Source organism: Streptomyces zaomyceticus (genome assembly GCF_014656215.1).
Classification (GTDB): domain Bacteria; phylum Actinomycetota; class Actinomycetes; order Streptomycetales; family Streptomycetaceae; genus Streptomyces; species Streptomyces zaomyceticus.
The window spans coordinates 1-54,166 of sequence record NZ_BNBZ01000037.1; the positions used below are offsets into that span (position 1 = coordinate 1).

Below are 54,166 nucleotides of genomic sequence, written 5' to 3' on the forward strand. Positions count from 1 at the left end.
GGGCTCATAACCCAGAGGTCGCAGGTTCAAATCCTGTCCCCGCTACTCAGTAGCAACGAAGGCCCGGATCCATTCACTGGATCCGGGCCTTCGTCGTGTGCGGGTGCGTCAGGTGTCGAGCGCCGTGCTCATGGCGCCGTGCTCATGAAGAAGCCCCCGCCGGAGCGGGGGCTTCACAAAGGTGTCCGAGGCGAATCAGGCGGTGCCGGCGCAGCTCGGGCAGATGCCCCGGTACGTGACCTCGACGTTCGAGATCGTGAAGCCGAAGCGCTCGGTGTCCGGCAGGTCCGCCAGCGGGTCGCCGCCCGGGTGGACGTCACGGATCGCGCCGCAGCGGCCGCAGACCAGGTGCTGGTGCGGCCGGTGGGCGTTGGGGTCGTAACGCTTGGCGCGGCCGTCGGTGGCGACCTCGAGGACCTCGCCGAGGGTCACCATCTCGCCCAGCGTGTTGTAGACGGTCGCCCGCGAGATCTCGGGGAGTCGCGTCACGGCACGGGCGTGGACCTCGTCGGCGGTCAGATGGACGTGATCACCGTCGAGGACTTCGGCCACGACGCGCCGCTGCGCGGTCATCCGCCAGCCGCGTCCGCGCAGTCGTTCCAACAGGTCACTCATGGGCGAAGCCTAACAGCCGGGGCCGGCTTCCCCGAACGGGTGTGACTTTGGAAGTTCACTTGACTTAGACAATGTCTATTGTAGGGTCGATCATGGCAGCGCAGGACAGGACGCAGGAGGCACACGTGACGCAGGGACCGCTCACCACGGAGGCCGGCGCGCCGGTCGCCGACAACCAGAACAGCGAGACGGCGGGCGTCGGCGGTCCGGTCCTCGTGCAGGACCAGCTCCTCCTGGAGAAGCTCGCCCACTTCAACCGTGAGCGCATTCCGGAGCGCGTGGTCCACGCGCGCGGCGCGGGCGCCTACGGCACCTTCACGCTCACCCGCGACGTCTCGCGGTGGACGCGCGCGGCCTTCCTCTCCGAGGTCGGCAAGGAGACCGAGACCTTCCTTCGCTTCTCCACCGTCGCGGGCAACCTCGGCGCGGCCGACGCGGTACGCGACCCGCGCGGCTGGGCGCTGAAGTTCTACACCGAGGAGGGCAACTACGACCTCGTCGGCAACAACACCCCGGTGTTCTTCATCAAGGACGCCATCAAGTTCCCCGACTTCATCCACACCCAGAAGCGCGACCCGTACTCGGGCTCGCAGGAGGCGGACAACGTCTGGGACTTCTGGGGCCTCTCCCCGGAGTCGACCCACCAGGTCACCTGGCTCTTCGGCGACCGCGGCATCCCCGCCTCGTACCGCCACATGAACGGCTACGGCTCGCACACGTTCCAGTGGAACAACGAGGCCGGCGAGGTCTTCTGGGTCAAGTACCACTTCAAGACCGACCAGGGCATCAAGAACCTCACCCAGGACGAGGCCAACCGGCTCGCCGGCGAGGACCCCGACTCGCACCAGCGCGACCTCCGCGAGGCCATCGAGCGCGGCGACTTCCCGACCTGGACCGTGCAGGTCCAGATCATGCCCGCGGCCGACGCCGCGACCTACCGCTTCAACCCGTTCGACCTCACCAAGGTGTGGCCGCACGAGGACTACCCGCCGATCGAGATCGGCAGGCTGGAGCTCAACCGCAACCCGGAGAACATCTTCGCCGAGGTCGAGCAGTCGATCTTCAGCCCGGCGCACTTCGTGCCCGGCATCGGTCCGTCCCCGGACAAGATGCTCCAGGGCCGGCTCTTCGCCTACGGCGACGCCCACCGCTACCGCGTCGGCATCAACGCCGACCACCTGCCGGTGAACCGCCCGCACGCCACCGAGGCGCGCACCCACTCCCGTGACGGCCACCTCTACGACGGCCGCCACAAGGGCGCGAAGAACTACGAACCGAACTCCTTCGGCGGCCCGTTCCAGACGGACCGGCCGCTGTGGCAGTCCGTCCCGGTCTCCGGCGGGACGGGTGACCACGCCGCCCCGGTCCATGCCGAGGACGACGACTTCGTGCAGGCGGGCACCCTCTACCGCCTGATGTCGGAGGGCGAGAAGAGCCGTCTGGTCGGGAACCTGGCGGGCTTCATCGCCAAGGTCTCGCGGGACGACATCGCCGAGCGGGCGATCGACAACTTCCGCCAGGCGGACGGTGACTTCGGCAAGCGGCTGGAGGCCGCGGTCCAGGCCCTGCGCGGCTGAGGGCGCTTGCCGTAGAGAGGGCGGGCCGGATTCCCTTCGGGGAGTCCGGCCCGCTTTCGCGTGTCCGCGCGCGAACGGGGTCCGTTCAGCTCGCGACGCTGTGCAGGGGGCTCCAGCAGCGGATGATGTCGCGCACCGAGACGACGCCGACGGGACCCCGGTCGTCCAGGACGATGAGGTGCCGGAAGCCGCCGTGCGTCATGGCCTCGGCGGCCTCCTCCAGGGTCCAGGTGGGGGCGGCGAAGACGACGTCGTGGGTGGTGTGGGCGTCGGCGGTCTCGTGGTCGGGGTCCTGGTCGCGCGCGAGCGACGTGAGGATGTCCCGTTCGGTGAGGATGCCGAGTCCGGCGTCCCCGTCCAGGACGACGGCCGCGCCGACGCGGCGCGCCGCCATCAGCCGGGCGGCCTGTCGGAGGGTGTGGGCGGGGCCGATGGTGAGGACCACGGTGCTCATGGCATCACGGACGAGCATGGGCGGAGCCACCTCCTTGGCGAAACGTTCCCGCCTTCAACGAGAACGAGTTCACAAGTTCACAAGTGGGGGGACTCTCAGAGTGACACCGGGGGAGGGGCCCGACAAGGGGGCGCGCGAGGCGCCCCCGGGGGGTGCGGGCGGCGCTCGACGGGAGGCGGTCGACCGACGAACGGCCGGTGGCGGTCGAGCGGGGAACGGTCAGTCCTGCGCGGGTTCCTGGTTCAGATAGCTCAGCAGCTCGCCGTGGAGCAGACCGTTCGACGCCGCCGCGTTGCCGCTGTGCGGACCGTGCCGCCCGTCCAGACCCGTGTACGTGCCGCCCGCCTCCTGCACCACGATCGCCACCGCCGCCATGTCCCACAGCGACAGCTCCGGCTCGGCGCAGATGTCCACGGAGCCCTCCGCGACCATCATGTACGGCCAGAAGTCGCCGTACGCCCGGGTCCGCCAGCACGCGCGCGTGAGATCGAGGAAACCGTCGAGGCGACCCTGCTCCTCCCAGCCGCTCAGCGAGGAGTACGCGAACGAGGCGTCCTCAAGGGAGGCCACCTTGGAGACCCCGATCCGGCTCGCGGAGGCCAGACTGCGCCCGGTGTACGCGCCGAGGCCCTTCGCCGCCCACCAGCGCCGGCCGAGCGCGGGGGCCGACACCACGCCCACCACCGGCTGGAAGCCGGTCTCGCCGGCCTCCATCAGCGCGATCAGGGTCGCCCAGACCGGCACCCCGCGCACATAGTTCTTCGTGCCGTCGATCGGGTCGATCACCCAGCGGCGCGGGCCCGAGCCCTCCACGCCGTACTCCTCGCCCAGGATCGCGTCCCGCGGCCTGGCGCGCTGGAGCTGTCCCCGGATCAGCTCCTCGGCGGCCTTGTCGGCCTCGCTCACCGGAGTCATGTCCGGCTTCGTCTCGACCTTGAGGTCGAGCGCCTGGAACCGGTCCATGGTGGCCGCGTCGGCGGCATCGGCGAGGACATGGGCGAGACGCAGATCATCGTGGTAATCGGCCATGGTCGGCACTCTATCTCCGTGTGATCCCTGTCCGGAGAACCGTCCACCGGCGCCCTTGACAGTGCCCCGACGCCTGCCGACGCTGAGCACGAAAACGATTCCCCGGTCCGGGAGGCGCCGATGCCGACTGCCCGCGAGGCCCTGCTCGACGCCGCGCTCGCCGCGCTCGCGTACCGGCCCTGGCCCGCCGTGCGGATGGCCGATCTCGCCGGGGCCGCCCGGGTCTCCCGGCAGACCCTCTACAACGAGTTCGGCAGCAAGGAGGGGCTCGCCCGCGCCCTCGTGCGGTGGGAGGCCGACGCCTATCTCGAGGGCGTCCGGCGGCTGCTGGCCGATCCGGCCCCGCCGGAGCGGAACCTCGTCGTCGTCGCGGAGTGGATCGTGACCCGGGCCGCCGCCCGGCCCGTGCTGCGGGCCCTGCTCACCGGAGCCTGGGACGAGCGGCTGCCGGCGCCCCGGCCGGCCAGGCCGGGAGCGCGCCCCGCGGCCGTGCCCGCCCAGCGCAGCGGCGACGAGGGACCGCCCGCGCCGGGCGAACTCGTGGCGGCCACCGTGGCCTGCGCGGGCGAGGGGTGGGCGACCGGATGCGAGCTCGTCGTCCGGCTGGCCCTCAGTCATGTCGTGGCGCCCCCGGTCCCCTCCATGGAGGGGTGGCGGGCGGGCGGTCAGTGCGCGGAGCCGGAGAGCTGGAGCCCGATGACCCCGGCGATGACCAGACTGATCGAGACGATCTTGAGCGTGGAGACCACGTCGCCCAGGAAGACCATCCCGTAGATCGCCGTCCCGGCCGCCCCGATCCCGGTCCACACCGCGTACGCCGGACCCACGTCGAGCTTCCGCAGGGCGAGGGTGAGAAGGCCGAAGCTGCCCAGGGCGAAGGCGGCGAACGCGACGGTCGGCCACAGCCGGGTGAAACCGTGCGAGAGCTTGAGGCAGACCGCGAAGCCGGTCTCGAGAAAGCCGGCCACCACCACCAGCAGCCACGCCATCGTCAGTGCCTCCCACGCCGTCGGTGACTGCTTCGTCTCACTTGGTGCGATTATGCACTTACCGGTCGTGGTCGTCCGTAAACGCGGACGGCTCAGTCGCCCTCGCGTCGCTCCCGGGTCGAGAGCAGTCGGCGCAGCGAGACCAGCCGCGCCGGATCGGCGTGACCCTCCGCCACCCACGCGTCGAGCGCGCAGTCCTGCTCGTCGTGGCTGCACGCGCGCGGGCAGTTCTCCGTGCCCGGGACGAGCTCGGGGAAGGCCAGGATCACCCGGGACGGGTCGACGTGGTGCAGGCCGAAGGAGCGCACGCCCGGGGTGTCGATGACCCAGCCGCCCTCCTTGTCGTTCAGCGGCAGGGCGAGCGCCGAGGTCGTGGTGTGCCGGCCGCGGCCCGTGACCGCGTTGACGACACCCGTGGTGCGCCGGCGGTCCGCCGGGACGAGGGCGTTCACCAGCGTCGTCTTGCCGACACCGGAGTGCCCGACGAACGCCGTGGTCCGCCCCTTCAGGTGCTCGTGGACCCGCTCGGCCGCGACCCCGTCGACGAACTCGTCGCGGGTGGTCACCACATACGGCACGCCCAGCGCGCCGTACATCTCCAGGAGCGTGTCCGGCGGTGCCAGGTCCGACTTGGTCAGGACGAGCAGCGGGGTGAGCCCGCCGTCGTACGCGGCGACCAGACATCGGTCGATCAGCCGGGGGCGCGGTTCGGGGTCGGCGAGCGCGGTCACGATCGCCAGCTGATCGGCGTTGGCGACGACCACCCGCTCGTACGGGTCGTCGTCGTCGGCCGTGCGCCGCAGCACCGAGCTCCGCTCGCCGATCCGCACGATCCGGGCCAGGGTGTCCCGCTCGCCGGACAGGTCACCGACGATCGAGACCCGGTCACCGACCACGGCGGCCTTGCGGCCCAGCTCGCGCGCCTTCATCGCCGTGACGATCCGGTCGTCGACCAGACAGGTGAGCCGCCCGCGGTCGACGGTGAGGACCATGCCCTCGACGGCGTCCTCGTGCTTGGGCCGGATGGTGGTCCGGGGACGGGTGCCCTTGCGGTTGGGCCGCTGGCGGATGTCGTCCTCGTCGGTGTGCTTGCCGTAACGCCGCATGGTTCAGGCCCCGAGCATTTCGGTCCACATCGTCGGGAAGTCGGGCAAGGTCTTCGCCGTCGTCGCCACGTCCTCGATCTCCACGCCCTCGACCGCGAGGCCGATGATCGCGCCCGCCGTCGCCATGCGGTGGTCGTGGTACGTGTGGAAGACGCCGCCGTGCAGCGGGCGCGGGCGGATGTGGAGACCGTCCTCGGTCTCGGTCACGTCGCCGCCCAGCTCGTTGATCTCCTTGGTGAGCGCCGCCAGCCGGTCCGTCTCGTGCAGCCGCAGATGGGCGACGCCGCGCAGGGTCGACGGGGAGTCGGCGAGCGCCGCGACCGCCGCGATGCCGGGAGTGAGCTCGCCGACCTCGCCGAGGTCCACGTCGATGCCGTGGATCCGGCCGGTACCGGTGAACGTCAGACCGGCCTCGGTCAGCTCGCAGGATCCACCCATCTCGGTGAAGATCTCCCGCAGCGCGTCACCCGGCTGGGTGGTGCGCGCCGGCCAGTCCGGGACCGTCACCCGGCCGCCGGTCACCAGGGCGGCCGCCAGGAACGGCTGTGCGTTCGACAGGTCGGGCTCGACGACCAGGTCCCGGCCGCGCAGCGCGGAGGGGGTCACCCGCCACACGTTCGGGGCGCCGCCGTGCTCCGGCTCGTCGACCTGGGCGCCGACCGCGCGCAGCATGTCGACCGTCATCCGGATGTGCGGCAGAGAGGGCAGCCGCGAGCCCACGTGCCGTACCTCGACGCCCTGGTTGAAGCGGGGCGCGGAGAGCAGCAGGGCGCTCACGAACTGGGATGACGAGGAGGCGTCGATCTCGACGGTGCCGCCGTCCAGACCACCGGCGCCGTGGACCGTCATGGGCAGCGCGCCCCGGCTCTCGTCGTCGATGCGGGCGCCGAGTACGCGCAGCGCGTCGATCACGCCGTGCAGCGGCCGCTCGTGGGAACGGGGGTCGCCGTCGAAGCGCACCGGGCCGTCGGCGAGCGCCGCGACCGGGGGCAGGAAGCGCATGACCGTACCGGCGTTGCCGACGTCGACGGTCGCGGGGCCGCGCAGCGGGGAGGGAAGGATCCGCCAGGCCTCGCCGGAGCCGTCGGGGCCCACGCCCTCCTCGATCTTGACGCCGAGGGTACGGAGCGCCTCGGCCATCAGGAGGGTGTCGCGGGAGCGCAGCGGGCGGCGCAGCCAGCCGGGCTCGGAGGCCAGCGCGGCGAGGACCAGGGCGCGGTTGGTGACCGACTTCGATCCGGGCACGGTGACGGTCGCGTCGACGGCGCCGCGGGCGTACGGGGCGGGCCAGAGGTCGGTGGGCGGGTCGATGTGCGCGGAAGCAGCTGCGGTCATGGAACTCACTGTACGGGGGAGTCAGAAGCCCAGGAGCCAGCGGCCGCCGCCGATCAGGGCGCAGATCGCGACCGCGTGGAAGAAGAAGAGCCATACCCCGGCGGGCACATGGGTGAGCCGCGCCAGCTGGTCGGCGTCCGAGTCGGGGGCGCCGCCGTGGCGCCGTTTCGCCTGGAGTTCGAAGGCCGGGCGGACCCCGCCGAGCAGCAGGAACCAGACCGCCGCGCAGGCGAAGGTCGACTGGACCTCGGGACCGCCCAGCAAGGAGACGAGGAGGAACGCCGCGCTCGTGAGGACGACCGTGAGGATCCCGTACGCGTTGCGGACCATCACGAGCAGTGCGAGGAGCAGGACGGTGGCGATCCACAGGAGCAGGGTGACCCGGTGGGTGCCGAGCAGGGCGGCGCCGCCGAGGCCGAGCAGCGGGGCCGCGGGGTAGCCGGCGGCCAGGGTGAGGACCACGCCGAGGCCGGTCGGGCGGCCCCGGCTCACGGTCAGTCCACTGGTGTCCGAGTGGAGCCGGATCGCCTCGAGGCGACGGCCGGTGGCGAGGGCGACGAGCCCGTGCCCGCCCTCGTGGGCGATGGTGATCGCGTTGCGGGCCGGCAGCCAGAGCGCGCGGAAGACGACCAGGCTCAGCGCGCACCCGCCGGTGAGGTAGACGATCCACTCGTCCGGAGGAGGCTGGGTGCCGAGGATCTCTGTCATTTCTCGGACGGCTCCTCGGTCGGGTTCGGGATCGTGGCAGTGTGGCACGTATGTGCGGACGGTATGCAGCGAGTCGGCGGCCCGAGGACCTCGTCGGCCTTTTCGGGGTGGAGAAGTGGGAGCCGGAGGAGACTCTGGCCCCGGACTGGAACGTGGCCCCCACCAAAGAGGTCTGGGCCGTTCTGGAGCGTCCTCTGAAAGACGCAGAATCGCGGCGTCCGGTTCGCCAGCTGCGCGCGTTGAAGTGGGGCCTGGTGCCGTCCTGGGCGAAGTCGCCGGAGGGCGCCGCCCGGATGATCAACGCGCGCGCGGAGACCGTGGACGAGAAGCCCTCCTTCAAGCGGGCCTTCGCCGCCCGCCGGTGCATCCTGCCCGCCGACGGCTACTACGAGTGGGTGACGGGGTCGGGGGAGCGGGACCTGGAGGTCGAGGGGAAGAAGAAGCGGCCCCGGAAGCAGCCGTACTTCGTGACCCCGGCCGACGGTTCCGTCTTCGCGATGGCCGGTCTCTACGAGTTCTGGCGGGACCGGACCCGGCCCGACGCCGACCCCTCCGCGTGGTGGGTCACCTGCTCGGTGATCACCACCGAGGCGGAGACCGGTCCGCTGGGCGTGGCCCCCGAGGAGGGCCCGCACTCGCTCGCCGACATCCACCCCCGGATGCCGCTGATGCTCACGGAGGACCGCTGGGACGCCTGGCTCGACCCGGCGCGCACCCACCCGGAGGAGCTGCGCGGGCTGCTCGCCCCGCCGCCCGGGGGACTCATGCGGGCCTACCCGGTGGCGACCGCGGTCAGCAACGTCCGCAACAACGGACCGGAACTTCTGACGGAGCTGGAGGGCCCGGAGGAGGGCACGCTCTTCTGAGCCCCGTCCGCCGCGCCCGTGGGGGCAGGATGGGGGCGTGACCGACGTGACACAGTACGAGACCGTTTCGACCGACGCCGGTGAGGCCCGGATCACCTGGTACGAGGGGACGCGGCCGTGGGCCGTGCTCGCCCTCGGCCACGGCGCGGGCGGCGGCGTCGAGGCCCGCGACCTCCAGGCCCTGGCCGGCGCCCTGCCCGCACGGGGCGTGACCGTCGCCCTCGTCGAGCAGCCCTGGCGGGTCGCGGGCAAGAAGGTCGCGCCCGCCCCGAAGACCCTCGACACCGGCTGGCGCGGCCTCTGGCCGGCCCTCGCGCGGCCCGGCCTCCCGGTGATCGCGGGCGGCCGCAGCGCCGGCGCCCGGGTCGCCTGCCGGACCGGGCGCGAGCTCGGCGCGCTCGCCGTCCTCGCGCTGAGCTTCCCGCTGCACCCGCCGGGCAGGCCGGAGAAGTCCCGCGCCGAGGAACTCCTCGGCACCGGGCTGCCGACACTCGTCGTCCAGGGCGGCAACGACCCCTTCGGACGCCCCGAGGAGTACCCGGAAGGCTCCTACGGCCTCGTCGGGATCCCGTACGGGGACCACGGCTTCGCCCTGCCCAAGCGCGCCCCCCTCGGCCAGGACGAGGCCATGGAACTGCTCGTCGAGGGTGTCGCCGAGTGGATCTCCTCGCTGCCTCGCGGCACCGGCTGACGAACCGGGAATGCCGAGCCGGGGAGCACTGTTGTTCCGGGCGTCGGTGTGAGAGCAAAGAAGAGGGAGTCCGTCGCATGGGTTCGACCATCTGCCCGGAGCGCGCGCAGGCCGCTGACCTCGACTGGACAGTGCTGCCCGCTCCCAAGGGTGCCCAGATTCGGGCGGCGGGCGGAGCGGTTCCTCGTCTATCCTCCGAAACGAGCGGGTCCGCCCTCGGGCTCGCCGCCGCGCTGGAGGAGGTGGGTCCGGTCACTGGGACCGACACAGGGACCGACGACGGCCCCGAGGAGACGACCGAGGAGCGCAACGCGCGCTTCGAGCGGGACGCCCTCGGCTTCCTCGACCAGATGTACTCGGCCGCGCTGCGCATGACGCGCAACCCCGCGGACGCGGAGGACCTCGTGCAGGAGACGTACGCCAAGGCGTACGGATCCTTCCACCAGTTCCGCGAGGGTACGAATCTCAAGGCCTGGCTGTACCGCATCCTCACCAACACCTTCATCAACTCGTACCGCAAGAAGCAGCGTGAGCCCCAGCGCAGCGCCGCCGAGGAGATCGAGGACTGGCAGCTCGCCCGCGCCGAGTCGCACATGTCGACCGGGCTGCGCTCAGCCGAGTCGCAGGCCCTCGACCACCTTCCCGACTCCGACGTGAAGGAGGCCCTCCAGGCCATCCCCGAGGAGTTCCGCATCGCGGTCTATCTCGCGGATGTCGAGGGCTTTGCGTACAAGGAGATCGCGGACATCATGGGGACACCCATCGGTACGGTGATGTCCCGACTGCACCGGGGCCGCCGCCAGCTGCGCGGCATGCTCGAGGACTACGCCCGCGACCGCGGGCTGGTACCCGCGGGCGCCGGAGAGTCGTCGAACGATCTGAAAGGCTCGGGCTCATGAGCTGCGGAGAGCCGCACGAGACGGATTGCTCAGAGGTCCTGGATCATCTCTACGAGTTCCTCGACAAAGAGATGCCCGACAGCGACTGCACCAAGTTCGAGGTGCACTTCGAGGAGTGCTCCCCGTGCCTGGAGAAGTACGGACTCGAGCAGGCGGTGAAGAAGCTCGTCAAGCGCTGCTGCGGCAGCGACGACGTCCCCACCGATCTGCGGTCCAAGGTCATGGGCCGGATCGACCTGATCCGCTCGGGACACCCGGTGCCCGAGCAGGAGATCGCGCCGATAGTGCCGGCGACACCGGCTCCCCAGGAGTGACACCCGCCCCGTAGCGGGAGAGAAGGCCGTCGCGACACGCCCGCGGCGGCCTCCTTCGTATATCAGCTTGTATCACCCGATGGTGCGAATCGGCGCCACCCCGCCGTCCCGGGCCGTCCGACTCGCTAGCGTGACGGACGTGATGGGCGTCAAGGTGATTCCGCGCGCGGCCCGCGTCTACATCGGCTGCGCCCTGCTCGGCGCCGGGGCCTGCGCCCTGCCCGCGCTGCGCCCCGGCGCGGCCACCCCCTGGAGCACCGTCGCGCTGCTCGCCGCCCTGTACGCGCTCTGCGAGCTGCCCGCCCGCTGCCGCGTCCTGGGCCGCGCGTTCGGCGGCTCCGTCCCCATGGGCACCGGCTCCTTCTTCCCCGTCCTCCTCGCCGCCGCCCTCCTCCTGCCGCCCGCCGCCGCCGCGCTCACCGCCCTGCCCGGCAGCCTCCTCGCCCGCGTCGACGAACCCCCGGCCGCGCCCCGCCGCGCCTGGCGGGCCGCGGCCACCGTCCGCGCCGTCTGGGCGGCCGCCCGGACCGCCGACGCCCTGAGCTGCGCCACCGCCCTCGGACACGGCCCCGACGCCCCCGACTTCCCGTACGCGCTGCTGCCCGCGGGCGCCGCCGCGCTCACCTTATGCCTGGTCCTGACCGCCCTCGACGGCGGCATCCGGGCGACCGCCGACGGGCTGCCGCCGCGGACCGCCTGGCGCGGGCTCCTCGGCCGGGCACTCGCCCCGCACGCCGTGCACGGGCTCGCCGGACTGATGATGGCCGTGCTCTGGCGCAGCTCGTACGGGCCGGTCTCGGCGCTCTTCGTCCTGCTTCCGATGTACATCTCCTGCTGGGTCTTCGCCCAGTACCACCGAGAGCGGGCCGCCCACCAGGCCACCATCCGCGCCCTCGTCCAGGCCGTCGACATCAAGGACCGCTACACCCGCGGCCACAGCGAACGGGTCGGGCACGCCTCCGTCCTGATCGCCCGTGAGCTCGGCATGGCGGAGGAACGGCTCGACGTCGTACGGTTCGCCGGCATCCTGCACGACGTCGGCAAGCTGGGCGTGCCCACCCGGGTGCTCCGCAAGGACGGGCCGCTCACCCCTGAGGAACGCCGGGTCATCGAACTGCACCCCGAGTACGGGCACGAGATGGTCCGGGGCATCGGCTTCCTGGGGGAGGCGCGGGGCGCGATCCTCCACCACCACGAACGCATGGACGGCAGCGGCTACCCGTACGGGCTGCGGGGCGAGGAGATCCCCGAGTTCGCGCGCGTGGTCGCCGTCGCCGACTCCTTCGACGCCATGACCTCCACCCGCTCCTACAGCAGGGCCCGACCGGTGCCGACGGCCGTCGCCGAGCTGGAGCGGTGCGCCGGCAGCCAGTTCGACCCCCGGATGGTCGCCGCACTCGTCCGGGCCCTGGACCGGCACGGATGGCGGCCGGCGGTGACCGCCGACGAGTCCGCGCCGTCCGTCCTTCCCGCCTCCCCCGCCTCGACCGCCTCCCCCGCCTCGACCGCCCCGTCCGTCCCGCCCGGCGGACACGTGCCCACGCCGCGCGAGGCGAAGGCGCCCACGCCGCGCGAGGCGGCCGCGCCCCCGGCGCGAGCGGCCGACGCGCCCGTCGAAGATCCGGACGTACGGTCCAGGGAGCGCGCGTGAGGCCCGGCGCCCGCACCGTCGGCGCCGTGCACGGGGCCGCGCTGCTGCTGGGCCTCGCCGGTGTCGGCTCCACCCTCTGGTACGGCGTCGACGAACCAGGCAACGCCCTCGCCTTCGGCACCCTCATGGTCCTCGGCGAGTTCGCCCGCTGGGGCGCCGCACCCGACGAACGCGAGCCCGCCCCGCTCGCCGCCGCCGGGGCCCTCGCCTATGCCCTGCTCGGGGCGAGCGCCGGGACCGCCACCACCCACGGCGTCCTCCAGATCGTCGCCGTCGTCGTCGCCGCCGGCCTCGCCGGGATCGTCCCCCACCTCGCCCGCGGCCGGGAGCCCGGCCTCGGGCATCTCGCCCGCCGTGTCCTCACCGTCGGCTTCGCCGCGCTCTGCTTCCAGCCCCTCTACAACTCGGGGGCCGTCGTCCAGCACCTCGGCCAGGGCCCGCCGTACGCCCTCTTCCTCGTCCTGCTGCTCGTCCTGACCGCCCTGTGCGACGCGGTGCTCGCCGCCCTCGTGCTCCGGGCCCGCACCGGATTCCCGTACGGCCCCCTCCTCCGGGACGAACTGCGCGCCCTCCTCGGCATCGGCTCGGCCGTCTGCGCCACCGGCACCGTCATGGCGCTCGGTGTGGCCGCGGCGGGGCTGTGGGCGCTGCCCGTCCTCGCCGTTCCGCTCCTCCTCACCCAGGTCTCCTTCCGGCGCTACGCCGCTGTGCGCACGGTCAACCGGCAGACCATCGCCTCCCTCGCCCGGGCCACCGAGATCGCCGGCTGCACCCCGCCCGGGCACGCCCACCGGGTCGCCGCCCTCAGCGCCGCCGTCGGGCGGGAGCTGGGTCTCCCCGGGGCCGAGCTGACCGTCCTGGAGCACGCGGCGCTCATGCACGACATCGGACAGCTCTCCCTCGTCGACCCGGTCGCGGGCGGCGCCACCGCCCTCCTGCCGGCCGAGGAGCAGCGCCGGATCGCGCTCCTGGGCGGCGAGGTCGTCCGCAGGACCGGCGTCCCCGAGGCCGTCGCCGTCGTCGTCGAGCGCCAGGCCGACCCGTACCGGGAGCAGCCGACGGCCGCCCGGATCGTCCGCGCGGTGAACGCCTACGACGACCTCGCGGGAGGCGAGGGCGCGGGTGCCGCCCTCGACGCCCTGGAGCGGCTCCGGCTGGGCACCGCCCGCGACTATCACCCGGATGTCGTCGAATGCCTGGCCAGAGTCCTGGCGCGGGGCGGAGCGGCTGGGGTGACCTCCGTCGCCTCTGGGTAACCCATGGGTAATGAGCGCGCGTCCGACCGGGCATGGTTGGATGCGAACAAGAGGGTGAAGCGACCGGCAGGCGGGAATCGTGAAGATCTTCGGGAAGGTACGGCATCGGCCCTCCGCCTCATGGCGGCAGGCCACCGACCGCGCGTTCACGCTGATCGGCGACGGCCGGTACGAGGACGCGGGCGCACTTCTGACGCGCGCGGCCGATCTCGAGCCATGGCTCTCGGAGTCCTGGTTCAACCTGGCGCTGCTGCACAAGTTCCGGCACGACTGGGAGCAGGCGCGGGCCGCCGGGCTGCGCGCGGTCGCGCTGCTCGACAAGGAGACCGGGGCCCCCGACTGGTGGAACGTGGGGATCGCGGCCACCGCGCTCCAGGACTGGCCGCTGGCCCGCCGTGCCTGGCAGGCCTATGGACTGAAGGTGCCCGGCGCAGCCGCCGGCACCGGTGAGCCCGCCGGCATGGAGCTCGGCAGTGCCGCCGTCCGGCTGTCGCCGGAGGGCGAGGCCGAGGTCGTGTGGGGCCGCCGGCTCGACCCGGCCCGGATCGAGGTCCTCTCCGTCCCGCTGCCGTCCTCGGGGCGCCGCTGGGGCGAGGTCGTCCTCCACGACGGTGTGCCGAACGGCGAGCGGACCACCACCGCGGGCCCCTCCTACCCCGTCTTCGACGAGATCGAGCTGTGGGCTCCCTCGCCGGTCCCCACCTGGGTGGTGCTCCTGGAGGCCGCCACGGAGGCCGACCGCGACGCCTTGGAGCAGCTGGCCGCGGAGGCCGGTTTCGCCGCGGAGGACTGGTCGTCCTCCGTGCGGCTGCTCTGTCGTGCCTGCTCCGAGTCGACCATGCCGAGCGCCGAGGGCGAGGGCGAGCACTCCGACCCGCACGACCACAGCGAGCCGGGCCATCCCGGGCCGCTCGGCCACCGCTCGCCGGGCGAGCTGTGGGTGCCGGAGCGGGAGTGCGGCATCGCGGCCCCCGCGGGTCTGGTGCGCGGGCTCCTCGACGGCTGGGTGGCGGACAGCCCGGACAGCCGTGAGTGGCGTGATCTCGAAGAGGTCTGCTGAGCGTTCCCGCCGGGGCCCGTAGGCTGTCCTCCGACGGAATCGGGTTTTCAGGAAGGCGCGGCCGGACATGGCGCAGCAGGAGACGGACGACCAGACGATCAACGACGGCTTCGTCGTGGACACGGAGGACTGCGAGGCGCGTGAGCTCGCCCACCGTGAGCGCGGCACGGCCCGCCCGATCACGGTGGTCGGCAACCCGGTGCTCCACAAGGAGTGCAAGGACGTCACCGAGTTCGACGCCGAGCTCGCGCAGCTGATCGACGACATGTTCGCCAGCCAGAAGGCCGCCGAGGGCGTGGGCCTGGCCGCGAACCAGATCGGTGTGGACCGCAAGGTCTTCGTCTACGACTGCCCCGACGACGAGGGCGTCCGGCACACCGGCGTCGTGATCAACCCGGTCCTCCAGGAGATCCCGGCCGAGCTGCGCGTCCTGGACGAGTCCAACGAGGGCTGCCTCTCCGTCCCGACCGCCTACGCCGAGCTGGCCCGCCCCGACTACGCGGAGGTCCACGGCCAGGACGCCCAGGGCAACCCGATCAAGGTGCGCGGCACGGGCTACTTCGCCCGCTGCCTCCAGCACGAGACGGACCACCTGTACGGCTACCTGTACATCGACCGCCTCTCCAAGCGGGACCGCAAGGACGCCCTGCGCCAGATGGAAGAGGGCACCCCGCGCTACGAGACGGTGCCGAACGCCTGATCGCCGTGGACATGGGCCGGGCCCCGCTCCTTCACGAAGGAGCGGGGCCCGGCTTTTTCACGACACTTCACGTCACCGCCCGGGCGGACGATCTTGTTCCCCGCCCCGGTCCTCGGAGGCTCAGAAGTCCTCGTCGAGGTCCACCGAACCCTCGACCGCCACCTGGTAGGCGGACGGCCGGCGCTCGAAGAAGTTCGTGAGCTCCTGGACACCCTGGAGCTCCATGAACGCGAACGGGTTCTCGGAGCCGTACACCGGGGCGAAGCCCAGACGCTGGAGACGCTGGTCGGCGACGCACTGGAGGTACTCGCGCATCGACTCGGTGTTCATGCCCGGCAGGCCGTCGCCGCACAGGTCACGGCCGAACTGCAGCTCCGCCTCGACGGCCTCCCGCAGCATGTCCGTGACCTGCTGCTGAAGCGCGTCGTCGAAGAGCTCGGGCTCCTCCTTGCGGACGGTGTCCACGACCTCGAAGGCGAAGTTCATGTGCATCGTCTCGTCACGGAACACCCAGTTGGTGCCGGTGGCCAGGCCGTGCAGCAGACCGCGCGACCGGAACCAGTACACGTACGCGAAGGCGCCGTAGAAGAAGAGGCCCTCGATGCACGCGGCGAAGCAGATCAGGTTCAGCAGGAAGCGGCGCCGGTCGGCGGCCGTCTCCAGGCGGTCGATCTTCTCGACCGAGTCCATCCACTTGAAGCAGAACTGCGCCTTCTCGCGGATGGAGGGGATCTCCTCGACCGCGTCGAACGCGGCGGCGCGGTCGTCCGGGTCGGGCAGATAGGTGTCGAGCAGCGTCAGATAGAACTGGACGTGCACGGCCTCCTCGAACAGCTGGCGCGACAGGTACAGGCGCGCCTCCGGGGAGTTGATGTGCTTGTAGAGCGTCAGCACCAGGTTGTTCGAGACGATCGAGTCGCCCGTCGCGAAGAACGCGACCAGACGGCCGATCATGTGCTGCTCCGCCGGAGTCAGCTTGGCGAGGTCGGCGACGTCCGAGTGGAGGTCGACCTCCTCCACCGTCCAGGTGTTCTTGATCGCGTCCCGGTAGCGCTCGTAGAAGTCCGGGTAGCGCATCGGACGGAGGGTCAGCTCGAAGCCCGGGTCGAGGAGGTTCTTCTTCTCGTTGGTGCTCATTACTGGCAGGCCTCGCAGGACTCGGGGTTCTCAAGGGAGCAGGCGAGGGCGTCCGCGTCGGGCGTCGCCTGCTGGACGGGGATGGTGGCCGCGGCCGTCGACGCCTGGGCGGCGCGGGCGATCCGGGTCGCCGGGCGGGAGCGCAGGTAGTACGTCGTCTTCAGACCCTGCTTCCAGGCGTACGCGTACATCGACGACAGCTTGCCGATCGTCGGCGTCTCCAGGAACAGGTTCAGCGACTGCGACTGGTCCAGGAACGGCGTCCGGGCGGCGGCCATGTCGATCAGGCCGCGCTGCGGGATCTCCCACGCCGTGCGGTACAGCTCGCGCACCTCGGCGGGGACCCAGGTGAAGCCGGCCACCGAGCCGTTGGCGTCGCGCAGCGCCTCACGGGTCTGCGCGTCCCACACGCCGAGCTTCTTCAGCTCGTCGACCAGGTAGGAGTTGACCTGGAGGAACTCGCCGGACAGCGTCTCGCGCTTGAAGAGGTTCGAGACCTGCGGCTCGATGCACTCGTAGACACCGGCGATCGAGGCGATCGTGGCGGTGGGCGCGATGGCGAGGAGCAGCGAGTTGCGCATGCCGACGGCGGCGATCCGCTCGCGCAGCGCGGCCCAGCGCTCCGGCCAGTTGAGCTCCACGTCGTAGTGGTCCGGGTGCAGCACACCGCGGGCCGCGCGGGTCTTGTCCCAGGCGGGGACCGGACCGCTGCGCTCGGCGAGGTCGGCGGAGGCCTCGTACGCGGCGAGCATGATGCGCTCGGCGATACGGGTGGACAGCGCGCGCGCCTCGGGGGAGTCGAACGGCATCTTCAGCTGGAAGAAGACGTCCTGGAGGCCCATCGCGCCCAGGCCCACCGGCCGCCAGCGGGCGTTGGAGCGGCCCGCCTGCTCGGTCGGGTAGAAGTTGATGTCGACGACCCGGTCGAGGAAGGTGACGGCCGTACGGACGGTGGCGTCGAGCCGCTCCCAGTCGATGTCCCCGCCGGTCACGAAGGACCCCAGGTTGACCGAGCCGAGGTTGCAGACGGCCGTCTCGCCGTCGTTGGTGACCTCGATGATCTCGGTGCAGAGGTTCGAGGAGTGGACGACCGTGCCCGGCTCGGCGGTCTGGTTGGCCGTCCGGTTCGAGGCGTCCTTGAAGGTCATCCAGCCGTTGCCGGTCTGGGCCAGGGTCCGCATCATCCGGCCGTACAGGTCACGGGCCGGCATCGTCTTGCGGGCCAGGCCCGCCGCCTCGGCCTTGTGGTACGCGGCGTCGAACTCCTCGCCCCACAGGTCGACCAGCTCGGGCACGTCCGCCGGGGAGAACAGCGACCAGTCGGCGTCCGCGTTGACGCGGCGCATGAACTCGTCCGGGATCCAGTGCGCCAGGTTCAGGTTGTGCGTACGGCGCTGGTCCTCACCCGTGTTGTCGCGGAGCTCCAGGAACTCCTCGATGTCCGCGTGCCAGGTCTCCAGGTAGACGGCGGCGGCGCCCTTGCGACGGCCGCCCTGGTTCACGGCGGCGACGGAGGCGTCCAGCGTCTTCAGGAACGGCACGATGCCGTTGGAGTGCCCGTTGGTGCCGCGGATCAGCGAACCGCGGGCCCGGATGCGGGAGTACGAGAGGCCGATGCCGCCCGCGTGCTTCGAGAGGCGCGCCACCTGGTGGTAGCGGTCGTAGATGGAGTCCAGCTCGTCCTGCGGGGAGTCCAGGAGGTAGCAGGAGGACATCTGCGGGTGGCGGGTGCCGGAGTTGAAGAGCGTGGGGGAGGACGGCAGGTAGTCGAGCCGGCTCATCAGGCCGTACAGCGCGGCGACCTCGTCGAGCGCGCGGACGCTGTCGTCCTCCGCGAGACCGCAGGCCACCCGGAGCATGAAGTGCTGCGGGGTCTCGATCACCTTGCGGGTGATCGGGTGGCGCAGCAGGTAGCGCGAGTAGAGGGTGCGCAGACCGAAGTAGCCGAAGCGGTCGTCGGCGGCCCCGTCGATCGTCGCGTCCAGCCGCTCCGCGTGCAGCGCGACGAACTCGGCGGTGCGGTCGGCGATCAGACCCTCGCGGTGCCCCACGGCGACGGAGGCGGAGAAGGAGAACGAGCCCTGTCCGGCCGCCTCGTCGGCGATGGTGATGGTCAGGAGCCGGGCGGCGAGCCGGGAGTACGCCGGGTCGTCGGCGATCAGACCGGCGGACGCCTCGGTGGCCAGCTCGCGCAGTTCCGCCTCGTCCGCCACGGCGCTGCGGCCGCGGAGCGCGGCGGCGGCGACCTTGCCGGGGTCGGTGTCGGGGAGATCGGCGGTGAGGTCGGTCAGGGTCCGCAGCAGTACGGTCCCGGGGCCGTCGCTCTCGACCGCGGAAGCCTCGGCGGAAGCCGGATCGGCGGGCGCGATGGTCACGTGGGGGCTCTCCCTCGCTCGGCTCGGGGCCGCGGCGGGGGAAGGCGGGCAGACGGGCGTCCAGGCACGGGACGCGACGCTTCCACCGGCCCACTCCGCGAGGCCCGGACGTCATTGGCACCCGGAACGGTCGGACCGGATGCGCCGTCGTCAGGTCGTCGGACTCACGTCGTACGAATTCGTCGTATCCGTACGAAGCACACCGTTGCGGGACAGTTCCGGATTCGCGCCGGATTCCCCTGCGTCGACAGCGAGGACGAGCATACATGTGGGGGGCGTCGCTTGCCGCACCCCCCACATGTTGTGTCGCCCCCCGGCTCAGAACTCCAAGGCGTAGGTGCGCAGGCGGTGGTCGGGAATCGGCTCCCAGTCCCGGTCCGGGGTCCGGACGAAGCCCAGGCGGCCGTATATCCGGTGCGCGGAGACCATCGAGGCGTCCGTGGACAGCACGATGCGCCGGCACCCCGGCAGGGCCCTCGCGCGCTCGACACAGGCCCGTACGAGGGCCTCTCCGACGCCCCGGCCACGGGCCTCCCGGGAGACCACGAGCATCCGGAACTCGGCCTCGTCCTCGACCGCGATGTCCGCCCACGGAGTGTTGCCGGTGGCGAAGGTCACCCCGCCGAGGAGCCGCCCGTCGCCGTCCTCGGCGACGAGCACCTCGCTCTCGCGCGCCCGCCGCGCCGTGTCCCGGAGCACGTCCAGATACGAGTCCTCCGCCCCGTACTTCAGCAGTCCGTCGTTCAGATAGGTCCCCGCGGTGAGCTCACCGAGAGTCTCGTACTCCTCGGGCCGTACCGCCCTGATCGTGAAGTCCATGAGGGCAGTGTGCCTCCGCTCGCCCGTCGGCCCCCAACGGGTCGTCGGCGGCTCCGCCGTCCACCGGGGACGGCGAAGGCCGCCACGCCTCGGAAGGAAGCGGGGCGGCCTTCGTCAGGTCCGGCGGTGCCGGGACCGGAGAGCGGTGCCGGCGGGCGGCCGGGGTCAGTGCGTGTCGGCGCCGACCTTCGGGAGCTCGGTGCTGACTCCGCGGTCGCCGGCGTCGGCCGTGTAGTCCTCCGGGGAGGTCTCGTCGATGCCCTCGGGGGCCTTGACGGCCTTGAGGACGAAGGTGAGGACGACCGTGACGAGGACGTTGAGGACGAAGGCGGTGAGACCGATGTAGCCGATCTCGCCGATGCCCGGGATCTCGGCCGAGGAGCCGCCGAAGTGCTTCTGGGTCGGGCTGGCGACCCCGTACGCGGCGATCGTGCCGTAGAGCATGCCGACGGCCCAGCCGGCGAGCAGCGCCCAGCGGTGGAACCAGCGGGTGAAGAGACCGCCGACCAGGGCCGGGAAGGTCTGCAGGATCCAGATGCCGCCGAGCAGCTGGAAGTTGATCGCGACCGTCTTGTCCATGGTGAGGACGAAGGCGAGCGCGCCGACCTTCACCAGGAGCGACACCAGCTTGGAGACCTTGGTCTCCTGCGCCGGGGTGGCGTCCGGCTTGATGAAGTCCTTGTAGATGTTGCGGGTGAAGAGGTTGGCCGCGGCGATCGACATGATCGCGGCGGGGACGAGCGCGCCGATGCCGATCGCGGCGAACGCGACGCCCGCGAACCAGTCCGGGAACATGGTCTCGAAGAGCTGCGGGATGGCGAGCTGGCCGTTCTTCACCTGGATCCCGGCGGCGATCGCCATGAAGCCGAGCAGCGCGAGCAGGCCCAGCATCAGCGAGTACAGCGGCAGGATCGTGGTGTTGCGGCGGATGACCTCACGGCTCCGGGACGACAGCGTCGCCGTGATGGAGTGCGGGTACATGAAGAGCGCGAGCGCCGAGCCGAGCGCCAGCGTCGCGTACGTCCACTGTCCGGCCTCACCGGGGACGAGCGAGCCGCGCGGCTTGCCGGTCGCCGGGTTGGTCTGCGCGTAGGCCTCGCCCGCCTTGGCGAAGATCTCGTCGAAGCCGCCCAGCTTGATCGGGATGTAGATGATCGCCACCGCGATGACGATGTAGATCAGGGTGTCCTTGACGAAGGCGATGAGCGCGGGGGCGCGCAGACCCGAGGAGTACGTGTACGCCGCGAGGACACCGAAGGCGATGAGGAGCGGCAGGTCCTTGATGAACCAGTGGGTGTTCTCGCCGCCGCCGACGCCCATGACGTCCAGGACGGCCTGGATGCCGACGAGCTGGAGCGCGATGTACGGCATGGTCGCGAGGATGCCGGTGACGGCCACCGCGAGGGAGAGGCCCTTGGAGCCGAAGCGGCCGCGCACGAAGTCCGAGGTGGTGACGTACCCGTGCTTGTGCGAGACCGACCAGAGGCGCGGCAGGAAGGTGAAGATCAGCGGGTAGACCAGAATCGTGTACGGCACGGCGAAGAAGCCGGCCGCGCCCGCCGCGTAGATGGCCGCCGGGACGGCGACGAAGGTGTACGCGGTGTAGAGGTCGCCGCCGAGCAGGAACCAGGTCACCCAGGTGCCGAACGACCGGCCGCCGAGGCCCCATTCGTCGAGGCTGTTCTCGTTCTCGGCCCTGCGCCAGCGCGAGGCGAGGAATCCCATGACCGTGACGGCCAGGAAGAAGAAGATGAAGACGGCGAGTGCGACGCCGTTCACGCCGTCCTTCATCGCGCGTCACCTCCCTTGCGGGCGCGCTGGTCGAGCTGCCACAGCTTGTACGCGACCATGGTGAGCACGGTGGAGATCAGCACCCAGAGCATCTGGTACCAGTAGAAGAACGGGATGCCCGCGAGGAGCGGTTCGACCCTCGCGTAGGAGCTCACCCAGAGCATCGCCACGAACGGCGCGAACAGACAGAGGGCTATCACCACCCGCAGGGGTGTGATGGTGGGTTGTTTCCCTTGTGTCGCATCTGGTGTATCTGACATGGCGATTGCCGTCCCCTCGCTGATCACCTCGGTAATGCTGGGGAAATCTAGGGGACGCTTCCGCTCCATGGAACCCCTGTCCGCATAACGGATGTGACTTTGTCATTCGCCGGGGGAATGCAGAACGGCCGCACCCGGTGGGGTGCGGCCGTTCGTGTCGTACGGAGTCGTAAAGAGTCGTAAATAGTCGTACGGAGTCGTTACGGAGTCGTACGGAAAGGGAGAAAGGGTCAGCCGTTCGGGCGCTTCAGGCGCGCCACGAACTTGTACCGGTCGCCGCGGTAGACCGACCGCACCCATTCGACCGGCTCGCCCTGGGCGTCCAGTGAATGACGGGAGAGCATCAGCATCGGCAGACCCACGTCGGTGCCGAGCAGTCCGGCCTCGCGCGGGGTGGCGAGGGAGGTCTCGATGGTCTCCTCGGCCTCGGCGAGGTGCACGTCGTACACCTCGGCGAGCGCGGTGTACAAGGAGGTGTACTTCACCAGGGAACGCCGCAGCGCGGGGAAGCGCTTCGCCGAGAGATGGGTGGTCTCGATCGCCATCGGCTCGCCGCTCGCGAGCCGCAGCCGCTCGATGCGGAGCACCCGTCCGCCGGCCGTGATGTCGAGCAGCCCGGCGAGGGTGTCGTCGGCGGTGACATAGCCGATGTCGAGCAGCTGCGAGGTGGGCTCGAGGCCCTGGGCGCGCATGTCCTCCGTGTAGGAGGTGAGTTGCAGGGCCTGGGAGACCTTGGGCTTGGCCACGAAGGTGCCCTTGCCCTGGATGCGCTCCAGGCGGCCCTCGACGACCAGCTCCTGGAGGGCCTGGCGCACGGTGGTGCGCGAGGTGTCGAACTCGGCGGCGAGTGTGCGCTCGGGCGGGACCGGTGTGCCGGGCGGCAGGGTCTCCGTCATGTCGAGCAAATGCCGCTTCAGTCGGTAGTACTTGGGCACGCGCGCGGTACGGGTGGGGGCTCCACCCTCCGTCTCCGTGCTGCCCGCGTCCGTGGCCATGGCCTGCCTTCCCGACTCCTGTGCTGCTGCCGTCACCGGCTCCTCCGTCTGTCGCGGCTCACATGGTGGCACGGACCGGTCACGGGTCGTCGCCCTCCCTCAGGTGTCGGTCCGATAACGGACGCGACTGCCCTTCTTATACACCCTTGACACCCCTAAAGGTCTAGGCCAAGCTCCGGGTACTGGTCTAAACCATTAAAGACCAGGTCCCAGCCCCACGAGCACTACCCGACGTATGTCTTCGCGCGGTGGGCAGGGGTTGCAGGCATCCCTGAGGAGGGTGGCGTGAAGCGCAAGCTCATCGCGGCGATCGGCGTCGCAGGCATGATGGTCTCTATCGCTGCGTGTGGTTCCGACAGTGACAAGGGTAAGGACGGCGCCAAGGCGCCGGCCGGGGGCGACAAGACCCTGACCGTCTGGGTCATGGACGGTTCCGCGCCGGACGCCTGGATGGCCGAGGTGAACAAGGCCTTCGAGGCCAAGCACCCGGGCGTCAAGGTCAAGGTCGAGAAGCAGGTCTGGAACGGCATCCAGGAGAAGGTCACCACCGCCCTCTCCGAGGACACCCCGCCGGACGTCCTGGAGCTCGGCAACACCCAGACCGCCGGCTACGCGGTCACCGGCGGTCTCGCCGACCTGACGGGCGACAAGACCAAGCTCGGCTACGACGCCTGGAACAAGGGCATGGTCGCCTCCAACGAGCTGGACGGCAAGCTCTACTCCGCTCCGTGGTACGCCGCCAGCCGCGTCGTCATCTACGACAAGGCCGCCTACAAGAAGGCCGGCGTCACCCCGCCGAAGACCCGCGCCGAGTGGATCGACGGTCTGAAGAAGCTCAAGGCCGCCGACCCGAAGTCGCAGGCGATCTACCTGCCGGGTCAGTCCTGGTACGTGCTCGCCGGCCTCATCTGGGACGAGGGCAGCGACCTCGCGGTCAAGGACGGCGACAAGTGGAAGGGCAACCTGTCCTCCCCCGAGGCCGTCAACGCCGTGAACTTCTACAAGGAGCTGGCGTCCTACTCCACCGCTCCGAAGGACAAGGACGAGGCGACCCCGCAGCAGTCCACCGACGTCGTCCCCAAGGGCGGCGTGGCGTCCTGGATCGGCCTCGGCTGGGAGGCCGGCGGCGCGATCGACGCCATGAAGAAGGCCGGCAAGACGGCCGACTTCGGCTACTTCCCGATCCCGGGCAAGACCGCTGACAAGCCGGGCTCCGTCTTCCTCGGCGGCTCGAACCTCGCCATCGCCGAGCGCTCCCAGAACAAGGAGCTCGCGAAGGAGTGGCTGGCCCTCGCCGCCGGCAAGGAGTACATGACCACGTACGCGAAGGCCACCGAGGGTGCGCTGCTCCCGAACCAGGACGGCGCGCAGTTCAAGCCGGCCGCCGGTTCCTTCGCCGAGTCGATGGCCGTGTCGTCCGCGTCCGGCAAGGTCACCCCGGTGACGCCGGGCTGGGCGAACGTCGAGACCGCGCCGAACCCGATCAAGGACTTCATGACGAAGGTCCTGAAGGGCGAGGACGCCAAGGCGGCCGGCGAGGCGGCCGACAAGGTCATCAACGAGCGCATCAACCAGCAGTAATCCGTAGCCAGGTGGTGCGGCCGGTGTCGCACCGGCCGCACCACCGGCGCTTGCAGTGACGCTTTGCAGTGACGCATCGCACGCAGTGACCAGCGGCCCGCTCCCCCGGGCCGTGCCCCGGTGGGCGCGGGAGCCCCAGAACCGCGAGGAATAAGACCATGACCGTGGACTCCCAGGGGACGGCCAGCGCCGCTCCTCAGGACGCGCCCGGGAGGGCGGCAGGGAAGTCTCAGACTCCGCCATCCCCTTCCGGCTCGAAGGAAGTCCTTCAGCCCTCGCGCGGCAGACGCTCGCTGCCGAGTGGGCTGCTGCCCTATCTGCTCGTCGCGCCGGCCCTGCTGTCCATGGCGGTGCTCCTGCTCTACCCGCTGATCCGCAATGTGATGCTCTCCTTCCAGCAGCTCAACCGGAAAGAGTTCATCACCCGTGAGACGGTCTGGATCGGCTTCGACAACTACACGGACCTGCTGAGCGACTCCCAGTTCTGGACGGTCGTCGTCCGAAGCGTGGTCTTCACCGCCGTCAACGTCGCCCTGATCATGGCCATCGGCACGGGCGTCGGTCTGCTGCTGAACCGCCTCGGCAAGAAGATGCGACTGGTCCTCTCGCTGGCCCTGATGCTCGCCTGGGCCATGCCGATCATCGCCTCCGTCACCGTCTTCCGCTGGCTCTTCGACGAGCAGTTCGGTGTCGTCAACTGGCTCATGCGCACGCTCGGCTTCTCGGGCTACGAGCAGCACAACTGGTTCGAGACGGGCTTCTCCACCCTCGTCATCATCCTGATCCTGCTCGTCTGGGGCTCGGTCCCCTTCGTCGCCCTCAACATGTACGCCGCCCTGACCACGGTCGGGACGGAGCTGTACGAGGCCGCCAAGATGGACGGCGCGAGCGGCTGGCGGACCTTCTGGTCCGTGGTCTTCCCGAACCTCAAGTCCTTCTTCATGATCACGACGTTCCTGGAGATCATCTGGATCTTCAAGGCGTTCGCCCAGGTCTACGCCATGAACCAGGGCGGTCCCGACCGAGGCTCCGAGACGCTCCCCGTCTTCGCCTACATCGAGGGTGTCGGCCAGTTCCACTACGGTGTCGCCGCCGCCATCTCCGTCCTGACGATCGTGATGCTCATCGCGGTCATGTCCTTCTACTTCCGCCTGATCCTGAAGCAGGAGGAGGAGCTGTGAGCACCACCACTGAGACGCCGCAGAAGCTGCGCACCAGGAAGCCGCTGACGGTCGGCGTCATCGCCAAGAACCTCACCGCACTCGTCCTCGCCGTGGTGTTCGTCTTCCCCGTCTACTGGATGTTCTCGTCCTCTCTGAAGCCGCAGCACGAGATCATGACGAAGGACCCCGTCTTCGTCTTCACGCCGACGTTCGAGAACTACACCACCGCGACCGGTGTCGACCTGTTCTGGACGTACGTCCAGAACAGCCTCCTGGTCACCCTCGGCGCCGTGCTGCTCGCGCTCCTCGTGGCCCTGGCCGCGAGCTTCGCGATCGCCCGCATGAAGTTCAAGGGACGCAAGGGCATCGTCCTGACCGTGATGCTGGCGCAGATGGCCCCCTGGGAGGTCATGGTCATCGCGATGTACATGATCTCCCGTGAGAACGACATGCTGAACAGCATCCCGATGCTCACGCTGATCTACTTCGTGATGGTCCTCCCCTTCACCATCTGGACCCTGCGCGGCTTCATCGCCGCCGTCCCGGTCGAGCTGGAGGAGGCCGCGCAGATCGACGGCTGCACCCGCGGTCAGGCCTTCCGCAAGGTGATCTTCCCGCTCCTCGCTCCCGGCCTGATGTCGACCTCGCTCTTCGGCTTCATCACCGCCTGGAACGAGTTCGCCATGGTCCTCATGCTGAACAAGGACAAGGAGTCGCAGACCCTGACGCGTTGGCTCACCGAGTTCCAGACCGCGTTCGGCAGCGACTGGGGCGCCACCATGGCCGCCTCCACGCTCTTCGCACTTCCCGTGCTCATCGTCTTCCTCTTCCTCCAGCGCAAGGCCGTCGGCGGCATGACCGCCGGCGCGGTGAAGGGATAAGGGCTCCTCATGACCACACTCGTACACGCCACGGACACCCTGACCCGTGACGCGCTCACGGTGCTCCAGCCGGGCTTCGTCGGCACCACCGCACCCGACTGGCTGCTCCGCCGGATCGGTGAGGGCCTGTCGTCGGTGGGCCTGTTCGGCCGGAACATCGTCAGCCCCGAGCAGCTCGCCGCGCTCACCGCGCAGCTGAGGGCCGAGCGGGACGACGTCCTCGTCGCCATCGACGAGGAGGGCGGCGACGTCACCCGTCTCGAGGTCAAGCAGGGGTCGTCCTTCCCCGGCAACTACGCGCTGGGCAGCGTCGACGACGTCGAGCTCACCCGCGCCGTGGCCCGTGAGCTCGGCCGCCGGCTCGCCGCCTGTGGAGTCGACCTCAACTGGGCGCCCTCCGCCGACGTCAACTCCAACGCCGAGAACCCGGTCATCGGCGTCCGGTCCTTCGGGCCGGACCCGGACCTGGTCGCCCGGCACACCGTGGCGTACGTCGACGGTCTCCAGGGCGTCGGGGTCGCGGCCTGCACCAAACACTTCCCCGGACACGGCGACACCAACGTCGACTCCCACGACGCGCTGCCCCGGATCGATGTGGACCTCGCCACACTGCACGCCCGTGAGCTGGTACCTTTCCGCGCTGCCGTCGCCGCGGGTACCAAAGCAGTCATGAGCGCGCATATCCTGCTCTCCGCGCTCGACCCCCATCGCCCGGCCACCCTGAGCCCGCAGATCCTCACCGGTCTGCTCCGTCAGGAACTGGGCTTCGAGGGGCTGATCGTCACCGACGGCATGGAGATGCAGGCCGTCGCGGCGACGTACGGCATCGAGCGCGGATCCGTCCTCGCCATCGCAGCGGGCGCCGACGCCATCTGCGTCGGCGGGGGGCTGTGCGACGAGGACACCGTGCTGCAGCTGCGCGACGCGCTGGTGAACGCGGTACGGACCGGTGAACTGCCCGAGGAGCGGCTGGCCGACGCCGCGGCGCGCGTGCGCGCCCTGGCGTCCTGGACCCAGGCGCACCGGGCCAGGGGGGCTGGATCGGTGCCGGGCGCGGCAGTGCAGGAGGGGACCGCGCCCGGCGCCGAGATCGGACTCGTGGCCGCCCGCCGGGCCCTCAAGGTGACCCGGGGGGAGCGGCCGTACACCCCGATGACCAGCGCTCCCTACGTGGCCTCCTTCACCCCCGTCGCGAACTTCGCGGTCGGCGACGAGACCCCCTGGGGCATCGCCGCCGAGCTGGAGCGGCTGCTGCCCGGCACGGAGACCGGTTCGTACGCCGACTCGTCCGTGGACGCGGTCCTCAGCGCCGCGGGGGAGCGGCGGGTCGTGGCGGTCGTACGCGACCTCCACCGCCACCCGTGGATGACCGAGGCGGTGGACGCCCTGATCGCGGCCCGTCCGGACACCGTGGTGGTCGAGATGGGCCTCAACGAGGCGGAGCCCCGCGGGGCCCTGCACATCGCCACCCACGGTGCGGCCCGGGTCTGCGGCCGCGCGGCCGCGGAGGCCGTCGTCGGCACCGGCGCCTGACCACCGCCTCCGACCCCGTACGGCGAAGGTCCTGCGACGGGGTCTTGCAGCGAAGGGGCCCGGCACCTGAACAGGTGCCGGGCCCCTTCGTCGTCACCGCGCGGCGACCGGAAGGTCGGGGCGGTTCAGATGCCCTGCCAGGCGGGCTTGTTGGCGAAGGTGTGACGGAAGTAGTCCGCGAGCTTCAGCTTGGAGGCTGCGGCCTCGTCCACCACGACCGTGGCGTGCGGGTGCAGCTGCAGCGCGGAGGCCGGCACCAGCGCCGCCACCGGGCCCTCGACGGTCTGCGCGACGGCCTCGGCCTTGCCCTCGCCGGTGGCGAGCAGCACCAGGTGGCGGGCCTCCAGGATGGTGCCGATGCCCTGGGTGATGACGTGGTGGGGCACCTGCTCGATGTCGTTGTCGAAGAAGCGGGCGTTGTCCACGCGCGTCTGCTCGGTGAGCGTCTTGATCCGGGTGCGGGAGGCGAGCGAGGAGCACGGCTCGTTGAAGCCGATGTGCCCGTCGGTGCCGATGCCGAGGATCTGCAGGTCCACGCCACCGGCCTCGGACAGCGCCCTGTCGTACGCCTCACAGGCCGCCAGGACGTCCTCGGCGGAGCCGTCGGGGCCGAGGAAGGCCTCCTGGGAGAGCCCGAGCGGCTCGACGACCTGGCGGAGCACGGTGGAACGGTAGGACTCGGGGTGACCCGCGGGCAGCCCGACGTACTCGTCCAGCTGGGCGATCCGGGCCCGGGAGGCGTCCACGGAGCCGGCCGAGACCTGGGCGATCAGGGCGTCGTAGATGGGCAGCGGAGTCGAGCCGGTGGCCACGCCGAGCAGCGCGTCGGGCTTGCGGCGCAGGAGGTCGGCGATGCCGTCCGCGATGAGCTCGCCGCCCGCCTTGGCGTCCTTGACGATGACAACTTCCACGCTGTGCCTGCCGATCTGGTGAGGGGCTGGTGAGGAGCCATGTGGTATAGACCAATCAAAGGCAAATCTAGCAGAGGAGGGGCCTTCCCCTCATGCCGTTCCGCCCCCCGGACGCCCCTGCCGCCTCCATCGTCGGCCGCCCGTGTCCCCCCAGCCACTCGAACCCCGACCCCACCCCCTCAGGGGCCCGGGAAGGCCGCCACGCGCCCGGCCCTGCGTGCTCGTGACGGGCCCCCTCGGGGCATGCGTACCGACCCCCCGGGAGAACCCGCGATGAGGTTCCGGTGGGTCCGTGATGAGTCGCGACGGAGAGAATGGCCCCGGAAACACCCGCGGGCCGCGGCGCCCGGCGGGACCCTCAGCCCGCCCGGCACCGCAGCCCGGAGTTTTGCTCCGGCCGGGGGTGTGCGGTCCCTCGGCCGTATGGGAGGTCTCGACGCAGTCAGGGCAGAGAGCGTCGGGTACCTCGTTCCATCCTCCTGTGCGGGGAGGATGGAGGCTCTGTTGCGTTCATTGTGGACTAGACCATTCTTGTCTGTCCATCCACAGGAACGCGGTCGTTCCTGGCCCATCCTCCAGCACGGAGCGCCGGAGATCCAGGTTCACCGCCCCTTTATTCCGCGGGTACGCTCGCATCGTGCCCTCCATGAACGACCTCGTGCGCCAGCACACCGCCCTGAGCGACTCCGACCTCGAGTGGCTCCACCTGCTGGTGTCGGAGTGGCAGCTGCTCTCCGACCTCTCCTTCGCCGACCTCGTGCTCTGGGTCCCGACCCTCGACGGCACGCGGTACGTCTCCGTCGCGCAGATGCGGCCGAACACCGGTCCCACCTCCTACCAGGACGACATGGTCGGCCATCTGGTGCCGCGCGGCCGCCGCCCGCTGCTCGACGCCGCGCTCGACGAGGGCAGGATCGTCCGGGAGGGCGACCCGGAGTGGCGTGAGGAGGTCCCGGTACGGGTCGAGTCCATCCCCGTGCGCCGCGAGGGCAGGGTCCTCGGCGTCATCGCCCGCAACACCAACCTGCTGACCGTCCGCACCCCCTCCCGACTGGAGCTCACCTACCTCCAGTCGGCCTCCGACCTCGCCCAGATGATCGCGGCCGGGACCTTCCCCTTCCCCGGCGAGCAGGTCGACATGGACTCCTCGCCGCGCGCCGGCGACGGACTCGTCCGCCTGGACGCCGAGGGCATCGTCCAGTACGCCTCGCCCAACGCCCTCTCCGCGTACCACCGGCTCGGTCTCGCCGCCGACCTGGTCGGCCAGCACCTCGGCCAGATCACGGCCGAACTCGCCCCCTCCCGGGGCCCGGTGGACGAGGCCCTGGTCACCCTCGCCTCCGGCTACGCGCCGCGCGAGTTCGAGGTCGAGGGCAACGGCGGGGTGATCCAGCTGCGGGCGATCCCGCTCAAGCCCAAGGGCACCCGCATCGGTTCGCTCGTCCTCCTCCGGGACGTCACCGAACTGCGTCGCCGCGAGCGCGAGTTGATCACCAAGGACGCCACCATCCGGGAGATCCACCACCGGGTGAAGAACAACCTGCAGACGGTGGCCGCCCTGTTGCGGCTCCAGGCCCGCCGGATGGACTCCGACCGGGGCCGGGAGGCCCTCAACGAGGCGGTGCGGCGCGTCGGTTCGATCGCCATCGTGCATGAGACGCTGTCCCAGAACCTGGACGAGCGGGTGCAGTTCGACGAGATCGCCGACCGGGTGATCGCGATGGTCGCCGAGATCTCCCCGGGCCGGGTCACCTGCCGGCGCAACGGCCGCTTCGGCATTCTCGACGCGGAGGTCGCGACTCCGCTCTCCATGGTCCTGACCGAGATTCTGCAGAACGCCCTGGAGCACGCGTTCGCGCCGGGCGACGAGGGCACCGTCGAGGTCACCGCCGTGCGTGGCGAGCCCAGGACGGACGCCCGACTCCTGATCACGGTCCAGGACGACGGCCGCGGACTGCCCGAGGGCTTCGACCCGCAGCGGGCCGGCAACCTCGGTCTCCAGATCGTACGGACCCTGGTGGAAGGGGAGTTGGGCGGTTCCTTCGACATGCTGCCGGGTGCCGGGCGCGGTACGAAGGTGGTCCTCGACATCCCCGTGCTGCCGCAGAAGTAGCCTCGCCGCCGTGCGCTCCTCCGGGAGGGGCGCACGGCAGCGAGCCCCGGACCGAAGAAGATCGGTCCGGGGCTCGAATGCTGTGGGTTACTGCTGCGCGCTGCGGCTCAAGGGCGGTGATTGCATACGCGATGTATGCGCCGCCTGCCTCAGGCTGTCGGTGGGCGTCAGGCGCTGGCGTTACGCGCCCGGTTGCGAGCGGCACGGCGCTTCATTGCGCGGCGCTCGTCCTCGCTGAGGCCACCCCAGACGCCGGAGTCCTGGCCGGACTCGAGCGCCCACTGCAGGCACTGCTCCATGACGGGGCAGCGGCGGCAGACGGCCTTGGCTTCCTCGATCTGCAGCAGCGCAGGACCGGTGTTGCCGATGGGGAAGAACAGCTCGGGGTCTTCCTCACGACAAACGGCGTTGTGACGCCAGTCCATGGCTGCTACCTCTCTAGGGTGTTACAAGCTGGTTGCTTGTGAATGTGAACGCTTTCACGAATCCCCCCGCAAGGGAAGGGCCGACTGCCAGGTGAACTGGTGTGGTCCTAAGACTGAGGAGGGGTTCTGGCTCTCAGTGGAGGCCGGTGTTGCGGGCCGTCCCGATCGCCAAGAAGAGACTCCCAAACCCCAGCAACGGATACAACCCCTTCCGGAAAGTTTTTTTTGATTCCTCGGTGTCGGCTAGGTCACAGCCGTACTTCTAAGGGGTGGATGCGCGTCTAAACGTTCGAGTGAAAGGACTTTGGGCCCTTCCACTCACACAATCACACGCAGTGCACGGCGAACGCCTGTGAACGTCACGCTCGTACGCAGTCCGAGGTGGTCTCCGTCCATCTGAAGGGGGAGGGGGACCTTCGAATGCAAGGTGAAGTCGGTCAGGTCGTGCAGAGTTACCGCGTGCTTGCCTCGCGGGCCCCGTTCCGGGGTCGAAGTGAGCAGCTGAGTGGCGTAGCGGGCCACCGCCGGGGTGGACAGACGGCGCAGTCCGAGCACGTCGAGCGCTGTTTCGAAGGACGCCTCCGGGGACGCGTACACCGGGCGATTGCCCAGGTAGGTCCAGGGGGAGGTGTTGCAGATTATGGAGAGGACCAGGTCCTCGACCGGCTCGGCGCCGGGGCGCTCCAGGGTGATCGTGCCGTGCCGGCGGTGCGGCTCGTCCAGGAACTGGCGCACCACCTGGCGGAGGTAAAGAGCGTGGGTGGATCTCTTCCCGCGCTCCCGCTGCTGTTCGACCCGGCCGATGACGCTCGCGTCGAAACCGAGACCGGCGCAGAAGGTGAACCAGCGCGACGGCACCGATTCGTCGTCCGTGCCCGGCGTCCCCGAGGCGAGACCGAGGCTCACCGTGCGTGCCCGCCGCTCACGCAGCGCGTCGAGCAGGGCGCCGGTCGCCTCCACGGCGTCGTTGGGCAGTCCGAGGGCGCGGGCGAAGACGTTCGTCGATCCGCCGGGGACGACCGCGAGGCCCGGAAGCCGCTCCGGATCGGGCCCGCCGTGCAGCAGTCCGTTGACGACCTCGTTCACCGTGCCGTCACCGCCGAGGGCCACGACGAGGTCGATGTTGCCGGAGTCGGCGGCCCGCCGGCCCAGGTCCCGCGCGTGTCCGCGGTACTCGGTGGTGACCGCCTCCAGCTTCATCTCGCTCGCGAGCGCGTGGATCAGCACGTCACGGGTGCGGGCACTGGTGGTGGTGGCTGCCGGGTTGACCACGAGAAGTGCGCGCATGAGCGCCAGGGTACCTACCCGGCGGTACCGGGCCCAGTCCAGCCCGGTCCGTGGACGGGGCCGCCCGGCCTCGGCCGTCCCGTCGCGCCCCCGTTACCCTGCCCTCTATGAGCAGTACGGAGCAGACCCCCCGTCCCGCCCGTCTCGCCGCCGCGGCGGCCGTGGCCGGTATCGAGGCCCTCGGACTCGTCGCCGGGGGTGTGTACATGCTGGTGAGTTCCCTCACCGGGACCTCCGGCGACCTCACCGGAGCCCTGACCGGGGCCGTGACGCTCGTCGCACTCGGGATGATCCCGCTCGCCGCCGCCCGTGGTCTGTGGCTGCGCCGCTCCTGGAGCCGCGGCCCGGCCGTGATCACCCAGATCCTCGCCCTGCCGGTCGCCTGGCAGATGCTCCAGGCGAACAGCGCGATGATCCCGGCCGGCATCGTCCTCGGTGTCCTGGCCGTCGCCGGGCTCGTCCTTCTGGTGAACCCGGCCACGACCGAGGCGCTCGGCATCCGGCGCCCCGGCCAGGACACTCCGTAGAGCCTCGGCCCTACTCCTCCACCAGGAGCTTCTCCCGCAGCTGGGCGAGGGTCCGGGCGAGCAGCCGGGAGACGTGCATCTGCGAGATGCCCACCTCCTGCGCGATCTGCGACTGGGTCATGTTCCCGAAGAAGCGCAGCAGCAGGATCCGCTTCTCGCGGGGCGGCAGGTCCTCCAGGAGCGGCTTGAGCGACTCGCGGTACTCGACCCCCTCGAGGGCCTCGTCCTCCGCGCCCAGGGTGTCCGCCACCGCCGGCGACTCGTCGTCCGTGTCGGGGACGTCCAGGGAGAGCGTCGAGTAGGCGTTCGCCGACTCCAGACCCTCCAGGACCTCCTCCTCCGAGATCCCGAGCCGCTCGGCCAGCTCGTGCACCGTCGGCGAGCGGCCGTGCTGCTGGGAGAGCTCGGCCGTCGCCGTGGTCAGCGAGAGCCGCAGCTCCTGGAGCCGGCGCGGCACCCGGACCGCCCACCCCTTGTCGCGGAAGTGGCGCTTGATCTCACCGACGACCGTGGGGGTCGCGTACGTCGAGAACTCGACACCGCGCTCCGGGTCGAACCGGTCCACCGACTTGATCAGGCCGATCGTCGCCACCTGCGTCAGGTCGTCCAGCGGCTCGCCGCGGTTGCGGAACCGCCGGGCCAGGTGCTCGACCAGCGGGAGGTGCATCCGCACCAGCTGGTTGCGCAGCTCCGCCTTCTCCGGGGAGCCCTCGGGGAGCTCACGCAGCGTGACGAAGAGTGCGCGGGCGCTGCTCCGGTCGTGCGGGTCCGGGGCGGTGCGGGCGGCGTCCGGGGCCTCGTCGGCCTCGTCGTCCCCCGGTTTCCCCGCCTCCGCGGCGGCCGCGTCCGTCCCGTCGGTTTCGTCCGTCCCGTCCGCCGGGGCGTCCGTCGGCGTGGGCGCGGACACGTCGGCGGTTCCGGGGACCCCGGTGGTCCCGGGGGTCCCGGTGGTCCCCGAGGAGGCCAGGGAGGAGGAGCCCTCCGCACTCGCGGGGCCCCGGGGGGCCTCGGAGACACCCGGCGTCTCGGGAACCTCGTGGTGCTGCTCGTGCTCGCTCATCTGGTCCGCCTGCTCCGTAGCGACCTCATACGGCCGTGCCTGCTGCTCAGGGATGCCGGCCGTCGCGTCCCCGCGCCTCACGCGGGGCCTGGCCCCGCGCCGCGCTGTTTGTACAGGCTGATCGAGACCGTACGGTCGTCGGCCACCGACGATTCCACCTTCCCGGCCAGTGCCGACAGCACCGTCCAGGCGAAGGTGTCCCGCTCGGGCGCCCGACCGTCGGTGGTCGGGGCGGAGACGGTCACGTCGAGGGAGTCGTCGACCAGCCGGAAGACGCAGCTGAGGACGGACCCCGGCACGGCCTGCTGGAGCAGGATGGCGCAGGCCTCGTCGACCGCGATCCGCAAGTCCTCGATCTCGTCGAGGGTGAAGTCCAAGCGCGCCGCGAGGCCGGCCGTGGCCGTACGCAGCACGGACAGATAGGCACCCGCAGCGGGCAGCCGGACTTCCACGAAGTCCTGGGTCCCGGGCTCGCCTGCGATCTGGGACACCCTCACCTCCAAGGTGGCACAAGCTCATTCGGGGCTCGGGGGGAGAGACCCCCGAACCGGGCGGTGCGCAGGGGGCTGCGCAGTCCGCCGTGACGCTATCGCGATCCGTCCCGCCGTGTCGCCGTGAGCCTCCGCCCCCACCGGCCCCCCTGTCACCGGTCGTCACCCATGGTAGGCCCATGGGTGCGGACGGTGGGTAGAGGTCTGCGGGGCCGAAAGCGAGCGACCGGCGGAGGGGTGACGTACCCAACCGAGGGGCGGGCGAATCTTCGGACGGCCGAATCCCCGGACGGTCGTCCTTTCGGAAGACCCGACAAGCCGACGACTCCGGTCCGGCGCACCCCGGTCCGGGCGTCCCCGGCCCGGCGGTTCAGACGATCGAGCCGTCCACGAAGCACCAGCGCCAGGCCTCGCCCGGTTCGAAGGTCCGCATCACCGGGTGCCCCGTCGCGGAGAAGTGCCCCGTCGCGTGCTGCCCCGCCGAGGAGTCGCAGCAGCCCACGTGCCCGCAGCTCAGACAGAGCCGCAGCTGGACCGGGTGCGTGCCGTCCGCCAGGCATTCCGGGCAGGTGTCGGCCAGCGGCACCGGTTCGGGGCGCGGCATTTCGGCAACGTGGGGGCACTCGCTCATGATGGCCAGGTTACGTTGCGGCACTGGACGGGGTCGGGCATGGACGCACTGCAGCTGGTGGCGCTGGTGGCGGCGAGCGCCGCGATCGCGGGTCTCGCCCGCAGGACACCGGTGCCCGCTCCGCTGCTCCTGGTCGCCGTGGGCCTCGCCGCCTCGTACGTCCCGGGGGTTCCCGACTACACCCTCGACCCGCACATCGTGCTGCCGCTGATCCTGCCCCCGCTCCTCTACACGGCCGCGGTCGACTCCTCGTACCTCGACCTGCGGGCCAACATCCGGCCCGTCGCGCTGCTCTCCGTCGGATACGTCCTCTTCGCCACCGTGGCCGTGGGCTGGCTCGCGTACGTCCTGGTCCCCGATCTGCCGCTGACCGCCGCGCTGGTGCTCGGCGCGGTGGTCGCCCCGCCGGACGCGGTCGCGGCCACCGCCATCGCCCGCAAGCTGGGTCTGCCGAACCGGATCACGACGATCCTCCAGGGGGAGTCCCTGGTGAACGACGCCACCGCCATCACCGCGTACAAGGTCGCCCTCGCGGCGGCCGTCGGCGAGGGGATCAGCTGGGCGGGCGGCGTGGGGGAGTTCGCGCTGGCCTCCCTCGGCGGCATCGGCGTCGGCCTGGTCCTGATGGTGCCGATCCACTGGCTGCGCCGGGGCCTCGGCGACTCCCTCCTCCAGAACACGCTCTCCCTCCTCATCCCCTTCGTCGCCTACGCGGCGGCCGAGGAGGTCGGCGCCTCCGGAGTCCTCGCCGTCGTCGTGGTCGGTCTCTTCCTCGGGCACCGCGCCTGGCAGGTCGACTTCGCGACCCGGCTCCAGGAGGAGGCCGTGTGGAAGATGGTCGCCTTCATCCTGGAATCCGCCGTCTTCGCCCTGATCGGCCTGCAACTGCCGTACGTCGTCCAGGGCCTCGGGCAGTACGGCATGGGGGAGGCCGTCGGGTACGCGGTCGGGGTCTTCGTCGCCGTGGTCGTCGTCCGGTTCGTCTGGGTGTACCCGGCGACCTTCCTGCCACGGCTCTCCGGCCGCGTCCGGAACCGGGAACCGGGGGTGGACTGGAAGGCGCCGCTCGTCGTCGGCTGGGCCGGCATGCGCGGAGTGGTCTCCCTCGCCATCGCCTTCTCCATCCCTGTCGTCACCGGCGGCGTCGAGTTCCCGGCCCGCAACCTCGTCCTCTTCCTCACCTTCACCACCGTCATCGGCACCCTGGTCGTGCAGGGCCTCACCCTGCCGCCCCTCATCCGGTTCCTGAAGCTCCCCGGGCGGGACCGGTACGCCGAGACCCTGGCCGAGGCGCAGGCCCAGAGCGAGGCCTCACGGGCCGCCGAGGAACGCCTCGACGCGCTCCTCGCCGACGAGCGCAACGCCCTCCCGCAACCCCTCGCCGACCGCCTGCGGACGGTCCTCGAACGGCGTCGCAACGCCGTCTGGGAACGACTCGGCGCCGTCAACGAGGTCACCGGGGAGACCGCGGACGACACCTACCGGCGGCTCTCGCGGGAGATGATCGACGCCGAGCGCGAGGTCTTCGTCCAGCTGCGGGACGCGCGGCGGATCGACGACGAGATGATGCGGACCCTGCTCCGCCGGCTCGACCTGGAGGAGGCCGCCGCCTACCGCGAGGAGGCGGCGGACTGAGACCCGTCCGGGGCGCCCGTCACCACCGCCGCGAGCCGGGTGCCCGCCGGGAACGCGCCCTCCTCCGCCAGGGTGGTGAGGCCGTACAGCATTTTGGCCACATACAGCCGCTCGATGGCGAGTCCGTGCCGCGCCTCGAAGTCACGTGCGAACGCCTCCAGATCGGGGGACACGCGCGCGTACCCGCCGCCGTGGAAACGTTCGTCCAGCGTCCAGTCGCCGCGCGGCCCGCCGAACGCGGCCTCCTGGAGGGCGCGGACCTCCGCGCCCAGGAAACCGCCCCTGAGGACCGGGACGCCCCACGCCCGCTGTCCGGGGGACAGGCCGGCCGCGAGACCCGCCAGGGTGCCGCCCGTGCCGCAGGCGACGGCGACCGTGTCCGCCGCCCCCAGAAGCTCGCGTCCCAGCTCCACGCACCCCTGGACGGCGAGGACGTTGCTGCCGCCCTCCGGGACCACGTACGCGCCCGCGGGGGCCCGCTCCAGGAACTTCGCGAGCGTGGCGGGGTCGTTCTTCGCGCGGTACGTGGCCCGGTCCACGAACTCCAGCCGCATCCCGTCCGCCGCGCACCGCGCGAGGGAGGGGTTGAGCGGGCGTCCGGCCAGCTCGTCGCCGCGCACGATCCCGACGGTGGGGAAGCCCAGCAGCCGGCCGGCGGCCGCCGTCGCCCGCAGATGGTTGGAGTACGCGCCGCCGAAGGTGAGCACGGGACGCCCGGCCGCCGCGCCGAGGTTGAGCGCGAGCTTGCGCCACTTGTTGCCCGGCAGGTCGGGGTGGATGAGGTCCTCGCGCTTGAGCAGCAGGGTGAGTCCGCGGCGGGCGAAGCGCTCGTCCTCCACCGGCTCCAGGGGTGAGGGGAGCCGGGGCCGCAGGCGGGAGAGGTCGAACGCGTTCACCCGGCCATTGTCCGTGCCTTCCGCGCGGCCGGCGCGGGAGGCCTTCCGTACGTCCCCGGCGCCTTTCGCGCGCGGGGGAGCGTCCGCGCGTTCAGCTCAGGCGGTCGGCGATCCGCTCCCGCATCGACGCCATCGTGAAGCCCCGGGGGTCCACCTTCCCCGGCTGCCACTCCCGGTGACCGATGACCGAGCGCTGCGTCCAGCCGTGCACCCGGCACACCGCGGCCGCCGCCTTCGCGATGGCCTCCAGCTGCACCTTCGGCCACGGGTCCAGGCCGTCCCCGAGGTTCTCGCACTCGAATCCGTAGAAGTACCGGTTGCCGTCCGTGGTCGCCTCGTCGTCCGGCGGCAGCCCCTGCTCGGCGATGACCGCCCGGAGCACCTCGTCGTCGCCGAGCCCCGCGTGGTTGGCGCGCCCGAAGCCGACGAGGTGGACCGTGCCGTTCTTGGCGATCACTCCGTGGCAGAGCGGTCCCGGGAGGTTCTCGTAGCCGTCCCGGCAGATCCGGACGGTGTTCGCGGTGCCGCGGGTCACGGTGTGGTGGATCATCACGCCGTGCACCGGGCCCCAGGGGCCCTTGTGGTTGCGGTTGTGGGTGGACCAGTCGCCGACCTGGACGACCGTGAGGCCCTCGTCGCGCAGCGCGTGGAGGAATCTGCTCGCGGACATGGGGTGGGACATGACCGACTCCCTTCGGAGGACGGGGTGAGCTCCCGGCGGACCGGCAGCTTCCGGAGTACCGGAACGTCCGGAGTACCGGATTCCGCCACTCCGGGCCATCCGTTCGGACGGTGTGCGAGCCGATCCGGACAGGGGGCCGTGGGGCGGACGGGACTCCGCTGTTCGGATGGAAATCACGTGACATGCCCCGAAGATCGTCGAACAGTCCCACTCGAATGTGTAATGGCGCCGACACGTTCCGTGCTGAAAGGCTTCGTCTCGCAAGTCAGTCATACGAGAGGGAGTTCCATGTCCGTTGGTTCGGTTGGCGACGAGGTCCGCGCGGATCAGGCCCCGCAGCAGAGTCTCGGCACCGCCGCCGCGCGGAACCTCGCCACGACCACCAAGTCGGCGCCGCAGATGCAGGAGATCACCTCACGGTGGCTGCTGCGGGCGCTGCCATGGGTCCAGGTGCAGGGCGGCACGTACCGGGTGAACCGGAGGCTCAGCTACTCCGTGGGGGACGGCCGGGTCACCTTCGTCCAGACCGGAGAGCGTGTCGCGGTCATCCCCGCCGAACTCGGCGAACTCCCCGCCCTGCGCGGCTACGAGGACGAGGAGGCCCTGGCCGAGCTCGCCTCCCGCTGCCGCCAGCGGGAGTACGCGGCCGGCGAGGTGATCGCCGTCGCCGGCGAGCCGACCGACCGGGTCCACCTCCTCGCGCACGGCAGGATCGAGCAGATCGGCGAGGGGCCGTACGGCGACGAGGCCGTCCTCGGCGTCCTCGCCGACGGCGCCTACTTCGGCGAGGCCGCCCTCGTCGACGCCGACGCCGCCTGGGAGTGGTCCGCCCGCGCCGCCACCGCCTGCACGGTCCTCGAGCTCACCCGGGACGACGTGCGGAACCTCGCGGAGCGGGCCGGGTCCCTCGCCGCCCACCTCGCGAGCGTGGCCGCACTGCCCCACCAGCGGACCAACAAGTACGGCGAGGCCGAGATCGACCTCTCCGCCGGTCATGTCGGCGAGGCCGTCGTCCCGCACACGTACGTCGACTACGACGCCTCGCCCCGTGAGTACGAGCTGAGCGTCGCCCAGACCGTGCTGAAGGTGCACAGCCGCGTCGCCGACCTCTACAACCAGCCGATGAACCAGACCGAGCAGCAGTTGCGGCTCACGGTCGAGGCGCTCCGCGAGCGCCAGGAGTACGAGCTGGTCAACAACAAGGAGTTCGGCCTCCTCGCCAACTGCGACTACGGGCAGCGGCTCCAGCCCCACGACGGCGCCCCCAGCCCCGACGACATGGACGAGCTGCTCTCCCGCCGCCGGGGATCCAAGCTGTTCCTCGCCCACCCGCGCGCCATCGCCGCCTTCGGCCGCGAGCTCAACAAGCGCGGTCTGGTGCCCGAGACCATCGACATCAACGGCAACCGCATCCCGACCTGGCGCGGTGTACCGATCTACCCGTGCAACAAGATCCCGGTCTCGGACGCCCGGACCACCTCGATCATCTGCATGCGTACGGGCGAGTCCGACCAGGGCGTGATCGGTCTCCACCAGACCGGCCTGCCCGACGAGATCGAGCCCAGCCTCTCCGTCCGCTTCATGGGCATCGACGAGCAGGCGATCATCTCCTACCTCGTCACGGCCTACTACTCGGCGGCGATCCTCGTCCCGGACGCCCTCGGAGTCCTGGAGAACGTCGAGGTCAGCCGCTGGCGCTGAGCCGACGACGCCCCGGGGCGGGGACCGAACCCTCCCGCCCCCGGGCGTTCCCGGCCCGCCGCCGCACAGCATCGCCCCGGAGGATACGAAGGAAGTGACCGTGACCATGACCGGCGCGGATGCCGTCGCCGACGGTCAGGGGGCCGTGCGGCTCCTGGACCGGACGCGGACCGCTGTCAATCCCCAACTGCGCTCGACCGTGGAGACCCTGCCCGGCTCCATGCGGCGGGTCGCGATGTACCACTTCGGCTGGGAGCACGCCGACGGCACACCGGCCGCGGAACAGCCGGGCAAGGCCATCCGGCCGGCTCTCGTCCTCGCGGCGGCCCGCGCGCTGGGCGCGGAGGAGGCCGGAGCCGTGAAGGCCGCGGCCGCGGTGGAGCTCGCGCACAACTTCACCCTGCTCCACGACGACATCGTCGACGAGGACGTGACCCGGCGGCACCGGCCCACCGCCTGGACCGTCTTCGGCGTCCCGGACGCGCTGATCGCCGGTGACGCGATGAGCGCGCTCGCCCTGCGGATGCTGGCGGAGGACCCGCATCCCGCCTCGGCGGCCGCCTCCGCGCGGCTGGCCGCGTGCATCATCGAGCTCTGCGCGGGGCAGCAGGCGGACTGCGCCTTCGAGCGGCGCGCACCCCGGGACGTCTCCCTCGACGAGTGCCTGGCGATGGCCACCGCCAAGACCGGCGCGCTGCTCGGCGCCTCCTGCGCGATCGGCGCGCTCTACGCGGGCGCGGGCGACGAGGAGGTCGCGGCGATGGACGCCTTCGGCCGGGAGGCGGGCCTCGCCTTCCAGCTGATCGACGATCTCATCGGGATCTGGGGCGACCCGGACCGTACGGGCAAGCCGGCCGGGGCCGATCTGGTCGCGCACAAGAAGTCGCTGCCGGTGGTGGCGGCGCTCGCCTCGGGCACGCCGGCGGGGGACGAGCTGGCCGAGCTCTACGCCCGTCCCGTCCTCGACGAGGCGGCGGTGCGCGCGGCGGCGGACGCGGTCGAGCGGGCCGGCGGGCGCGACTGGGCGCAGGGCCAGGCCGCCGAGCGGATGGGCCGCGCCGTGGAGCATCTGGCGCAGGCGGTGCCGGACCCGGCGGCCGCGGGGGACATGCTGGCGCTCGCGGAGTTCGTCACCCGTCGTACGCGGTGAGGCCCGGGGGGCGCGTCACGCCTCGGGGACGATGCGGGTGACCACCGTTTCGATCAGGTCGTCCAGGTCCCGGTCGCCGTGCATGTCCGGGACCGTGAAGTGGTCGAACAGCAGTCCGGTGAGGGCGAAGTAGAGCAGCCGGACGGTGTCCGCGTCCCCGGGCATCCCGGCCTCCAGGTGCCCCTGGATGTTCGCTTCCAGATCGCCCCGGAGCACCTTGGTGAGCTGGGTCCGCAGCTCGGGGCGGCGCACCGCTTCGAGGCGGAGCTCGAAGAGCCCGAGGTAGCAGGTGCGCTCGGCGGTGAGCCGCTGGGCGACCTGACGCATGAGCTCGAAGACCAGGGCGCGGCTCGGCGTCGGCAGCATGGCGGCCTCGATTACGCCTGGCTCCGGGGTCAGCCGTTCGAAGATCCGGGCGGCGACCTCGGAGAGCACCTGGTCCCGGTCGCGGAAGTAGTTGGACGAGGTGCCCGTGGGGACCCCCGCCCGGGCGTCGACCGCGCGGAAGGTCAGCCCGCGGGCACCTTCGTCCGCCAGGACCTGGATGGCGGCGTCGAGCAGCGCCGTGCGTCGTTCGGGGTTTCTCGCCATGTCGTCGTTCCTCCTCCTTCGAAAATAGGGCTTGCGTAACCACTACAGGTGAAGCACTATAACTGTCGTGGTTGCGATCGCAGTCACGCACCGAATGTGAAGAGGACCGGTTTGCGCAAGCTCACGTACTTCATCGCCTGCACCATCGACGGCTTCATCGGTGACCCCAAGGGCGACGCCACCTCCATGTACAAGTTCGTGGACGCCGAGTTCCTGGCGTTCCTGACCGGCGAATACCCGGAGACCGTCTCGGCCCAGGGCCGGGAGCAGCTCGGGATCACCGTCGAGAACAAGCGGTTCGACACCGTCGTCCAGGGAGCGGGCTCGTACCGGGTCGCCCTGGACGTCGGCATCACCAGCCCCTACAGCCATCTGAGGGAGTTCGTCGCCACCCGCTCGCTGGCCGAGTCGCCCCACCCCGACGTGGAACTGATCGCCGACGACCTCGTCGGCCGCGTCCGTGAGCTCAAGGCCGAGGACAGCCCCCTCGACATCTGGCTCTGCGGGGGCTCCGGGATCGCCGGTGAACTCATCGAGGAGATCGACGAGCTGGTCATCAAGACCTATCCGCAGGTCTACGGCTCCGGCATGCCGATGTTCGGCGCCGGCTTCGAGCCCCGCGACTTCGCACTGGAGGACCTGCGCGTCTTCGACAACGGCGTGTTCGTCCGCAGGTACTCCAGGAAGCGGTGACGGCGGGAAGCGCTCCCGTGCGAGCCGTCCTACCCTGGACGTATGGGTGACGAGGAGCCTCGCACGACGCGGGACCCCCGGGCCGAGCACAGGTGCCCGGCCTGCGGGCAGCAGCGAGCGACGATGGCCACCCGGCACAAGGTCCTCGGGGCCTGGGTGCCGGAGTGGGAGGTACAGCCCTGCCGCAACCCGGACTGCGCGCTGCACGAGGCCGCGGAGGCGGGTCTCGGCGATGCCGCGGAAGCGACCGCCGACGTGGGTGCGGAAGCGACGAGCACGCACGTGACCGGCAAGAACGACGAGATCGGGAGAAGTCCGGCCCCAGGGTGACCGGACGCGCGCCGGAGCCGGTCATACCGCTACAGTCCGCGCATGTCATCGGAGTCGACAGAAGTCTGGACCGGCTGGTACCGGGACCGCAGCGGCGCGGAAGCGATCGTCATCACGGCCGACGGGCGGCATGTGGCCACCCGGATCAGGGGGATCGAGTACACGGGCGAGAGCTTCGCCGCGCTCAGCGCGGCCGACGAGGGCGGGCAGGCCCTCACCGGCTGCGTCCTGGAGTGGGACCTGCCGCTCCCCGTCGTCATCGACGGCGCCACCCAGCCGGCCACGCTGAGCTGTCTGCTGACGCTCGGTGAGCGCGCGGACCTGAGTCTGACGCTGCACTGCGGCGGAGCCGCATTCGAATCGTGTGTCGCCGGAGGTGACTTCGACGGGGCCCTGGAGCGGGTCCGGCGCCAGCTTCCGCCCGGCGCCGACTTCGGCCGCCGGCTGCTTCAGGCGGCCTGAGGCCGAGGGCCGCTCCGGCGGCCCGGGAACGGAGCCGCTCCGGCGCTCCCGGAACGAGGACGGCGGCGCCCCGGGGAGGGGGCGCCGCCGCACTGTTTCTCCCTCGCGCACTCAGCCCTTGAAGGCGGAGGCGAGCCCGTTGCGCCACAACTGGTCGACGCGGGAGCGCTCCTGGGAGTTCGGCTGCGCGTTCTGGCAGGACGTGCCGGGGCCGCCGCCCGACATCAGCTCACTGCACGGACCGCTGTAGTGGTCCGGCAGCCCGAGGACGTGCCCGGTCTCGTGGGCGGTCACCCGGGTGGAGTTGTACTGCTGGTTCTGCCGGTAGTCGAGGAAGATGTAGCCGCTGCCGTGGCCGTCGGTGCTCGCGTACGAGCCGCGGGAGTCGTTTCCCTCGTAGTACCGGAAGTCGGGGTTGCTGCCCTCGACGAGCCGGACGTTCGCCACCGAGCTGTTCCAGATCTGGGTGGAGCGGGCTATCTGGGTGCGGAAGCTCGGCGCGTTGGAGGCGCTGTAGACGACGGTGACGGCCGCCGCGCCGGGGTTGGCCGCCCGCTTCTTCGCCACGGACTTCACGACGGCGTCGAAGAAGGCCTTGTTGGCCTTGGCGTCCTCGGCCGAACCGGCGTACGCGACGGCGGTGTTGCCCGCCGGGACGGTGTTGACGGCCCCGGCCGGGGCCGCACCGAGGGAGACGGCGAGACCGAGACCGAGGGTGGCGGTCAGTACAGAGGTGAGGACCTTGGGGTGACGCATGGGGGGCTCCTCCTGTAGGGGATGGAGAGAGTCTCGGGGGAGCCGGGGCGTGTGGGGATGATGTCAACCACCGATAGCCCCACCGCATCACCATGCTGGAACGCCCTCAACTGCCTTGTAATGAAAGGTGATTGAGGAGTTCCGGGTATCTGGTGCGACTCAGGGCGCCGCCCTACCCTCGGGGCATGGAGCTGGAGGTGAGACACCTGCGCGCGCTCTGCGCCATCGCGGACACGGGCAGCCTGCACAAGGCTGCCCGTCAACTGGGCATGAGCCAGCCCTCGCTGACCACCCAGCTGCGCCGCATCGAGAACTCCCTCGGCGCCGAACTCTTCTCCCGCGGGCGCACCGGCTGCCGCCCCACCCCGCTCGGCCGCTCCCTGCTCAGCCGGGCCCGCCCCCTCGTCGCCGACATGGCCGCGCTCGTCACCGAGACCCGGGCGGCTGCCGCCCGCACCGACGGACTCGGACTCCGCGTCGGCTCCACGGCCAGCCGGGCCCTCCCCGGCTGGCTGCGCCGGCTCCGCCAGCGACTGCCCGGCACCGACATCGGCCTCCGGATGGACGTCTCCGCGAACGCGCTGCTCCGTACCGTCGCCGCGGGCCAGCTCGACGTGGCCTTCGTGCACGAGGTGGAGGGCTGCCCGCTGAGGGTTCCCGAGGGGCTCGACGGACGGGTCCTGGTCGACCGCGAACCGCAGTTCGTCTCCATGGCCCGCGACCACCCGGCCGCCGCCCGGCCCGTCGTGGACCTCGCCGACCTGGCCGCCGACCACTGGATGGTGGACCCCACCGTGGACGGCGAGTGGGACGGGCTCCGGCGGGTCCTGGAAGCCGCCGGCATCGACCCGCCGCTGCTGCACGGCGACTACCACACGGCGGCCTCGCTCATCGCCCTCGGCGAGGCCGTCGCGCCCTGCCAGCCGACCTCGGCCCCGCGCGAGGACATGGCGATCCGCCCGCTGCGCGGCGACCCCCTGGCGGTCCGGCTCCTGCTGTACGCGCGGCCCGGGGCGCCCCTGGACACGCTGTACGCGGAACTCGCCTCGGCCTACCGGGAGGTGGCCCTGAGGGCGGCCCCGTACCGTGAGTGGCTCCGCCGCCAGGGGACGGCCGCGGAGCTGTCGGTGGGACCGTGCATGATGACGGCATGAGCGAACACCCGGCGCGGGCAGAGGTCCGCCACGCACGCCCGGACGACCTGCCGCGCGTCGTGGAACTCGTCGCCGAACACGCGGCGTACGAGAAGGGGGACCCGCCGGCTCCCGGCCTCGCCGACCGGCTCGGCCGCCTTCTCTTCGGCCCGGAGCCGCCCCGCCTCCGCTGCCTGGTCGCCGTCCTCCCCGACGGCACCCTGGCGGGCTACGCGACGTGCGCGCCGGAACTCTCCACGTGGGACGGCGCGGAGTACCTCCACATGGACTGCCTCTACCTCACCGAGACCTCCCGGGGCCACGGCCTGGGACCGCTCCTGATGGCAGCGGTCCGCGCGGAGGCGGGCCGCCTCGGTCTGCCGGAGGTCCAGTGGCAGACCCCGGCGTGGAACGAGAGCGCGATCCGCTTCTACGACCGGCTGGGCGCCACGTCGAAGGAGAAGCGCCGCTACAGCCTGCCGGTGGAGGACTGAGGGGGCGTCCGGAGCAGGCCGCCCGGGGGAGCCTCAGCCCCCCGTGTGGGCCTCAGCCTCGTGGCGGCCAGGGCCCGGCGAGCAGCCGCTCGGCCTCCGTGACGATCGGCGCCGCGAGCCGTGCGCGGGTGCCCGCCCGGATCGCCGTCCAGTCGTTGTGGGCCTCGACCCCGGCGAACAGCGCCGCCAGACCTGCCGGCCGGGACAGGGGGCGCCAGCCCTCGTGGATGATCACATCGCCGCCGGCCCCGGGATCGAGGGAGCCGTTCACGATCAGCCGGAGCCACCAGCGCACGAGTTCCCACCGCGCGGCCTCCCACGGGAGACCCGTGTCGTCCCGGGGGAGGCCGTCGGCCAGACCCAGCTCGTCGATCACCTTCTCGAAGAGGCCTTCGGCGCGATCGTGTTCCGCCCGGGTCAGACCGGCGAGCAGCGGGACGGACTCCGTGTCCACGTCGAGCACCAGTGCCGTCAGAGCCGCCTCGATCAACTGCTCGGGGAAGTGCCGCCGGCCGATCAGGCGCTCGAGGGCCAGCATCCGGAAGCACTCGACGGCCTCCCGCGCGCTGAGGGCGTAGGGGGTGTACGGCGTGGGCGCGGTGGCGTCGTAGCCGCCGTCCTCGACGAAGTACGACCAGAAGTCGACGGTGGCGTGGGCGGTGAGGCCGCTCGACGCTCCGATGAACTCGCGCCGGATGTAGTCGGCGAGGTCGTTCCCGTAGAAGATGACGTCGGTCTGCTGGACGGACAGCACGGGGTGGCCCCACTCGCCCGCCGTGCCGGGCAGGAAGCGGTGGGCGAAGACGGGGACGAGCTGCGGCACGCTCGCCGACTCGGCCCGGGCGACCCGCACCGCCTCGGCGGTGCCCGAGGGCCTCGGGCTCCAGGAGGGATGCCAGAAGCCGTTGCGCTCCACGTCGAACAGCATTCCCTCGACGGGCCGGGCCAGCAGGTCGGCCAGCTGTCCGGGGTCGCCGTCGCGCCAGTCGGGCCAGGACGTCCCGAGCGGGAGTCCGGCGCCGAGGAAGACCCGGTGATCCGCCGCGAACGAGAATCCGAACCGCGCCTCGACGTCGTCGAGTTCACGCTCGTCGAGCCCCGGCCCGATCTCGTACCGCAGCATGCCCTGGAGGGCTCGGGCGCCTTCCGGCGTCAGCCGCCGGGGCGACGGAGGGGTCGACATCCGGCTACCCCTCGACGTCCTGCGGGTACCAGCGCAGCTCGACCGTGTTCCCGTCCGGGTCCCTGACGTAGACCGACTGGGCCGAACCGCGGGCGCCCCAGCGCGGAACGGGCCCTTCGAGGACGTCGAACGTCCCGGAGTCGACGACCTCCTGCCAGTCGAGGGGGTCCACGACCAGACAGATGTGATCGACGTTGGACTCGCCCCGCGGGCGGGAGAACAGGTCGATGACGGTGCTCTCGTCGATGCGTACGGAGGGGAAGGACACCTTGCCGGCCCGCCACTCCTCGACGCGCTCGGGCGCGAGGCCGAGGAGGCCGGTGTAGAACGCGAGCGCCGTTTCGACGTCGGTCACGTTGAGTACCAGATGGTCGAGAGCCTTGACGCGCATGGGATCACCCTTCTGTGGTTACGTCCGTATTCACACCGGGAAAGCCCGAAGGGGTACGACTGCCAGGCAGCCGTACCCCTTCGGGCGGGAAAGAGAAGGTCAGGCCTTCTTCGTCTCCCAGAAGATGCGGTCGATCTCGGCGATGAGCTCCAGCGCCTTCTCGCCCGTCTTGGGGTCGGTCGACGCCTTGGCGGCCGAGAGGGCCTTCAGGGTGTCGTTGACCAGCTGGTTGAGCTCGGGGTACTTCTCGAAGTGCGGGGCCTTGAAGTAGTCGCTCCAGAGCACCGACACGTGGTGCTTGGCGAGCTCCGCGCGCTGCTCCTTGATGACCGTGGCGCGGGCGCGGAAGTGCGCGTCCTCGTTCGCCAGGTACTTCTCCTGGACAGCCTTGACCGACTCGGCCTCGATGCGGGCCTGGGCCGGGTCGTACACGCCGCACGGGAGGTCGCAGTGGGCGCTGACCTTCACCTTGGGGGCAAACAGGCGGGAGAGCATTGAGCCGTCCTTCCTCGTGATCGTCTTCTCAGGTGGGACATTACTCGGTGAGAAGGGCGTTTTCGCGGGCGCCCCCTGGGGCTTAGGTCAAAAGTCCAGGGTCACCATGGGACTCGTGTACGAGTGGACGAGTCGACGCGCGGGCGGACCGGGAGGTGCCGGATGAGGGAATCGGGGCGCGAGCGGGCGACGGAGTCAGGGCCTCCGTTCGGGATCGCCGAGGTGACGGGGGTGTCGATGGTGCCCACGCTGCTCCACGGCGATCAGCTGCTCGTGCACTACGGCGGCCGGCTGCGGCCGGGCTGTGTGGCCGTGCTGAAACATCCGCTCCAGCAGGATCTGCTCATCGTGAAGCGGCTGATCGAGCGACGCGACGGCGGCTGGTGGGTGCTGGGGGACAACCCGGACGCCGAGGGCGACAGCCGGGTCTTCGGGGCCGTGCCGCCCGAGCTGGTTCTCGGGCGGGTGCGGGCGCGCTACCGGCCGGTGACGCCGGGGCGTCAGCGGTCGCCGGGGGTGAGGCTCTCCTGGCTGCTCTCGGCGCTGAGGCCCGTGGGCTCCGACCGGTCGGCCTCCAGGCGCTTGCGGGCCCGGTAGGCGGCCACGTTGGCGCGGGTCGCGCAGCGGTCCGAGCAGTAGCGGCGGGAGCGGTTGGTGGAGGTGTCCAGGTAGGCGTTGCGGCAGGGCGGTGCCTGGCAGAGGCCGAGCCGGTCGGCGCCGAACTCCGTCAGATGGAAGGCCAGCCCCATCGCGCAGATCGCGGCGTAACCCGTGGTCGCGTTCGAGGAGTGGTCGGCGAGGTGCATGTGCCACCGGGGGCGGCCGTTCTCGTCGAGGATGTCGTGGCCGGAGATCTGGGGGCTGACCGGGAACTCCAGGAGGAGCGAGTTCAGGAGGTCGACGGCCCCCGTGTGGTCGCCCTCGTCGGCCAGTGTGAAGACCGCCCGCAGCCGGCTCCGTACCGCGCGGAAGCGGGGCAGGTCCGCCTCCGTGACCCGCCGGGCCATCTGGGAGGCCTCGCCGAAGAGGTCCCGGACCACCTCGACGGAGGTGAGGGAGTCCTTGCTCCGGACCGGCTCCTCGGTGTTGACCAGACGTACGGCGAAATCCGAGTAATGGGCCAGTTCCACTTGTAGTCCTTACTTCGGCGGGCTAGTGTCTCGGTCGGAAGGGGTAACGGCTGTTTCCCCTTCGAGGGTATTACGAAGAGGGGGAGGGGCGGCGATGACCGGAACCGACTGGGCGGGCTGGCAGCAGAGCTGGGACCGTCAGCAGGAGTGGTACATGCCGGACCGTGAGGAGCGGTTCCGGGTGATGCTCGACATGGTCGAGGCCTTGGTGGGACCGAAGCCCCGCGTCCTCGACCTCGCGTGCGGTACGGGAAGTATCACGGATCGGCTCCTCAAGAGGTTCCCGGAGTCGACCGCCACCGGTGTCGACCTCGACCCGGCACTCCTGGCCATCGCCGAGGGGTACTTCGCCGGCGACGAGCGGGTCACCTTCGTGACCGCCGACCTCAAGGACCCCGCGTGGGCCGCCCGGCTGCCCCACGACTCGTACGACGCCGTCCTCACCGCCACCGCCCTCCACTGGCTCCACAGCGAGCCCCTGACGGCCCTCTACGGCCAGGTCGCCGGGCTCGTCCGCGACGGCGGCGTCTTCATGAACGCCGACCACATGATCGACGAGGCCACCCCCCGCATCAACGCCGCCGAGCGCGCCCGACGCCACGCCGTCATGGACCGCGCCAGGACCGGCGGCGCCCTGGACTGGGCCGAGTGGTGGGCCCTCGCCGCCGCGGACCCGGTCCTCGCCGGGCCCACCGCCCGCCGCTTCGAGATCTACGGCGAGCACGCCGACGGCGACATGCCCTCCCCGCGCTGGCACGCCGAGACCCTCCGCACCGCCGGCTTCGGCGAGGCCAGGGCCGTCTGGGCCTCGCCCTCCGACACCCTGCTCCTCGCCGTGAAGTAGCCGGGGGCCGGTCCCGGGTACGGGGGAGGTCTCCCCGGTACGGGAACGGTCTCCCGGGCAGGGGGAACGACGCCCCGGTACGGGGAAGGGGCGGTACGGGAGACCCGTACCGCCCCTTCCCCGTTTCCGGCTAGAGGACCTTCGAGAGGAAGGCCTTCGTCCGGTCGTGCTGGGGGTTGCCGAGCACGTCGCGCGGGTTGCCCGACTCCACGACGACGCCGCCGTCCATGAAGACGAGCGAGTCGCCGACCTCGCGGGCGAAGCCCATCTCGTGGGTGACGACGATCATCGTCATGCCCGATTCGGCGAGGTCCCGCATGACGTCGAGGACGTCACCGACCAGCTCCGGGTCGAGCGCCGAGGTGGGCTCGTCGAAGAGCATCAGCTTGGGCTCCATCGCCAGCGCGCGGGCGATGGCGACACGCTGCTGCTGGCCGCCGGAGAGCTGCGACGGGTAGTTGCCCATCTTGTCGCCCAGGCCGACCCGGTCGAGCAGGCGCTCGGCGCGCTCGCGCGCCACCGCCTTGGACTCGCCCTTGACCTGGATCGGGGCCTCCATGACATTGCCCAGGGCCGTCATGTGGGGGAACAGGTTGAAGCGCTGGAAGACCATGCCGATGTCGCGGCGCTGGACGGCGACCTCGCTGTCCTTCAGCTCGTAGAGCTTGCCGCTCTTCTCCCGGTAGCCGACCAGCTGGCCGTCGACCGACAGCCGGCCACCGTCGACACGCTCCAGGTGGTTGATGCAGCGCAGGAAGGTCGACTTGCCGGAGCCGGACGGACCGACCAGGCAGAAGACCTCACCGTTCTGGACCTCCAGGTCGATGCCCCGGAGGATGTGGGCGGCGCCGTAGGACTTGTGGACGCCCTCTGCCTTGACCATGGGCTGACCGGTCATGCCGATGCCTCCGGGGAACGCTTGAACGTGGTGAGGTTCGTCTTGACCCGCTGCCACGGGGTGGGCGGCAGGCTCCGCAGCGAACCGCGGGCGAAACGACGCTCCAGGTAGTACTGGCCGACGCTGAACACGCTGGTCAGTGCCAGGTACCAGATGGAGGCGACGAAGAGCATCTCCATCACGGCGCCGGCCGTGCTGCCGATGTTCGTGGAGGCCCGCAACAGTTCGGTGTACTGCACGGCCGAGACCAGTGACGAGGTCTTCAGCATGTTGATGAACTCGTTGCCCGTCGGCGGCACGATGACCCGCATGGCCTGCGGAAGGACGACCCGGCCCATGGTCTTCGTCTGCGACATGCCGAGCGCGTGCGCGGCCTCGGTCTGGCCCTCGTCGACCGACTGGATGCCGGCGCGGACGATCTCCGCCATGTAGGCGCCCTCGTTGAGGCCGAGGCCCAGCAGCGCGACCATGAACGGCGTCATGACATCGACGGTCTCGTTCTTGTAGATCGGCCCGAGGTTGATGTACTCGAAGATCAGCGACAGGTTGAACCACACCAGCAGCTGGACGTAGACCGGGGTGCCCCGGAAGAACCAGATGTAGAGCCAGGCGACCGCGCCCGTCACCGGGTTCTTGGACAGCCGCATCACGGCGAAGACGATGCCGAGGACGAGACCGAGGGCCATCGAGCTGATGCTGATGATCACGGTGTTCGCCAGGCCGTCGAGGATCGACGGGTCGAACAACTTGTCCCACACCGTGTCCCAGATGATGTTGCCCTGGGAGAAGGCGTAGACGAGCCAGCCGAGCAGTGCGACGACCACGACGGCGCTGATCCAGCGCCCGTAGTGCCGCACGGGGATGGCCTTGATCGCCTCGTACGGGGAGCCCGAGGCGCCGGGCCCGGCCGGAGCGGCGGCCGGGTCCTTGTTGATCTTGTCAGTCATGACGACTGCCCTTCAGTGGAGCGGGGAGGTCACTTGCCGGCGTTGACGGTGGCCGACTTGACGGCGCTGTCCTCGACATCCCACTTCTTCAGGGCATCGGCGTAGGTGCCGTCCTTGATGATCGCGTCGAGCGCCTCCTTGACGGCGTCGCGCAGCTGAGTGTTCTCCTTCGAGACGCCGATGCCGAAGAGGCCGACGTCGCTCTGGCTGCCGACGACCTCGAAGTCGTTGCCGCCGCCCGAGGTCTTCGCGATGTACGCGGCCACCGGGTAGTCGTTGAGGTCGGCCACGGCGCCGCCGGCCTTGACGCGGGTCTGGGCCTCGGCGTCGGTGTCGAAGGCCTGGATCGTCAGCTTGTTGGCACCGCACTTCGTGGCCTGGGCCTTGAAGGTGTCCTCGTAGATCGTGCCGCGCTGGACGGCCACGGTCTTGCCGCAGAGGTCGTCGAGGGAGTTGATGCCCTGCGGGTTGCCCTTCTTGACCAGGAGGGAGACGCCGGAGCTGAAGTAGTCGACGAAGTCGATGCCCTTGCCGATCTTCTTCCCGTTGTCGTCCAGGCCCTCCTGGCGCTTCTTGTTGTCCGTCATCGAGGACATGATCAGGTCCTGCCGGCCGGTGTAGATCGAGGTGATCAGACCGTCGAAGGTGCCCGAGGTGAACTGGAAGTCGACGCCGAGCTGCTTGCCCAGGGCCGCGGCGATGTCGGGGTCGACACCGACGATCTTGCCGCCCTCGGTGAACTCCATGGGGGCGTACGAGGCGTCCGTGCCGACCTTGATGACACCGGCCTTCTGGATGTCGGCGGGGAGCTTGGAGAAGAGCGGAGCGGCGTTGGCGTTGCCGGACGCGGTGTCACCGCTCTTCGTCGGGGTGGCGGAGCCGCCCTCGGTCTGGTCGCCACAGGCGGTCAGCAGCACGGAGCCGACGACCGCGACGGCGGCGACCGCGGCAAGACGGGAAGTGCGGGTCTTGGCGGTCGTGCTGCGCGTGGAGCGTGCGGTCATGATCGGGTTCCTCCGGCGTTGAGGGAGTTGCCAGGCGGTCACGTACGTCTCTTCGAGTGTCGTGACCTCGTGTGATTACGGCATCTTGCCATTCGGACCGCCTCAAACCGACGGCCATGGATGTCAAAATCGGATAACGGGTGACCCCCGAATGCCAACAGGCCGGTACATCAGGGCCGGATCTTCTGCTGGATCCCTTCCACGCCACCGAAGAATTTCCTGTTGATCTCGCCATTCGGACGAGCCGAAGGCCACCAATCGGGTGCTTGAAGCATCTATATGGACATGGGGTGACGTGTCGTCCTCCGTCCGTGTCCGGATGCGCTCGGTATGAGTCGCGTCACCGAGTGCTTATGGGCTCGTCTCCGGTGCCGTCCGTCCGGTAAGAAGGATCCTTACACCCCTCATCCGGGGCTCAGGGCGCGTTGTGCGGCGCGCCCGCGCGGCTACCAGACACGGCGGCCGCGGGACCCGCCCACCGCTCCACACCAGGAGCGGCCAACCCTCAAATGAAGCAGACTTAAGGGGTCAACCCAATGGCAGCGGAGATCGTCAATCCTCGCAGTGACAGTGCTACCGAAGGAGCCCCGGAGGAGCCCTTCGATCCTGTCTTCGCCCTCCACCGGGGCGGCAAGATGGCCATTCAGGCCACCGTCCCCGTCCGGAACAAGGACGACCTGTCCCTCGCGTACACGCCCGGCGTCGCCAAGGTGTGCACCGCGATCGCCGAGCAGCCCGACCTGGTCAACGACTACACCTGGAAGTCCCAGGTCGTCGCGGTCGTGACCGACGGTACGGCGGTGCTCGGCCTCGGTGACATCGGCCCGGAGGCCTCCCTCCCGGTCATGGAGGGGAAGGCCATCCTCTTCAAGCAGTTCGGCGGCGTGGACGCGGTCCCGATCGCGCTCGCCACCACCGACGCCGACGAGATCGTCGAGACCGTCGTCCGGCTGGCCCCGTCCTTCGGCGGCGTCAACCTGGAGGACATCTCGGCCCCGCGGTGCTTCGAGATCGAGCGCAAGCTCCAGGAGCGCCTCGACATCCCCGTCTTCCACGACGACCAGCACGGCACCGCCATCGTCACCCTCGCCGCCCTCCGTAACGCGGCGAAGCTGACTGGCCGGACCCTCGGTGACCTGCGCGCGGTCATCTCCGGCGCCGGTGCGGCCGGAGTCGCCATCGCCAAGTTCCTCCTCGAGGCCGGCCTGGGCGACGTGGCCGTCGCCGACCGCAAGGGCATCGTCAGCCGTGACCGGGACGACCTCAACCCGGTCAAGCGCGAGCTCGCCGACCTCACCAACAAGGCGGGCCTCAGCGGCTCCCTGGAGACCGCCCTCGCCGGCGCCGACGTCTTCATCGGCGTCTCCGGCGGCACGGTCCCCGAGGCGGCCGTCGCGTCCATGGCTCCGAACGCCTTCGTGTTCGCCATGGCCAACCCGAACCCCGAGGTCCACCCCGACGTCGCGCACAAGTACGCGGCCGTCGTGGCGACCGGCCGTTCGGACTACCCGAACCAGATCA

57 protein-coding genes and 1 riboswitch (1 of these 58 cut by a window edge) are annotated in these 54,166 nt (G+C 70.8%); of the genes, 27 read left to right on the plus strand and 30 right to left on the minus strand.

Going from position 1 to position 54,166, the window contains the following annotated elements:
- Window positions 1–195: 195 nt before the first annotated feature.
- A complete protein-coding gene (locus IE311_RS31550) occupies window positions 196–615 on the minus strand; it encodes a Fur family transcriptional regulator (RefSeq protein ID WP_189835283.1) in 420 nt (139 codons plus the stop codon).
- Window positions 616–740: 125 nt separating this feature from the next.
- On the opposite strand from IE311_RS31550, the gene IE311_RS31555 reads away from it, so the two are divergent.
- Window positions 741–2,192: a catalase gene (locus IE311_RS31555; RefSeq protein ID WP_189835284.1), complete on the plus strand. Its 1,452-nt coding sequence runs from the start codon at window positions 741–743 to the stop codon at window positions 2,190–2,192.
- An 85-nt stretch (window positions 2,193–2,277) separates the two neighbouring features.
- Here IE311_RS31555 and IE311_RS31560 read toward each other — a convergent pair whose 3' ends face one another.
- Both IE311_RS31560 and hisN read right to left on the minus strand, forming a co-directional pair.
- A complete protein-coding gene (locus IE311_RS31560) occupies window positions 2,278–2,664 on the minus strand; it encodes a CBS domain-containing protein (protein ID WP_189835285.1) in 387 nt (128 codons plus the stop codon).
- Between the two features lie 201 nt (window positions 2,665–2,865).
- The gene (gene hisN / locus IE311_RS31565) at window positions 2,866–3,675 is read right to left on the minus strand and encodes a histidinol-phosphatase (protein ID WP_189835286.1); all 810 of its coding nucleotides are present in this window, start codon (window positions 3,673–3,675) and stop codon (window positions 2,866–2,868) included.
- Window positions 3,676–3,795: 120 nt separating this feature from the next.
- Here hisN and IE311_RS31570 point away from each other — a divergent pair, with 120 nt between their 5' ends.
- Complete coding sequence (locus tag IE311_RS31570; RefSeq protein WP_189835287.1) at window positions 3,796–4,449, plus strand: TetR/AcrR family transcriptional regulator; 654 nt, start codon at window positions 3,796–3,798, stop codon at window positions 4,447–4,449.
- Here IE311_RS31570 and IE311_RS31575 read toward each other — a convergent pair.
- The 4 genes from IE311_RS31575 to IE311_RS31590 all read right to left on the minus strand — a co-directional run bounded on the left by IE311_RS31575 (window position 4,341) and on the right by IE311_RS31590 (window position 7,813).
- Window positions 4,341–4,664 carry a DMT family transporter gene (locus IE311_RS31575; RefSeq protein WP_189835288.1) on the minus strand — a complete coding sequence of 108 codons (324 nt, stop codon included), beginning with the start codon at window positions 4,662–4,664 and terminating at the stop codon, window positions 4,341–4,343. The two genes, IE311_RS31570 and IE311_RS31575, sit on opposite strands and share 109 nt — an antisense overlap.
- 92 nt (window positions 4,665–4,756) lie before the next feature.
- Window positions 4,757–5,770, minus strand: coding sequence for a ribosome small subunit-dependent GTPase A (gene rsgA / locus IE311_RS31580; RefSeq protein WP_189835289.1), 1,014 nt, complete (start codon window positions 5,768–5,770; stop codon window positions 4,757–4,759).
- 3 nt (window positions 5,771–5,773) lie between these two features.
- A complete protein-coding gene (gene aroA / locus IE311_RS31585) occupies window positions 5,774–7,105 on the minus strand; it encodes a 3-phosphoshikimate 1-carboxyvinyltransferase (protein ID WP_189835290.1) in 1,332 nt (443 codons plus the stop codon).
- Window positions 7,106–7,126: 21 nt separating this feature from the next.
- Entirely contained in the window at window positions 7,127–7,813 is a 687-nt protein-coding gene (locus IE311_RS31590) for a M50 family metallopeptidase (protein ID WP_189835291.1), read from the minus strand.
- A 50-nt stretch (window positions 7,814–7,863) separates the two neighbouring features.
- Between IE311_RS31590 and IE311_RS31595 the strand changes: the two genes are divergently transcribed.
- From IE311_RS31595 to def, 8 genes are all read left to right on the plus strand, one after another.
- Window positions 7,864–8,679: an SOS response-associated peptidase gene (locus IE311_RS31595; protein ID WP_189835292.1), complete on the plus strand. Its 816-nt coding sequence runs from the start codon at window positions 7,864–7,866 to the stop codon at window positions 8,677–8,679.
- A gap of 46 nt (window positions 8,680–8,725) precedes the next feature.
- Window positions 8,726–9,370: an alpha/beta hydrolase family protein gene (locus tag IE311_RS31600; protein ID WP_189835340.1), complete on the plus strand. Its 645-nt coding sequence runs from the start codon at window positions 8,726–8,728 to the stop codon at window positions 9,368–9,370.
- Window positions 9,371–9,612: 242 nt separating this feature from the next.
- Window positions 9,613–10,269, plus strand: a complete 657-nt coding sequence (locus IE311_RS31605) for a sigma-70 family RNA polymerase sigma factor (protein WP_187282890.1) — start codon at window positions 9,613–9,615, stop codon at window positions 10,267–10,269.
- Entirely contained in the window at window positions 10,266–10,583 is a 318-nt protein-coding gene (gene rsrA / locus IE311_RS31610) for a mycothiol system anti-sigma-R factor (protein WP_189835293.1), read from the plus strand. The genes IE311_RS31605 and rsrA overlap by 4 nt, the downstream gene beginning before the upstream one ends.
- A 142-nt stretch (window positions 10,584–10,725) precedes the next feature.
- A complete protein-coding gene (locus tag IE311_RS31615) occupies window positions 10,726–12,234 on the plus strand; it encodes an HD-GYP domain-containing protein (RefSeq protein WP_229902291.1) in 1,509 nt (502 codons plus the stop codon).
- On the plus strand, window positions 12,231–13,490 hold the full coding sequence (locus IE311_RS31620) for an HD-GYP domain-containing protein (RefSeq protein WP_189835294.1): 1,260 nt from the start codon (window positions 12,231–12,233) through the stop codon (window positions 13,488–13,490). Before IE311_RS31615 ends, IE311_RS31620 begins: the two co-directional genes overlap by 4 nt.
- A gap of 79 nt (window positions 13,491–13,569) precedes the next feature.
- Window positions 13,570–14,550 (plus strand): tetratricopeptide repeat protein, encoded by a 981-nt coding sequence (locus IE311_RS31625; RefSeq protein ID WP_189835295.1) that lies wholly within the window; start codon window positions 13,570–13,572, stop codon window positions 14,548–14,550.
- Window positions 14,551–14,617: 67 nt separating this feature from the next.
- A complete protein-coding gene (gene def / locus IE311_RS31630) occupies window positions 14,618–15,250 on the plus strand; it encodes a peptide deformylase (RefSeq protein WP_189835296.1) in 633 nt (210 codons plus the stop codon).
- A gap of 120 nt (window positions 15,251–15,370) precedes the next feature.
- On the opposite strand, the gene IE311_RS31635 is transcribed toward def, so the two are convergent.
- The 6 genes from IE311_RS31635 to IE311_RS31660 form a co-directional block, all read right to left on the minus strand.
- Window positions 15,371–16,387 (minus strand): ribonucleotide-diphosphate reductase subunit beta, encoded by a 1,017-nt coding sequence (locus tag IE311_RS31635; protein WP_189835297.1) that lies wholly within the window; start codon window positions 16,385–16,387, stop codon window positions 15,371–15,373.
- Complete coding sequence (locus tag IE311_RS31640) at window positions 16,387–18,762, minus strand: ribonucleoside-diphosphate reductase subunit alpha (protein WP_189835298.1); 2,376 nt, start codon at window positions 18,760–18,762, stop codon at window positions 16,387–16,389. The genes IE311_RS31635 and IE311_RS31640 overlap by 1 nt, the downstream gene beginning before the upstream one ends.
- A gap of 132 nt (window positions 18,763–18,894) precedes the next feature.
- Window positions 18,895–19,038, minus strand: a riboswitch (cobalamin riboswitch).
- Between the two features lie 42 nt (window positions 19,039–19,080).
- Window positions 19,081–19,581, minus strand: coding sequence for a GNAT family N-acetyltransferase (locus IE311_RS31645; RefSeq protein ID WP_189835299.1), 501 nt, complete (start codon window positions 19,579–19,581; stop codon window positions 19,081–19,083).
- 165 nt (window positions 19,582–19,746) lie between these two features.
- Window positions 19,747–21,372 carry a monocarboxylate uptake permease MctP gene (gene mctP, locus IE311_RS31650; RefSeq protein ID WP_189835300.1) on the minus strand — a complete coding sequence of 542 codons (1,626 nt, stop codon included), beginning with the start codon at window positions 21,370–21,372 and terminating at the stop codon, window positions 19,747–19,749.
- Window positions 21,369–21,632 carry a DUF3311 domain-containing protein gene (locus IE311_RS31655; RefSeq protein WP_189835301.1) on the minus strand — a complete coding sequence of 88 codons (264 nt, stop codon included), beginning with the start codon at window positions 21,630–21,632 and terminating at the stop codon, window positions 21,369–21,371. Before IE311_RS31655 ends, mctP begins: the two co-directional genes overlap by 4 nt.
- 230 nt (window positions 21,633–21,862) lie before the next feature.
- Window positions 21,863–22,627, minus strand: coding sequence for a GntR family transcriptional regulator (locus IE311_RS31660; RefSeq protein ID WP_189835341.1), 765 nt, complete (start codon window positions 22,625–22,627; stop codon window positions 21,863–21,865).
- Between the two features lie 285 nt (window positions 22,628–22,912).
- Here IE311_RS31660 and IE311_RS31665 point away from each other — a divergent pair, with 285 nt between their 5' ends.
- The 4 genes from IE311_RS31665 (at window position 22,913) to IE311_RS31680 (ending at window position 27,785) form a co-directional block, all read left to right on the plus strand.
- Window positions 22,913–24,208, plus strand: a complete 1,296-nt coding sequence (locus IE311_RS31665) for an extracellular solute-binding protein (protein WP_189835302.1) — start codon at window positions 22,913–22,915, stop codon at window positions 24,206–24,208.
- A gap of 158 nt (window positions 24,209–24,366) precedes the next feature.
- A complete protein-coding gene (locus IE311_RS31670) occupies window positions 24,367–25,389 on the plus strand; it encodes a carbohydrate ABC transporter permease (RefSeq protein ID WP_189835303.1) in 1,023 nt (340 codons plus the stop codon).
- Window positions 25,386–26,252: a carbohydrate ABC transporter permease gene (locus tag IE311_RS31675; RefSeq protein WP_373314015.1), complete on the plus strand. Its 867-nt coding sequence runs from the start codon at window positions 25,386–25,388 to the stop codon at window positions 26,250–26,252. The genes IE311_RS31670 and IE311_RS31675 overlap by 4 nt, the downstream gene beginning before the upstream one ends.
- Window positions 26,253–26,261: 9 nt before the next feature.
- Window positions 26,262–27,785, plus strand: coding sequence for a glycoside hydrolase family 3 protein (locus tag IE311_RS31680; RefSeq protein WP_189835304.1), 1,524 nt, complete (start codon window positions 26,262–26,264; stop codon window positions 27,783–27,785).
- A gap of 125 nt (window positions 27,786–27,910) precedes the next feature.
- On the opposite strand, the gene nagB is transcribed toward IE311_RS31680, so the two are convergent.
- Window positions 27,911–28,696, minus strand: a complete 786-nt coding sequence (gene nagB / locus IE311_RS31685; RefSeq protein WP_189835305.1) for a glucosamine-6-phosphate deaminase — start codon at window positions 28,694–28,696, stop codon at window positions 27,911–27,913.
- 646 nt (window positions 28,697–29,342) lie between these two features.
- Between nagB and IE311_RS31690 the strand changes: the two genes are divergently transcribed.
- The gene (locus IE311_RS31690) at window positions 29,343–30,809 is read left to right on the plus strand and encodes a sensor histidine kinase (protein WP_189835306.1); all 1,467 of its coding nucleotides are present in this window, start codon (window positions 29,343–29,345) and stop codon (window positions 30,807–30,809) included.
- A 167-nt stretch (window positions 30,810–30,976) separates the two neighbouring features.
- Here IE311_RS31690 and IE311_RS31695 read toward each other — a convergent pair whose 3' ends face one another.
- The gene (locus IE311_RS31695; protein ID WP_003953983.1) at window positions 30,977–31,234 is read right to left on the minus strand and encodes a WhiB family transcriptional regulator; all 258 of its coding nucleotides are present in this window, start codon (window positions 31,232–31,234) and stop codon (window positions 30,977–30,979) included.
- A 318-nt stretch (window positions 31,235–31,552) separates the two neighbouring features.
- Window positions 31,553–32,521, minus strand: a complete 969-nt coding sequence (locus IE311_RS31700) for a diacylglycerol/lipid kinase family protein (protein WP_189835307.1) — start codon at window positions 32,519–32,521, stop codon at window positions 31,553–31,555.
- A gap of 107 nt (window positions 32,522–32,628) precedes the next feature.
- On the opposite strand from IE311_RS31700, the gene IE311_RS31705 reads away from it, so the two are divergent.
- The gene (locus IE311_RS31705; protein ID WP_189835308.1) at window positions 32,629–33,048 is read left to right on the plus strand and encodes a hypothetical protein; all 420 of its coding nucleotides are present in this window, start codon (window positions 32,629–32,631) and stop codon (window positions 33,046–33,048) included.
- A gap of 10 nt (window positions 33,049–33,058) precedes the next feature.
- On the opposite strand, the gene IE311_RS31710 is transcribed toward IE311_RS31705, so the two are convergent.
- From IE311_RS31710 to IE311_RS31720, 3 genes are all read right to left on the minus strand, one after another.
- Complete coding sequence (locus IE311_RS31710) at window positions 33,059–34,108, minus strand: RNA polymerase sigma factor SigF (RefSeq protein ID WP_409351073.1); 1,050 nt, start codon at window positions 34,106–34,108, stop codon at window positions 33,059–33,061.
- A 77-nt stretch (window positions 34,109–34,185) separates the two neighbouring features.
- Complete coding sequence (locus IE311_RS31715) at window positions 34,186–34,599, minus strand: ATP-binding protein (protein ID WP_019889334.1); 414 nt, start codon at window positions 34,597–34,599, stop codon at window positions 34,186–34,188.
- 370 nt (window positions 34,600–34,969) lie between these two features.
- On the minus strand, window positions 34,970–35,230 hold the full coding sequence (locus IE311_RS31720) for a UBP-type zinc finger domain-containing protein (protein WP_189835310.1): 261 nt from the start codon (window positions 35,228–35,230) through the stop codon (window positions 34,970–34,972).
- A gap of 39 nt (window positions 35,231–35,269) precedes the next feature.
- Here IE311_RS31720 and IE311_RS31725 point away from each other — a divergent pair, with 39 nt between their 5' ends.
- Window positions 35,270–36,865: a Na+/H+ antiporter gene (locus IE311_RS31725; RefSeq protein ID WP_189835311.1), complete on the plus strand. Its 1,596-nt coding sequence runs from the start codon at window positions 35,270–35,272 to the stop codon at window positions 36,863–36,865.
- On the opposite strand, the gene IE311_RS31730 is transcribed toward IE311_RS31725, so the two are convergent.
- Window positions 36,841–37,761 carry a 1-aminocyclopropane-1-carboxylate deaminase/D-cysteine desulfhydrase gene (locus IE311_RS31730; RefSeq protein WP_189835312.1) on the minus strand — a complete coding sequence of 307 codons (921 nt, stop codon included), beginning with the start codon at window positions 37,759–37,761 and terminating at the stop codon, window positions 36,841–36,843. The genes IE311_RS31725 and IE311_RS31730 overlap by 25 nt on opposite strands.
- Before the next feature lie 91 nt (window positions 37,762–37,852).
- Window positions 37,853–38,443, minus strand: a complete 591-nt coding sequence (locus IE311_RS31735; RefSeq protein WP_189835313.1) for an N-acetylmuramoyl-L-alanine amidase — start codon at window positions 38,441–38,443, stop codon at window positions 37,853–37,855.
- A gap of 288 nt (window positions 38,444–38,731) precedes the next feature.
- Between IE311_RS31735 and IE311_RS31740 the strand changes: the two genes are divergently transcribed.
- Together IE311_RS31740 and IE311_RS31745 are read left to right on the plus strand one after the other, a co-directional pair.
- Window positions 38,732–40,144, plus strand: a complete 1,413-nt coding sequence (locus IE311_RS31740) for a family 2B encapsulin nanocompartment shell protein (RefSeq protein ID WP_189835314.1) — start codon at window positions 38,732–38,734, stop codon at window positions 40,142–40,144.
- A gap of 106 nt (window positions 40,145–40,250) precedes the next feature.
- Window positions 40,251–41,294 (plus strand): family 2 encapsulin nanocompartment cargo protein polyprenyl transferase, encoded by a 1,044-nt coding sequence (locus tag IE311_RS31745; RefSeq protein ID WP_189835343.1) that lies wholly within the window; start codon window positions 40,251–40,253, stop codon window positions 41,292–41,294.
- A gap of 15 nt (window positions 41,295–41,309) precedes the next feature.
- Here IE311_RS31745 and IE311_RS31750 read toward each other — a convergent pair whose 3' ends face one another.
- The gene (locus tag IE311_RS31750) at window positions 41,310–41,885 is read right to left on the minus strand and encodes a TetR/AcrR family transcriptional regulator (protein WP_189835315.1); all 576 of its coding nucleotides are present in this window, start codon (window positions 41,883–41,885) and stop codon (window positions 41,310–41,312) included.
- Between the two features lie 111 nt (window positions 41,886–41,996).
- Between IE311_RS31750 and IE311_RS31755 the strand changes: the two genes are divergently transcribed.
- From IE311_RS31755 to IE311_RS31765, 3 genes are read left to right on the plus strand one after another with little or no spacing between them, the layout of a single operon-like run.
- Window positions 41,997–42,578, plus strand: a complete 582-nt coding sequence (locus IE311_RS31755) for a dihydrofolate reductase family protein (protein ID WP_189835316.1) — start codon at window positions 41,997–41,999, stop codon at window positions 42,576–42,578.
- A 42-nt stretch (window positions 42,579–42,620) separates the two neighbouring features.
- The gene (locus tag IE311_RS31760) at window positions 42,621–42,908 is read left to right on the plus strand and encodes a hypothetical protein (protein WP_229902288.1); all 288 of its coding nucleotides are present in this window, start codon (window positions 42,621–42,623) and stop codon (window positions 42,906–42,908) included.
- 42 nt (window positions 42,909–42,950) lie between these two features.
- Window positions 42,951–43,370, plus strand: a complete 420-nt coding sequence (locus IE311_RS31765) for a DUF6304 family protein (protein ID WP_189835317.1) — start codon at window positions 42,951–42,953, stop codon at window positions 43,368–43,370.
- Between the two features lie 111 nt (window positions 43,371–43,481).
- Here the strand turns inward: IE311_RS31765 and snpA are convergent, their stop codons facing one another.
- Window positions 43,482–44,126: a snapalysin gene (gene snpA, locus IE311_RS31770; RefSeq protein WP_189835318.1), complete on the minus strand. Its 645-nt coding sequence runs from the start codon at window positions 44,124–44,126 to the stop codon at window positions 43,482–43,484.
- 185 nt (window positions 44,127–44,311) lie between these two features.
- Between snpA and IE311_RS31775 the strand changes: the two genes are divergently transcribed.
- Window positions 44,312–45,280, plus strand: a complete 969-nt coding sequence (locus IE311_RS31775) for a LysR family transcriptional regulator (protein ID WP_189835319.1) — start codon at window positions 44,312–44,314, stop codon at window positions 45,278–45,280.
- Window positions 45,277–45,753 carry a GNAT family N-acetyltransferase gene (locus tag IE311_RS31780; RefSeq protein ID WP_189835320.1) on the plus strand — a complete coding sequence of 159 codons (477 nt, stop codon included), beginning with the start codon at window positions 45,277–45,279 and terminating at the stop codon, window positions 45,751–45,753. The genes IE311_RS31775 and IE311_RS31780 overlap by 4 nt, the downstream gene beginning before the upstream one ends.
- A 52-nt stretch (window positions 45,754–45,805) precedes the next feature.
- On the opposite strand, the gene IE311_RS31785 is transcribed toward IE311_RS31780, so the two are convergent.
- From IE311_RS31785 to sodN, 3 genes are all read right to left on the minus strand, one after another.
- Window positions 45,806–46,936, minus strand: coding sequence for a hypothetical protein (locus IE311_RS31785; RefSeq protein ID WP_229902289.1), 1,131 nt, complete (start codon window positions 46,934–46,936; stop codon window positions 45,806–45,808).
- A gap of 4 nt (window positions 46,937–46,940) precedes the next feature.
- A complete protein-coding gene (locus IE311_RS31790) occupies window positions 46,941–47,327 on the minus strand; it encodes a VOC family protein (RefSeq protein WP_189835321.1) in 387 nt (128 codons plus the stop codon).
- A gap of 99 nt (window positions 47,328–47,426) precedes the next feature.
- The gene (gene sodN / locus IE311_RS31795; RefSeq protein ID WP_015036129.1) at window positions 47,427–47,822 is read right to left on the minus strand and encodes a superoxide dismutase, Ni; all 396 of its coding nucleotides are present in this window, start codon (window positions 47,820–47,822) and stop codon (window positions 47,427–47,429) included.
- A gap of 162 nt (window positions 47,823–47,984) precedes the next feature.
- On the opposite strand from sodN, the gene sodX reads away from it, so the two are divergent.
- Window positions 47,985–48,419, plus strand: coding sequence for a nickel-type superoxide dismutase maturation protease (sodX, locus tag IE311_RS31800; protein WP_189835322.1), 435 nt, complete (start codon window positions 47,985–47,987; stop codon window positions 48,417–48,419).
- Here sodX and IE311_RS31805 read toward each other — a convergent pair.
- Complete coding sequence (locus IE311_RS31805) at window positions 48,323–48,952, minus strand: CGNR zinc finger domain-containing protein (protein WP_189835323.1); 630 nt, start codon at window positions 48,950–48,952, stop codon at window positions 48,323–48,325. The genes sodX and IE311_RS31805 overlap by 97 nt on opposite strands.
- 94 nt (window positions 48,953–49,046) lie before the next feature.
- Here IE311_RS31805 and IE311_RS31810 point away from each other — a divergent pair, with 94 nt between their 5' ends.
- Window positions 49,047–49,796 carry a class I SAM-dependent methyltransferase gene (locus tag IE311_RS31810; RefSeq protein ID WP_189835324.1) on the plus strand — a complete coding sequence of 250 codons (750 nt, stop codon included), beginning with the start codon at window positions 49,047–49,049 and terminating at the stop codon, window positions 49,794–49,796.
- Between the two features lie 130 nt (window positions 49,797–49,926).
- On the opposite strand, the gene IE311_RS31815 is transcribed toward IE311_RS31810, so the two are convergent.
- The 3 genes from IE311_RS31815 to IE311_RS31825 are packed head-to-tail and all read right to left on the minus strand — an operon-like array spanning window position 49,927 to window position 52,645.
- Window positions 49,927–50,694, minus strand: a complete 768-nt coding sequence (locus IE311_RS31815) for an amino acid ABC transporter ATP-binding protein (protein WP_308439846.1) — start codon at window positions 50,692–50,694, stop codon at window positions 49,927–49,929.
- Window positions 50,691–51,641 carry an amino acid ABC transporter permease gene (locus IE311_RS31820; RefSeq protein WP_189835325.1) on the minus strand — a complete coding sequence of 317 codons (951 nt, stop codon included), beginning with the start codon at window positions 51,639–51,641 and terminating at the stop codon, window positions 50,691–50,693. The genes IE311_RS31815 and IE311_RS31820 overlap by 4 nt, the downstream gene beginning before the upstream one ends.
- 29 nt (window positions 51,642–51,670) lie before the next feature.
- Window positions 51,671–52,645, minus strand: coding sequence for an ABC transporter substrate-binding protein (locus IE311_RS31825; protein ID WP_189835326.1), 975 nt, complete (start codon window positions 52,643–52,645; stop codon window positions 51,671–51,673).
- A gap of 536 nt (window positions 52,646–53,181) precedes the next feature.
- Here IE311_RS31825 and IE311_RS31830 point away from each other — a divergent pair.
- Window positions 53,182–54,166, plus strand: partial view of an NAD(P)-dependent malic enzyme gene (locus IE311_RS31830; protein WP_189835327.1) — the 5' portion only. Its footprint extends 227 nt past the window's final position; the window shows 985 of its 1,212 coding nt (coding positions 1–985); the start codon lies at window positions 53,182–53,184; its stop codon lies off the right edge, out of view.

Excerpts from the sequence above, each read along its gene's own strand:
- IE311_RS31550 (WP_189835283.1), bottom strand. The coding sequence starts at position 615 with ATGAGTGACCTGTTGGAACGACTGCGCGGACGCGGCTGGCGGATGACC.
- IE311_RS31560 (WP_189835285.1), bottom strand. The coding sequence starts at position 2,664 with ATGCTCGTCCGTGATGCCATGAGCACCGTGGTCCTCACCATCGGCCCC.
- hisN (WP_189835286.1), bottom strand. The coding sequence starts at position 3,675 with ATGGCCGATTACCACGATGATCTGCGTCTCGCCCATGTCCTCGCCGAT.
- IE311_RS31570 (WP_189835287.1), top strand. The coding sequence starts at position 3,796 with ATGCCGACTGCCCGCGAGGCCCTGCTCGACGCCGCGCTCGCCGCGCTC.
- IE311_RS31575 (WP_189835288.1), bottom strand. The coding sequence starts at position 4,664 with ATGGCGTGGCTGCTGGTGGTGGTGGCCGGCTTTCTCGAGACCGGCTTC.
- rsgA (WP_189835289.1), bottom strand. The coding sequence starts at position 5,770 with ATGCGGCGTTACGGCAAGCACACCGACGAGGACGACATCCGCCAGCGG.
- aroA (WP_189835290.1), bottom strand. The coding sequence starts at position 7,105 with ATGACCGCAGCTGCTTCCGCGCACATCGACCCGCCCACCGACCTCTGG.
- IE311_RS31590 (WP_189835291.1), bottom strand. The coding sequence starts at position 7,813 with ATGACAGAGATCCTCGGCACCCAGCCTCCTCCGGACGAGTGGATCGTC.
- IE311_RS31595 (WP_189835292.1), top strand. The coding sequence starts at position 7,864 with ATGTGCGGACGGTATGCAGCGAGTCGGCGGCCCGAGGACCTCGTCGGC.
- rsrA (WP_189835293.1), top strand. The coding sequence starts at position 10,266 with ATGAGCTGCGGAGAGCCGCACGAGACGGATTGCTCAGAGGTCCTGGAT.
- IE311_RS31615 (WP_229902291.1), top strand. The coding sequence starts at position 10,726 with ATGGGCGTCAAGGTGATTCCGCGCGCGGCCCGCGTCTACATCGGCTGC.
- def (WP_189835296.1), top strand. The coding sequence starts at position 14,618 with ATGGCGCAGCAGGAGACGGACGACCAGACGATCAACGACGGCTTCGTC.
- IE311_RS31635 (WP_189835297.1), bottom strand. The coding sequence starts at position 16,387 with ATGAGCACCAACGAGAAGAAGAACCTCCTCGACCCGGGCTTCGAGCTG.
- IE311_RS31645 (WP_189835299.1), bottom strand. The coding sequence starts at position 19,581 with ATGGACTTCACGATCAGGGCGGTACGGCCCGAGGAGTACGAGACTCTC.
- mctP (WP_189835300.1), bottom strand. The coding sequence starts at position 21,372 with ATGAAGGACGGCGTGAACGGCGTCGCACTCGCCGTCTTCATCTTCTTC.
- IE311_RS31655 (WP_189835301.1), bottom strand. The coding sequence starts at position 21,632 with ATGTCAGATACACCAGATGCGACACAAGGGAAACAACCCACCATCACA.
- IE311_RS31660 (WP_189835341.1), bottom strand. The coding sequence starts at position 22,627 with ATGGCCACGGACGCGGGCAGCACGGAGACGGAGGGTGGAGCCCCCACC.
- IE311_RS31670 (WP_189835303.1), top strand. The coding sequence starts at position 24,367 with ATGACCGTGGACTCCCAGGGGACGGCCAGCGCCGCTCCTCAGGACGCG.
- IE311_RS31680 (WP_189835304.1), top strand. The coding sequence starts at position 26,262 with ATGACCACACTCGTACACGCCACGGACACCCTGACCCGTGACGCGCTC.
- IE311_RS31690 (WP_189835306.1), top strand. The coding sequence starts at position 29,343 with ATGAACGACCTCGTGCGCCAGCACACCGCCCTGAGCGACTCCGACCTC.
- IE311_RS31695 (WP_003953983.1), bottom strand. The coding sequence starts at position 31,234 with ATGGACTGGCGTCACAACGCCGTTTGTCGTGAGGAAGACCCCGAGCTG.
- IE311_RS31700 (WP_189835307.1), bottom strand. The coding sequence starts at position 32,521 with ATGCGCGCACTTCTCGTGGTCAACCCGGCAGCCACCACCACCAGTGCC.
- IE311_RS31705 (WP_189835308.1), top strand. The coding sequence starts at position 32,629 with ATGAGCAGTACGGAGCAGACCCCCCGTCCCGCCCGTCTCGCCGCCGCG.
- IE311_RS31710 (WP_409351073.1), bottom strand. The coding sequence starts at position 34,108 with ATGAGCGAGCACGAGCAGCACCACGAGGTTCCCGAGACGCCGGGTGTC.
- IE311_RS31720 (WP_189835310.1), bottom strand. The coding sequence starts at position 35,230 with ATGAGCGAGTGCCCCCACGTTGCCGAAATGCCGCGCCCCGAACCGGTG.
- IE311_RS31725 (WP_189835311.1), top strand. The coding sequence starts at position 35,270 with ATGGACGCACTGCAGCTGGTGGCGCTGGTGGCGGCGAGCGCCGCGATC.
- IE311_RS31735 (WP_189835313.1), bottom strand. The coding sequence starts at position 38,443 with ATGTCCCACCCCATGTCCGCGAGCAGATTCCTCCACGCGCTGCGCGAC.
- IE311_RS31740 (WP_189835314.1), top strand. The coding sequence starts at position 38,732 with ATGTCCGTTGGTTCGGTTGGCGACGAGGTCCGCGCGGATCAGGCCCCG.
- IE311_RS31745 (WP_189835343.1), top strand. The coding sequence starts at position 40,251 with ATGACCGGCGCGGATGCCGTCGCCGACGGTCAGGGGGCCGTGCGGCTC.
- IE311_RS31750 (WP_189835315.1), bottom strand. The coding sequence starts at position 41,885 with ATGGCGAGAAACCCCGAACGACGCACGGCGCTGCTCGACGCCGCCATC.
- IE311_RS31760 (WP_229902288.1), top strand. The coding sequence starts at position 42,621 with ATGGGTGACGAGGAGCCTCGCACGACGCGGGACCCCCGGGCCGAGCAC.
- IE311_RS31765 (WP_189835317.1), top strand. The coding sequence starts at position 42,951 with ATGTCATCGGAGTCGACAGAAGTCTGGACCGGCTGGTACCGGGACCGC.
- snpA (WP_189835318.1), bottom strand. The coding sequence starts at position 44,126 with ATGCGTCACCCCAAGGTCCTCACCTCTGTACTGACCGCCACCCTCGGT.
- IE311_RS31775 (WP_189835319.1), top strand. The coding sequence starts at position 44,312 with ATGGAGCTGGAGGTGAGACACCTGCGCGCGCTCTGCGCCATCGCGGAC.
- IE311_RS31780 (WP_189835320.1), top strand. The coding sequence starts at position 45,277 with ATGAGCGAACACCCGGCGCGGGCAGAGGTCCGCCACGCACGCCCGGAC.
- IE311_RS31785 (WP_229902289.1), bottom strand. The coding sequence starts at position 46,936 with ATGTCGACCCCTCCGTCGCCCCGGCGGCTGACGCCGGAAGGCGCCCGA.
- IE311_RS31790 (WP_189835321.1), bottom strand. The coding sequence starts at position 47,327 with ATGCGCGTCAAGGCTCTCGACCATCTGGTACTCAACGTGACCGACGTC.
- sodN (WP_015036129.1), bottom strand. The coding sequence starts at position 47,822 with ATGCTCTCCCGCCTGTTTGCCCCCAAGGTGAAGGTCAGCGCCCACTGC.
- sodX (WP_189835322.1), top strand. The coding sequence starts at position 47,985 with ATGAGGGAATCGGGGCGCGAGCGGGCGACGGAGTCAGGGCCTCCGTTC.
- IE311_RS31810 (WP_189835324.1), top strand. The coding sequence starts at position 49,047 with ATGACCGGAACCGACTGGGCGGGCTGGCAGCAGAGCTGGGACCGTCAG.
- IE311_RS31815 (WP_308439846.1), bottom strand. The coding sequence starts at position 50,694 with ATGACCGGTCAGCCCATGGTCAAGGCAGAGGGCGTCCACAAGTCCTAC.
- IE311_RS31820 (WP_189835325.1), bottom strand. The coding sequence starts at position 51,641 with ATGACTGACAAGATCAACAAGGACCCGGCCGCCGCTCCGGCCGGGCCC.
- IE311_RS31825 (WP_189835326.1), bottom strand. The coding sequence starts at position 52,645 with ATGACCGCACGCTCCACGCGCAGCACGACCGCCAAGACCCGCACTTCC.